Genomic DNA, 57,671 nt, shown 5'->3' with positions numbered 1-57,671 from the left:
CATAAAAAGGAATTAATATGTGCCGCGAGTTTCATCACAAACAGCAACAAAGTCCATAACGAAGGACTTTGTTGCTGTTTGCCTTAAACGGAGCTTTCTATATAAAAAGTATCGGTTGCCTGACATCTAGATGTTTTCTAAGGACAAAATTTAATAAATATAAAAATCTAAAGTCAATTGAATGAATTTCATGCACAGTCAATCATAGGATTGGCGTTTAGGAATATGAGAATTAGCTTTATGAAGAACCACGATAGACTAGATGCACATTTCTTGAAGTATGATCAGACAGAAAAGTCCCACGCCCTTTGTTGGAACAAGAGGCTAGAAATGTAGTTGGGGAGTATCGCAAATCGTGCATAAATTGTCAGAATAGTTTCCTATTGTGTGAGGGTACGACCCCGTTGGAAAGGCCGACCGGACGGGAGGGCTTTCCCCCGAATCTAAGGCAAAACACCAAGAAACAGCGGTAGTTACCAGCAAAAATGTCTTCCCAGAATACTACATGATTTATGTGGAAAAGTTTGAGGATATGATCCATGAGGATATTGACGAATGGGTGTATTTTTTTAAGCATGGTAAAATACGTGAGGACTTCAAGTCACCCGGAATCTTGCTGGCGGCCAAGAAACTGGATTATCTCATGATGAGCGAGGAAGAACGGCGGGGATATGATGACTATCTGGCCTATCTAGGGCAAGAGGTGGGGATTTTAGATACTGCAAAAGAAGAAGGACGAGAAGAGGGAAAAGTACTGACAGCCAAGGCGGCTTTAAAGAAAGGGTTATCAGTCGAACTCATCGCAGAAATTACAGGGCTCCCCCTTGAAGAGATCGTGAAATTGTAACGAGAACAGGCGAGCCTCTCCGTCCTGAAAATGGCTATGGGCGTTGCAACGAATCAGGGGGATGCAATAACGTTTTTAGCTAGTGAGACAACCAAGACCACGGAGTTGTCCGTTAAACGAAATTCACGAGCTACTCTTGATATACGAGCATAAGAAACAGCCACTAGCTTAGGATATACCTAGTTAGTGGCTGTATTAATCGTCTCGAATTGTGTTGGGGTCGTTACCCCGGGGGAGCGTTCTAACTTGGTTAAATCTTGAGGGGGACCCCTTTGGCAAGGAGCGACCGGGAGGCCCTTGCCTGAACAGATTCAAATCGATAAATTTCAGGAAATACCAGTCCCCTTGGCGAGGCTTATCGACACGAGTAATAAGATTAGGGGGGGATCCGCTTAGCTCCACCTGTGGAGAGGTGCTTAGCGGTTCAGCGACCGAATTGGCCCTGAGTGGAGCGCCGATGCACCTACAGGGTTCAAACCGCTTAGGCAAGTGGAGGGTGTTGTCCCAAGGTGGAGCAAAGACGCTACCCCCCTAAGATTATTATTAATACTCGACAATCCAGATAGGTAAGATTATTATATAGGTAAGAATAAAAGATAAGTAAGAATAAAAGATAAGTAAGTAAGTAAGTAAGTAAGTAAGTAAGTAAGTAAGTAAGGGGGGCTCGAAATGAGTATAATTGAGTTTTCTGACGACCAAGCACTCAGCGTAGTAAAGGCTACGAGCAGAATATCTAGCCGTGGGCAAATAGTTATCCCTATGGAAATACGAAAAAAGCTAGGTATTGGTGAGGGAGATCACTTGACATTTATTGCTGAGAAGAACGGTGAAGTTAAGGTTGAAGTTGTTAAGAGGCAACGTATTACGGAACTATTTGGGATTCTAAAAACACATAAGTCATTTAAACCAGTTGATGAAATCAGAAAAGAAGCGTATGAGAAGATGGCACAAAAAGAGTTAAAGGACGGGGAGGAAGGATAGTTGGCGAGGAGACTTTGGTTGGACACTAATGTAATCATCCGAATTATTACGGGTGATCCCCAAGAGATGGCACAAGAAGCTGAAGATATGATTCTAAAAGTCGAGATGGGAGAATTAGTTTTGCGCTTGTCTGCCATAGTTGTGGCCGAGTGTTGTTGGGTATTAGAGTCCTTTTACGAAGCACAACCAACAGACATTTCTGATACCTTGTTGAAATTCACTAATGCAATTGGAGTTGAAACTGAGGAAAAGCCCGTCGTACAACAAGCTCTGCTTGATTTTTCCGCTAAAAAGGTTGATTTTGTGGATGCTTATATTGCGGCACATGCCAAAGCCAACCCCCCGGAGGATGTGGTTACATGGGATAAGCATTATAATCGGTTAGATATTAGTCATGACAGACCAGGAAACTGATAGCATTATTACAAAGATCAAGATCTACCGTGGCGAGATTTTCGATGCCATCGCGGCAGAAAACAAACAAGCCGCCGTTCCCAATGATTTGTTGGAGTTGGATATGCTGAAAGCATTACAAATATAGAAGTAAGGCGCACTGTGCATCTTACTTCTATATTTAATTTAGGGAATATTTAAGTCGAGCATTAGGCAAGGCTGCTTGGGGCCAATTTCAGAATAGTAACAACAGTTTGTCGTTGTGTGAGGGTGCGACCTCGTAGGAGTTTCTTTTAAATCCTGAGGGGGTCAGAACCCTTTGTGCAAGTCCTAATGTGGGTGCAAACTACTCTGAATGAGAGCGCTTACTTCCTCAAATTGAGCAGCTAGAAAAATTTGGTTTGTAATCCGACTGAGTACCTCCAAGTCTGTGATCGTGCGTACCGTCTCCTGAAGGGCCTGAGATTCTGCACCAAAACTGACTTCGAGGAATTGACATAGGATATCTTGGGCCATTATAGCTTCGCCTTTTGCTCTTCCTTTATTCGCCGCTGACTCTATCCTCGTTAGCTGGTCCCGTAGTTCTGCTTCCCTCCAAGAGTAGAAGCCATAAAAAGAGAATCTTTGCAAATATCAATTCTATTGTTCCAGACAGCTTTAGATTCAACAGTTTTATCTTTATCCCAAGCAATGTTACCGTGCTCGTCAATAAACACTTCATTAAATTTATCTTTATCTTTTAGTATTTCGAAAACTCCAAAGAGTTTATCGGACATATCAAAGGTCTTAATTTCACCATTATCAAATTCTAATGTTAAAATGTAATCGTTACATGGGATAACCTTTGTGATTTTTCGTGTTCCACTTAAGAAATACTCTTTTACTTTTTGGTCCGTTATTACATTAGCCAAGCCGACACCTCCTAAATCTATTTTAAAGGTTCAATAGGAAATAGCTCCTTATGAGTTTGCGCTAGATACCATTCCTCCTGTAATTCGTCTTGGTGTAACGCCGCCCATCCAAATATCATTTTCAATTGTTTGTTGGGCATCTGACCACTTAACAACTCTATATCATTAATCGATATACTGCATTCGTATTCGCCATACTCAGCGTGGAAATGAGGAGGTTGATGTTCTAAGTAGTTTAGATAAATTTTAATTCCTCGAAACATGCAAATTGTTGGCATTAAGCATCCCCTTTCTCTTCGTCAGCTTACTATTATTATACCATTTTATGGGCATCGCGTCACGATATTTCACGATCTTTTCAAGATGTGTTGGGGTCATACCCCGGTACCTCTTAGTATTGACTCTTTTTCTGTGAATGTGACACAACTACATCGTGTATCATTGAATGATCCCTGGAATGCCTGATGTTATTGGCCTCCAGGGACTCTTTGCAATTGTCAGAATTGTGTCTAAATTGTGTGAGGATCAGACCCCGTTGGGATTGGATAGCCCGATGACATTGGATGCGATCCCGTTGGTCGGGGGAGCGCTCGCTTAATTTCGCTTAATTTGATTTTGGGAAATAAGATGAAAACCAGAGCAATTAGAAGAATGAACGACTAATTGTAGTATAGATGGTTAATTTTGGCCAGTATTAACCCTAAGGTAAAAGTCGTAAACCTGCGATATAAGTAGTAAGCAAGTGTAGTAGAAACCTTTTCCCAACCGGCCGGAGGGTGAAGCGTTCTACTGCAGGCAACTCACAAAATGCACGGGCAAGGATGCCTGGCATAAAAATCAAGGAGGAATTTTTTATGATTATCAATCACAACATGGCTTCCCTGAACACCTATCGTCAGTTGAGCACTAACAACGCCAACAGCGCCAAGTCGCTGGAGAAACTGTCCTCAGGTCTACGTATCAACAAAGCCGGTGACGATGCTGCTGGTCTCGCTATTTCCGAAAAAATGCGCGGTCAGATCCGTGGACTCGACCAAGCGGCTCGTAACTCCCAAGACGCTATTTCGATGATTCAGACAGCTGAAGGTTCGTTAAGCGAAACTCACAGTATTCTCCAACGTATGCGCGAATTGGCGGTTCAAGGTGGTAATGATACCAACACGAGCACAGATCGCGGCGAAATTCAGAAGGAGCTTAACTCGCTAACTTCCGAAATCAATCGTATTGGCAACACCACTGAGTTCAACAGTCAGAAGCTCTTGAATGCTACTTCAGGCACTACGACTGCTGCTGTAACTGCAGTTGCAGGGGACTATAAGGCTGTTCTTAGTGCGCCATTCTCTGTAGGTGAGACGGTTACTATTGATGGAGAAGTCTTTACTGCTGCAAGTGGTAGTAGCAGTGCAACTACATTTGATATGACAGACGCAACTACCCAGGCGACAACTTTGGCTGCTGCCATTAACGGTAATGCAATACTTTCAGCTAAGTATACAGCAACTGTTTCGGGTGCTGATGTTCAATTGGTTCAAAAAGCAGGTCAAGAATCTGCGACGGGACCTGTGGTTAGTGACACCGGTGCCACTGCTAACGCTACCGCATCTACAACTACCGCAGGTGTTGCTGGAGTAGAGGCTAAATCCTCCTTCTCCATGCAAATTGGTGCAAACGAAAGCCAGACGATGACGCTTGACTTTGCTGACATGCGTTCTTTAGCTCTTGGTATTACAGGAACAGCAGCTGCAACTGGCTTTACTGCCACTAATACTGTTACTGATGGAACTAATGACACTGCCAACGAGGCTGCCTTGGATGTAAGTACTTCTGCTAACGCTGGTAATGCAGTCACTGTAATTCAGGCTGCTCTTGAGAAGGTATCTGCTGAACGCTCCAAGCTCGGTGCTAACTCGAATCGTCTGGAACACACTATCACCAATCTCGGAACCTCTTCCGAAAACATGACAGCTGCTGAATCCCGTATTCGCGACGTAGACATGGCTAAGGAAATGATGAACTTCCAAAAGAACAACATCCTCTCCCAAGCTGCTACCGCGATGCTGGCTCAAGCCAACCAAGCTCCTCAAGGCGTTCTACAGTTACTCCGTTAATTGTCGACAAGTTAATACGTTTCCCAAAGGGCCAGGGGCGTTTGCTTCTGGCTCTTTATTTATGTTTTTTTACGTTTACCCCTAAAGCTTTCTCCCACTTCTTACGATACATCTACTAACAGATAAATCAAGCAGAGGTGTTCGATATGGATATAAGCGCAGTGAAGACTCCTATGGATTTTGGTGGTTTTGCTAATCTGGCGCAGACAAATCCCGTTATTCAGCCTGTTGTCAATGTTCCAACTGCCAATACGGGTAATTTTGCAGATGAATCGGTAACTGCTCAAACAGACGAAAAAATTCATAAAGAGCCAGCCGATTTACAAGAAGTAACCCAAATGACGGAAGCAATGAACAAATTTATCCAAGCAATGAATGCAAATATTAGATTCTTGATCCATCAAGAGACAAACCAAATAATGGTGCAAGTCGTTGACCAAACAGATAATAAAGTACTAAAAGAATTCCCACCTCATGAATTTCTTGATACAATGGCCGCGATTCGTGATTATGTCGGGATACTACTGGATAAAAAAATATAGCAGTAAGTTGAGGGATGGGAGGGGTTGGGCATGTCATTCAGTTCGATCGGAGGCACTTATGGTCTGTCTGGTTCGGGCATGGATATTGACTCCATCGTAACAAAGTTAATGATGGGGCAGCAAGCAAAAAGCGATGCTTTGCTACAAAAGAAAACGGTACTGGAATGGCAAAAGACTTCCTACAATACAGTGTATGATGATATCAATAATTTTCGTACTACAACGTTTAATTACAAACTCCAGGGGACTTTAAGCCCGAATAAGGTTTCTTCCAGTAACACCTCGGTAGTTACCGCAACAGCCAATGCTGAGGCAGCGGATGTGAATCATTCCTTAGTGGTTGCGCAGTTAGCCAGTGGTGTGAATTTGACGAGTGCGAGTAATGTAACGACTGGGGCAAGTAAGGACACTATTGTCAACCAGTTTTATGATGGTGTTGCTCCTACCGGGTTGTATAAGTTCACGATAGCCAATGGAGCAGCGAGTGCATCCATTACCATTGATCCGAATGGAAGCATCAATGATCTTGTTAGCCAAATCAATAGCGCAGGTATTAATGTGAAGGCCAGTTATGATAGTACGCTAGATCGTTTTTTCATGTCTACTACTAATACGGGTTCTTCTGCTGGGCTTAGTATTGTTAAGACTGAAGGCGACGCTAGCTGGGGTGGAGATTTTTTTGTCGACAAGCTAAAGCTGCCCTCGGATGTTGCCACCACTACGGGTATCACTGGTCTAAATGCCGAATTCAAACTGGATGGGGTTCATTTAAGCCAAGCAAGTAATACATTCAGTATCTCCGGTGTGACATACAGTTTGACAGGTGTGTCGCCTGGGGCGACAGGGGCCACTATCGCGGAAAAGTTGGATTCGGGACAAGCGACCACCATTAGCGTAACCAACGATACCGACAAAGCCGTAGCCAGTATCCAATCCTTAGTTGACTCCTATAACAAAATCCTTGCCGACATCAATGGCAAGCTGAGTGAAACCCGCTATAAGGATTTTCCACCGCTTACAGATGCCCAAAAGTCGGTCATGAAGGAGTCGGATATTACAGCCTGGGAGGCCAAGGCGAAGAGTGGGATGCTCCGCAATGATCAGACCTTGGCGAGCCTTGTGAATACCATGCGGAATGCTTTCTCCAACCCTGTTGCGAGCATTACGGGTCCTTATAATAGTGGCGCTTCAATTGGTATTACCACTGGAACCTATACTGAGGGTGGAAAGCTATACCTGAATACCGACAAACTACGGACCGCGTTGCAGGACGATCCTGATGTACTGAGTCAGCTGTTTGGGGCGAGTGGGAAGAATCCGGACGGCACTATCGATCCCAGCAGTCAAGGGATCGCAGGGCGGTTGTATGATGGAATTAAGACTAAAATGGATCAAGTAGCGCAAATAGCCGGTACAACGGCTGGGGCGCAATATGATACTAAGAGCAGTTTTGCCAAGAGAATTACCGCCTATAATAAGCAAATCACCAACGCCGCAGACAGGTTTGACAAGGTGCAAACAGCTTATTACAAGCAGTTTAATGCTATGGAAGTAGCTTTGCAGCAGCTAAGTTCTCAGAACAGTTGGTTAGCATCGCAATTTGGTAATAGTAATGGCTGAAACTATACAAAGTGATTGGGTAGGAGGGAATATATATGGTGAATCAACAGATGGCGAATGCCTATAAGAATCAGCAGGTTATGACGTCCTCACCAGAACAATTAACCTTATTGCTCTATAACGGAGCGTTGCGATTTTTGACGGAGAGCATTTTGGCGATGGAGCAGGGGGATGTACAAAAATCCCACAATGCCAATCTGCGCGTGCAGGACATCGTACGTGAATTTGTTCGCACGTTGGATATGAACTATGAGCTATCCAAAACCTGGGCGAAGCTTTATGAATACACGGAACACTGCCTGATCCAAGGTAATATTAAAAAGGATGTTACTTTGTTGCAACAAGCTAAAGAGGTTCTACAGGAACTGCGAGATACATGGGTAGAGGCTATGAAACAGACTCATGTGGCTCGAGCAGTTGGCAAGTAATGGTGAAGAAAACAGCTCAAGCTTTGTGGCAGGATTATCGGTTTTTGACCAAAGAAATGATGAAATTCCTGACTAAGCAGGATATGGCTCTTTTTTACGACCTGATGAATCAGCGAGAACAGTTGCAGACCCTCATTGAGCAGACTCCCGATGATGGCTTTAAAGTCTCCCCAGTAGGGCGGAGTTTGATTAGCGAAATCCAGCAAGATAGCCAAGCTATCCTACATGCAATGCAGGTTCGACTGGGTAGTAGCAAACGACAACATCAGGTTTCAGAAGCCTATGGCGCTGCCAGCACTATGGCTATCAGCCAGATGAAATGGAAGCGATAGTGAACTCGTTCAACTAAAGATCAAATTAGGAGGGATTTGTGATATGATCAATCCCATACAGCCCAATACTCATTCCACCATGATTCCTATGGATGCTTTTCCTGGGCAAAAGCTGGACCGTTCCTTAGAGACTCCTCGCAAGGTTATCGATCGTAAGGGCGAAATTCCTTCTGCCCGTGAAGAAATTCCGCGCGAGGAAGTAGAAAAGGCGACGGAAAAGCTCAACCGGCTTATGGGAATCATCAATAAACGCTACGTGTTTAGTATTCATGAAAATTCCCAACGCCTTACAGTTAAGATTGTAGATCAACAAAATGGAGAAGTAATAGATGAAATTCCTTCTAAGCGGGCGTTAGAGCTTCTAGATTCTTTTAGGGAAATGGCCGGCTTGCTTTTCGATAAACTAGTTTGATCGAACGTTAAGACATGCTCGTTCAACAAAAAAATAACATAAACGTTCCTCAAAAAAACAGGATGCAATTTATTGGCACCCTGTTTTTTTGTACTAGTCAGAAAGTATAACTTTCTGGCCCTTCTCGCCATTTAAACGCAATTATCATGGTGCAACATGGCGGAACGACACAGAGGTCGTTCCCTACGTTAACGTTATCTTAGGCTAAATTGTAGGGAACGACCCCTGTGTCGTTCCGAAAAGGCGACGCAGGACGTGTCTAGTGTCGAATGCGCCATGGACGGCGGCCGCCTTCGCCGAGGTTTGGAGCCAGACAAGTTTTTTTGCCCAAAGGTCCTATCGGATTGTGACAAACAAACCATTTGTGGGTATTACTACTTGATGCTATTGTTAATCACGTAAACAACTAGGTATAAATTTGGGGATACATATAATTAAAAAAATATTCATGGGAATTTTGTCGAAATAACTGTATACGGTTTAAGGGACTAGGTGCTACTATTAGATGATAAACGGTAATTATGTTTATATACTTTTTTTGGAGGAATTCTAAAAAATATGGCGAATAAAACGTATTTAGGACAAGTTGTTCCCTCCATGCAATATTTTACATAGCAGACTGGACGATAAACTAGATTAGTATCGTTATAGAGCGACTTACGAAGTATTTAGTAATATTTTATCAATAAAAAGATTGGGGTGGCAATGCGTGAGTCAAGATGAGAAGAATCAGGGAGTAGATCTGGGGGAATTTATAGAGTTTTACCTATTAGATTCCCAGGAACAGATTGAAAAGCTTGGGGCTGGGCTCTTACAACTTGAGAAAGAGGGAGGGAATATTGGACTTATTAACGATCTTTTCCGCTCAGCTCACAGTTTAAAGGGAGCCTCCGGAACTATGGGGTTCACGCCAATCGTTGCCTTGACCCATGCTGCCGAAGATTTGTTGGATCATTTGCGTCAGGGGAAAATGGATGTTTCCTTGGAAATGATCGATACATTATTGGCAGTGACAGATCGAGTCAAAGCGATGTTAGCTCAGGTCGAACAGCGGCAGGAGATTGAAATTGAATTCGAAGATTTAGCCTCCTCTATGCGGGGGTTATTAAATGGAGATAAACCAGTTGAAACAGTGAAATCACTAACCTTTCCAGAAGAAAGTGAAGAAGTCTTGAAGTTTGTTCCGATTAACTTTTCTCTAACACCCTCTGAATGTGAAAAAGTAAGCGATGCTCAAAGTTTAGGACGTGGTGTTTATCAGGTCGATGTGAAACTTGGGCCTAATACCCTCATGAAGGCAGTTCGTGCGGTGATGGCAACTCAGCGACTTGAGGGAATGGGCTCTGTGATTAAACTTTTGCCGAGCGTTGAGGATCTGGAAGTTGGAAATGCAGAGGAATTCTTCATGCTTGTACTCTGTGATGAGCCCCGCGAAGAGATTCGGAGAGAACTACTGGAGATTTCGGAGTTGGTGGATGTCGTAGTACACCCTTATCCAGAGGTTATAGAGATAAAGGAAGACGCTGTTGAGGATATGACTGAGGTTCCGAAAGTTGTTTCAGAATCGGAAAATGCGTCCAAGGTTATCCCGACGGTCGTGCCCGAAGAAAAAGTGGTTCAGCCAATCTTAAGTCAGAAAGCTGCCCTTGAACCAAAAGGGATTCGTAAAGCTCCAGGGACACCGGCCACTGAGGCTGCTAATGGAGAAGGTAATACCCAAGTACATACGATCCGTGTCGATACAGTGCGCATGGATAATCTGATTAATCTGGTTGGAGAAATGGTCATCACCCGGACCCGTCTGGTGCAAATTGGATTGGATCTGAAGGCTCAATACAGTACGGACGGTATGGTCAATAATTTAAACGAAGCGAACGTTTACTTGGGTCGTCTAATGAATGACCTCCAAGAGAGTGTTATGCGCTTACGTATGGTGGCGATTGGGACTGTTTTTAATCGTTTTCCACGTTTAGTTCGTGACCTTGCCAAAAAAACAGGCAAAGAAGTCGACCTCGTCTTAAAAGGGGAAGATACCGAACTTGATAAGACTGTGGTTGAAATTATCGGAGATCCTTTAATGCATCTGATTCGAAACTCAGTGGATCATGGTATTGAATCTCCGGAAGAGCGCCGGGCAGCTGGGAAGCCTGAACTTGGGACGATTACGCTCAATGCTTACCATGAAGGCAATCACATTGCTATTCTCATCTCCGATGATGGGGCAGGGTTAGATCTTGATAAAATTCAGCAAATAGCGGTTTCTAAGGGCTTGATTGGAGCGCGCGAAGAACTCTCCGAACGGGATATCGCAAACCTTATCTTCTTGCCAGGCTTTAGTACAGCAGATACTGTGACCGATATTTCCGGCAGGGGTGTTGGGATGGACGTTGTGAAGAAGGCCCTGAATAATCTCGGGGGAATGGTGGATATTACAACTCGCAAAGGGAAGGGAAGCACCTTCACGATCCGCTTACCCTTGACCTTGGCCATCATTCAGGCGTTGCTCGTTGAAGTTGGAAAAGAAATTTATGCGGTTCCACTTTCTTCTGTTTTAGAGACTCTTCTGGTTAATCGAGAGGATATTAAAACTGTGGGTGGACTGCCAATGGTTCAACTGCGAGGTAATACCTTACCCCTCATTTCTTTACAAGAAAAGTTCGATCTTCCTACTCCAGAAACCGAATGCAGTGAGGTCTTTGTCGTTGTAGTAGGCTTTGGAGATAAAGCTTTAGGGCTAATCGTTGATGAATTGCGCGGCCAACAAGAAGTAGTCATTAAATCTTTGGGTGAATTCCTGAATAATCTCCCCGGAATTGCCGGTGCAACCATTCTCGGAGATGGAAAAGTCACCTTGATTCTCGATATCGGATCCTTAATCCAAGACGTCTTGGTAACACGCAAGAGCTAAAGCGAGGTTCGATGTTCGAGGATCGAGGTTCGAATAGAATTAAAAACTGAAGTTTTTAACAACGATTTAAATCTCACTCGATCAATCACATCGCGCTTCGCACCTCAATTAAAGAAAACTTTATTTAATTATCCTAAAAACTTTTAAGTTTTTATTCGAGTTCGAACATCGAACTTCGAACCTCGAACATCGAAGAAGGGGGTTTTACTATGGCAGAAGAACAATTAGTCACGTTTAGCTTAGGCTCCGAAGAATTTGGCGTTGATATTATGCGTGTCCAGGAGATTATCCGTATTCCACCGATTACTCGAGTGCCTAAAGCCGAGAATTATATTGAGGGTGTTATTAACCTGAGAGGAAACGTCATTCCGGTGATCAGCTTGCGCATTCGTTTTGGTATGAATCGTGTGGAAGAAACCGATCTCAGTCGGATTATTGTCCTGCAGGTTCAATCAAAAGTGTTCGGAATTCGGGTGGATGCAGTCACTGAAGTCTTGCGCCTTGATAGTGAAGCGATAGAACCACCACCGCCGATTGCGCTTGGCATGGACTCTCAGTTTATTCGTGGGGTTGGAAAAATAGGGGAACGTCTGCTTATCCTCTTGGATCTCGATCACATTATAGGTGGAGAGCTAAGTCATGACGTCAGCGCCTAGGACACAGATTGGAGTCCTCATAGTCGATGATTCTCCGTTCATGAGGTTAACACTACAAAAAATTCTTAATCAGGATCCGGGTATTAAAGTCCTGGATACTGCAAGAGATGGACGCGAAGGAATTCTTAAACTTCAATCCCTTCGTCCAGATGTCGTGACGATGGATGTGGAGATGCCGGTCATGGATGGACTTCAGGCGTTGGAAGAAATTATGCGTTGGCAACCGACCCCAGTGATCATCTTGAGTGCTGTGACCACGGAAGGTGCGCAGTCCACGTTGAAGGCACTGGACTTAGGGGCTATTGATGTTGTGGCCAAACCGTCGGGAAGACCGGGAGCGGATTTACAGGTACTTGCCCGGGATCTAGTGGAGAAAGTAAAAGCAGCAGCGTTAGTCGATCCTGCTCGACTCATGCCTAAGGCAATACCCTCATCTCTACAGATGCCTCCTACTACGGTCCCTTCCGCAACGACAGGTACTGCAGTTCAAGCGGGTATCTCAAAGGGAGTGGCTGCTCCTACTTCACCCTCTGGCCCAAGTTTGGGACTAGGTTCGCGACCGAGCAAGGGAGGGGTCTTGCCAAAGCATGTGGTAGAAATCGTGGCCATCGGCACGTCTACTGGTGGGCCCTCGGCATTACAAGCAGTTTTGCCAGCCTTGCCAGGAAATTTCCCTGTACCGGTGTTGGTCGCTCAACATATGCCTCCAGGGTTTACAGGACCCCTCGCTCAAAGGTTAAATGGACTATGTGCTCTCAATGTTCGGGAAGGAGTTCATGGAGAAGTCTTGAAAGCGGGGACTGTGTATGTAGGTCCAGCCGGTAAACAGCTTCAGGTTTTGCGTAGGTCTGGTCTGTTGACGCTTCAAATTGGAGATGAGGCCCCAATACCCACGCTTTATCGCCCTTCCATCGATGTGATGTTCCTTTCCTTAGCAAAAGAAGTTGGTAAAGGGACTCTTGGGGTGGTCATGACTGGGATGGGTAGTGATGGGACTAAGGGGATGAAGGAGCTTAAGAGGTTAGAAGAGGGGTTCGCAATCGCTGAGTCGGAGGAAACCTGCGTGGTTTATGGAATGCCCAGGTCTTTGGTGGAGGCTGGTCTAGCTGACCGAATTGTACCACTTAATGAGATCGGAAAAGCGATAGTGGAATGCGTGATGAGGAGGGGATAACATGGGTCTTTTTGGGGCCATCGAAATCAGTGCTTCCGGGTTAACTGCCCAGCGCTTACGTATGGATCTTACCGCTAACAATATCGCCAATATCAATACGACTCGAACGGGAGAACTGACCCCGGCAGGAAACCAGATCCCCTATAGTCGGCAAGTCGCCGTGTTTGTTCCTCGCCCACCGGAGACACCGTTTTCTAAAGTTCTTGGAGAAACGATGGGTTTAGGAAAGGTTGGGAATGGGTACGGAAATGGGAACGGGGTGCAAGTGGCCAGTGTTTATAATGACGTTACTGAACCCTTTCGTTTAGAATATAACCCTGCCTCTCCTGATGCCGCGACAGTGGTTGAGGAGGGATTGCCTGTAGGATATGTACGTCAACCTAATGTGAATATTGTGACGGAAATGGTGGATATGATGACGGCATCGCGTGCCTATGAAGCCAATGTCACTGCTCTCAATGTTAGTAAATCTATGGCTACCAAAGCACTTGAGATTGGAAAGGGGTGATGATTAAATGATCATTCAAGCGATAGCACCGATTCTACCGATCGGACTGACTCCGATTACCCCTACTAATCTTGACGCTACTTCGAACATACGCCCTGAGGGAGGTCAAAAGGCCGAGGCGGATTTTTCAAAATTTTTGAGTGATGCCCTTGGTCAAGTGGATGCTCTACAGACCAAGGCGGATGTCGCCAGCTTACAACTGGCTACGGGACAGGTGCAAGATTTATCAGAAGCGATGATAGCCTTAGAAAAGGCTAATCTATCACTATCCTTAGCAGTATCCACGCGTGATAAAGTGATTGATGCTTACAATCAGGTCATGCGTATGCAACTTTAATTCGATGCACGATGCACGATGCACGAGGTTCGATGTTTGAAACGTTCGTGAACGAACGGAATTTATTCGAGCTTCGGGTCTCGAGCTTCGAGCATCGAAAAAAAGGTTGTTATATAAAAATACGTTGTGAAGGTTTTCTTTTAAGGGGTTATTAATCTAGTAATTTATGGAAACAGTGAGGCGGGAGGCGCGAAGCGCGAAGTTCGACGTTTAAAACGTTCGATACGAACGTCTCCATTCGAGCCTCGAGCATCGAACTTCGAGTCTCGAGTAGAAAGGAGGAGTCAAGAGTGGATTTTTCTTGGGCCGGAATCACACAATCTTTAAAGACATTTTGGAATAATCTTTCTAGCCCACAGAAAATAATTACGGTGCTTGCTCCTCTTTTGGTCGCTTCTGCGTTAATTGCCTTGATCACTTGGGCTGGCCGCCCACAATATGTGGCGATCTTTACTAAGCTGGGTGATACAGAAGCGGGAGCAATAACGACAAAACTGAAAGATTTGAAAGCAGATTATCAGTTAGCGGATAATGGATCAACCATTATGGTCCCCCAGCAGCATGCTGCTGAGATTCGGCTCCAACTTGCCAATGCAGGTCTTCCTCAACAAAGTAAATTTAGTTTTGATAATCTTAATACACTACGCCTCGGGGAAACGGATTCCGACAAGAAATTACGTTATGTTCTCGGTTTGCAGAATGAACTTGAGAATACACTAAGGACATTGACTGGCGTGCAAGATGCGCGTGTACATATCGTGATGCCTGAGCCGTCGCTTTTTATTGATAATCAAAAAGCTGCTACGGCGGCGGTGACCTTGAAACTCGCTCCTGGAACAAAATTTGGCGACGACCAGGTACGTGCGATTGCTAATCTTTTGGCAGGCTCAATAGAAGGACTGCAAACGGAGAATGTAACGATTGTAGATACCAGTGGAAATGTTTTATCAGATGTTTTAGGCAAGAGTGGCGACCCCAATCGTCTGACGGGTACCCAATATCAACTTAAGCAAATGGTCGAAGAGGATACTCGAAGATCTATTCAGAGTATGCTGGATATGGTATTGGGTAATGGCAAGACCGTTGTTCGAATTAGTGCTGCTTTGGACTTTGACCAAATCAAACGAACGATACAGACTAATGGACCAGGTGCCTTGTTGAGTGAACAGAGTACCAATGAAAGTACGACCAATAGCAGTGGTGCAGCTGCTGGAGGGGTACCGGGATTAACCCCCAATGGGGCACCGACGTATCCTGCGGGGGCTCAAGAAGTCAATTCGTCTTCGACCAAGACAAGCAGCACCAAAAATTTTCAAGTGGACACAACTCAAGAGGAACAGCTAGTAAGCCCAGGAAGTGTTAAACGTCTTTCCGTTTCGGTCATGGCGGACGCTGACACTGTAACCCAGGAACAACTGGATCAAATAAAAACAATTGTTGCTTCTGCGGCCGGGGTTGATGCGACTCGCGGGGATCAGATCCAAGTCGCTGCAATTCCGTTTAATAAAACTGATTTACAGAAAAAAATTGCCGATATGGAGAATTCTGCCAAACGCCAACAGTTGATGACCTATGCCCAAATCGGAGCCGCCGTTTTGTTCGGTCTCGTGGTTCTGGTCATGTTTCTGCGAGCTCGTTCTAAGAAAGCACGCGCAGAAAAAATGTTGGGTCTCACTGGTTCACAGCCAGTAACCCTCGCCACTGCGGAATTGATGATGGCTCAACAGATGGTCGAGGAAGCGGAAGATCTGAAATTGGCTCAGTCGAAAACAAAGTCAGCTGAACAAATTCAAAAACAAAAGACCAAAGAGTCGGTAGAACTTTATACGCGCAATAACCCCGACGAAGTCGCACGACTCATGAAAACTTGGTTATCGGAGGAACGGTAGATGGCGCAAGTTTTAACGGGAATTCAAAAAGCCGCAATTCTGATGATCGCCTTGGGTTCAGAGAATTCCGCTCAGATTGTGAAACACCTTGGAGATGCAGAGATAGAACAGTTGACCCTAGAGATGGCAAATGTCGGTAAAATATCACCAGAACAACGGGATTTTGTGGTGGAAGAATTTCATCAGATGTGTATTGCCAATGACTATATTTCTAAGGGGGGTATTGAGTATGCTCGAGAAGTCTTGGAACGGGCTCTTGGCGAAACTCGAGCGTTTGAGATCATCAGTCGTTTATCGACGTCCTTAAAAATGAGACCCTTTGATCTCGTGCGTCGGACGGACCCCAAACAACTTTTTTCCTTTATTCAAGGAGAACATCCTCAGACGATTGCGCTGATCATGACGCACCTTCCAGTCGACAAAGCAGCTACATTACTTGCCAGCCTAGGGCAAGATCGACAGGCAGATGTGGCGAAGCGCGTAGCGACGATGGGCCGAACTAGTCCAGAAGTGCTCAAGGAAATTGAAAAGGTTCTGGAACGTAAGATTTCTAGCTTAGCTCCCACTGATTATACCGCTTCAGGCGGGATCCAGAGCATTGTCGATGTCCTTAATCGAACCGATCCTGGGACGGTCAAAGTGGTTATGGATGCTTTGGAAATCGATGATCCCGATTTGGCGGAGCAAATTAAGCGGCAGATGTTTGTCTTCGAAGACATCGTTGTGCTTGATGATCGTGGTATTCAGTTAGTCTTACGCGAAGTAGAAACCAAAGATTTGGGACTTGCTCTCAAAGGGTCGAATCCCGAAGTTGCACAAAGGATTCAAGCCAATATGTCCTCACGGGCTGCTCAGATGCTCAAAGATGATATGGAGTTTATGGGCCCAGTGCGGTTAAGAGATGTTGAAGAGGCACAACAGCGAATTGTGAAGGTGATTCGCAAACTTGAGGAAAGCGGTGCAGTCGTCATCTCTAGAGGAGGTAGTGATGAGATTATCTATTAACGGGCGGGTCGTCAAAAGTTATGATGTCGAGGTTTCTACTCCGCGAATGGTGGAAAATCAAGAAGGATTTCAGCAGTTGGGTAATATCTTAAGGGTGGTCAGTGTCAGTGAAGAGGATCAGCCCTCGACAAACCAAGAATACTTGGACTGGAGGGAGACCTCTTATGAAGAAGAAGCTAAGGCAAAAGCGGCCATAATCTTAGCTGAGGCTAAAGCCAGTGCCGAACAAATTATTGTTCAAGCACAAGCGGAGTCGGAGCGTTTACGTCAAGAGGTCCTTAAGAGTGCGCAAGACGAACTTTACCCAGCGGCCAAAGCAGAAGGATATAAGGAAGGTAGGCTAGCGGGAGAAGCAGAAGGAAAGTTGGCAGGAGAAGCAGAGGGAAAGCGCTTGACCGAACAAGCAAACCAACTTTTTCAGTTAGCTCAGCGGGCGGTTCAAGAAGAATATTCTAAAGTTGACGAACTTTTACTTCGCTTAGCGATAAAAATAGCTGAACGCTTAGTGCGGGCAAGCTTAGCGGTTGAACCTCAGCGCTTGCTGGCAATCATCCAGGCTTTAACCTTGTTGCCACAGGAACGCCAAGGCTGGCGGCTCCATGTATCTCCCCATGATGTAGGATGGCTGGAAGGGCATCAAATACCTTGTCCATGGGTGATCGATGAATCCTTAAAGCTCGGAGATTGTTTCTTAGACTGCCAGGAAGGGGTCTTTGATGCTCGGCTAGAGGCACAATTAGACAAATTAGAACACACCTTACGAGAGGAGCTGGAACATGGCGGCGTGGAATCGTTTGACCCAGACGGTAGCACAGACTGAACCAATCTCAGCTCAGGGGAGGGTTTCTAAGATTGTCGGTCTGATGGTTGAAGCTGCTGGTCCGCGCGCGAGTGTGGGAGAATATTGCCATATTATGACTCGAGAAGGACGGGAGCTTCCGGCTGAGGTCGTCGGTTTTCGGGATTCGACCACTCTGCTTATGCCTTTAGGAGAACTCGAAGGGATTGCTCCGGGAGACCGGGTGCTCCCACAGTGCCAAAAGCTTACCGTGGCTGTCGGAACAGGACTGTTAGGGCGAATTCTTGATGGTCTTGGACATCCCATGGATGGACGCCCGCTTCTGACAGAAACAGCGTATCCTTTGCAGAGTAAACCCCCCAATGCTTTCTCACGTCCTCGAATCCTTGATCCTCTTAGTGTCGGAGTAAGGACTATTGATGGGATTCTTACGATTGGTCGTGGGCAACGGATGGGGATTTTTGCAGGATCTGGGGTGGGGAAGAGTACTTTGTTGGGAATGATGGCTAGGAATACAGTGGCAGATGTGAACGTCATTGCCCTGGTGGGGGAACGGGGGCGAGAACTGCGTGATTTTATCGAGAAGGACTTAGGCCCAGAGGGTTTAGCCCGTTCCGTGATCATTGTGGCGACCTCCGACCAGCCTGCACTGGTGCGGTTGAAAGCAGCGTTTACGGCTACTGCCATTGCTGAGTATTTCCGGGACCAAGGGAAGAATGTCCTCTTAATGATGGACTCAGTGACCCGCTTTGCCATGGCCCAACGGGAAGTTGGGCTTACGGTGGGTGAACCACCGGCGACTCGTGGATACCCCCCCTCTGTCTTTGCTCTCTTACCAAAACTTTTGGAACGTTCGGGCATGGCGGAGATCGGAAGTATAACCGGAATTTACACGGTGTTAGTCGATGGTGATGATCATAATGAGCCAATTGCTGATGCTGTGCGCGGGATTCTCGACGGGCATATTGTCTTAACTCGGGAACTGGCTATGCAAAATCAGTATCCGGCCATTGATATACTACAATCGGTCAGTCGAGTGATGAATGATATTATCAGTCCGGAACACATGGACTTATCTGGAAAAATTCGTCGCCATTTAGCAACTTATAAGGATGCCAAAGATTTGATTGATATCGGAGCCTACACTCCAGGAAGTAATCCTAAAATTGATGCTGCTATCGCACATATGGACCGAATTCAGGCGTTTATATGCCAAAGTGTCAGCGAACAAGTTGGCTACACAGAAATGTTACAGCAAATGAAAGCGGTCTTTTCACCAGAGTGAGAATTAGGTGGTAGGGCAAACTTTATTTAAACATTATTATAGTTGAGTCTAGATTAAGGAGAAAAAAACGATGCCAAGATTTCGGTTTCGCTTGGAAGCAAGTCTTCAACTCGCAGAACAGAATTTGGAAATCGCTCAAAGAGAGTTCGCGCACGAAATGCAACTCTGGCAAGCTTGTGTCAGAGCCTGTGCGAGTCAGCAAGATCGTTATAAGGATGCTCAAGAGGGACAACGGGTTGCGGGTAAACACCGGCCAGCTGAGTTAGGGAGTTGGCAGATCTTTGCCTTAGAGCAACGTAAGCGGCTTATCGATCGTCAGAGGGAACTGATGCAGCAAGAAGCTGTCATGGAAAGTGCACGCCAAGTATTACTAGAAGCGCATCGTGACACGGAGAAGTTCCAGCGACTGAAGGAAAAACAAGCTGCGGCCTTTCAGGTTGAAGAATTACAGAAGGAACAAAAGGGTTTGGATGAAACTGGGCAGGTGCTTCACTGGCATCGACAAAATTTGGCCAATCTTGCCACAAAATAAGCTGCTTTTTTAAACACAAATCAACGTTTGCGGAGGAGGAGTTTTATGATTTATGTCACTCGCCTAAATGGTAAAACCTTTGCTTTAAATCCTGATCTTATTGAAATGATGGAAGAAACCCCGGACACGGTTATAACGTTAACGGGTGGAAATAAATACGTGGTGTCAGAGAAGATCGGGATTCTAATAGAGCGAATTGCAGAATTTCGTAGGCGCTGCCATCAGATTTGCAAAGTAGAGGAGTAATTGAACCTTATGAATCGAAAAACTCTTGTGATTATGATCCTTACCCTGTTTTTAGGGGTTGCGCTTGGCGCAGGGGGGACCCTTGGAGCACAAAAATTTCTCTTCAAAACTCCAGAAATAAGTGCCAAGGCGGCAGAAACAACTAAAAAGACAGGACCGCTTATGCCAATCGGCGATTTTACAGTGAATTTGCAAGGTGGAAATTTTCTTAAAACGAGCATTACCGTTCAAGTGACGGATGAGAAGGCCGTCGTTCATCTTAAGGAGGGCGATGCATTCTTAAAAGACAGAGTTAATACGGTCTTAGCGAACAAATCCTTGATGAATGTGCAAACTTCAGATGCCCGTGAAGCGTTGAGAGCAGAGTTAATTAATAAACTCAATGAAGTAGCGGACAACAAGATCACGGATGTATTATTTCTGTCGTTAGTCTACCAGTAACGAGGTTCGATATTCGAAGTTCGTGGTTCGAATTATAACAGTATTTTGTTTATGCTCGGATAATGGAAGCAAGTAGTTCAGGGCTCGAAAATTGGGTATGTGATTTGTAGTTAAGCACAAAATCGAATATGTAGTTCCACAGTCAGCGTTTAGTCGTTCGAACATCGAACATCGAATATCGAGTTGAAGGGGGGGATTTGATGGGAGACGTCTTGTCCCAAGCTGAAATTGATGCTCTGTTGAGTGCACTGTCCGATGGGCAAGTTGACGTTGAGGAGATCCAGGTAACTAAGAGTCAAAAACGAATTCGAGTGTACGATTTTAAACGTCCTAATAAGTTTTCCAAGGATCAAATTCACTCCCTCCAAAATATTCATGAGAATTTTTGCCGAGGACTAACCACTTATTTTTCAGGAAACCTACACTCTGTTGTGGAAAGCAGTGTCCTTTCGATTGAGCAAATCACGTATGATGAATTTATTCGTTCTCTGCCAAACCCTACTGTGTTGGGCCTTTACTCGTTGAATCCACTGGAAGGGACGGTATTGATCGAGGTAAACCCTTCGCTTACCTTTGCTGTAGTGGATCGACTTCTGGGTGGGCAAGGAAAAGGAATGGAGAAGAACCGAGATTTAACAGAAATCGAAAAGACAATTATTGAAAACCGTTTGAATCACATGATCGCTATTTCTGAAGAGGCTTGGGCAGAAGTGTATGAACTAAAACCTCAATTTGTGGCAATGGAAACTAATCCGCAGTTTACGCAAATTGTGGCTCCTAACGAAATGGTCGTTCTTATCACTCTTGAAGTTAGAATCGGCGAAGCGGTAGGAATGATTAATCTATGTATGCCCTATTTGGTTCTTGAACCCATTTTAGATAAATTAAGTACGTTTTTCCTTTTTTCTACCAAAGCAAAGGTTACTTCTCCAGAACAAGTTCAAGCAATTCGGAAAAAGATCGAATGGGCCAAAGTAGATATGATAGCATTTTTAGGCCATTCAGAGATTCTCGTGCGGGATCTCTTAGATCTGACAGAGGGTGATGTTATCCCGCTGAACCAATCCGTTAATGATCCGTTACCGATCTTTGTGGGAGAGTTCATGAAGTTTAAGTCCATTCCGGGGCTGCATGGGGAACATCTAGCCGTTCAGATTTCAGAAATAATTGAGGAAGGAGGGGACCATGATGGCTAATGGAATGCTTTCCCAGGAAGAGATTGACGCCTTATTACGTGGTACCCTGGAACCGGAGTCAGAACCGGAACCAGAGACACCTCCAGTACAAGAATTTCTTGATGACCTACAAAAGGATACCCTGGGAGAAATTGCCAATATCTCGATGGGTACAGCTGCCACAACATTATCTCAGCTTTTAGGCAAAAAAGTGGACATTACCACGCCTAAAGTCGACGTTACGAACTCGGAACAGATTCGTGAGGATTACCCGATCCCTTCCGTGATTTGTGATGTTAAATATAAGGCAGGGATTGAGGGTTCGAACCTCCTGATTCTTTCCCAACAAGATGGCTCAGTAATTGTCGACCTAATGATGGGAGGAGACGGGAAAAATCCGTCCAAAGAACTTTCTGAGCTTCAAATAAGTGGGATTTCTGAGGCGATGAATCAGATGATGGGGTCGGCCGCCACTTCCATGTCCACCATGTTCAATGCCATGGTCGACATAACGCCTCCGAATATGGTGCTCAATGATTTCTCATCTGGGCGTGATATTCTTCAGGACTTCCTTAATCCAAATGAGCCTCTTGTACGGATTTCTTTCCGAATGGTTGTTGAAGAGGTCATTGACAGTATTCTTATTCAGGTAATCCCGCTCAGTGTAGCAATAGGGATGGTCAACAAGCTAATGGAAGCAATGAGTGGAGGTTCTAAACCAACTTCTGCTCCGACTCCGGCTCTAACGCCAACGCCAACTCCAACCCCAGCCCCATCGTCGACATCGTACTCCTATCAAGCTCCGCATTCGACTCCACCACCGGCCTATGAAATGCCACCCTATTCTCAGGTCATAGACACCCCGACTTATGGGATGCCCCAATCTAATACTCAAGGAAGAGCACAGACACTCGTGCAACCGGCTCAGTTTGCACCTCTTCAACCAGGCCAACCGCCGACACAGCCAGATAATCTTAACTTGATTTTAGATGTACCGTTGCAAATTAGCGTAGAATTGGGGCGAGCCAAAAAAACAATCAAGGAAATTTTAGAGATGGGTCCAGGCTCGGTTATTGAATTGGATCGCCTGGCGGGCGAATCGGTGGATATGATTGTTAATGGCAAGTTAATCGCTAAGTGTGAAGTGGTTGTCGTTAACGAAACATTTGGAATCCGAATTACTGACATTGTGCATCCCATGGAACGAATGAATTCGCTGAAATAGAGGAGGAAATCTGAGTGAGCGCTACGATAATGATTGTTGATGATGCCGCGTTTATGCGTATGATGTTGAAGGATATTTTGACGAAAAATGGTTTTACCGTAATTGGTGAAGCAGAAAATGGGGCCTTGGCGGTTGAAAAATATCGAGACTTGCAACCGAACTTGACGATCATGGATATTACAATGCCAGAAATGGATGGACTTCAAGCAGTCAAAGAGATTCGCAAACAGGATTCCAAGGCCCGTATTATTATGTGTAGTGCCATGGGCCAACAATCCATGGTTATTGAAGCGATTCAGTCTGGGGCCAAAGATTTTGTAGTGAAGCCTTTCCAAGCAGAACGTGTGGTTGAGGCTGTCACGAAGGCGTTGAAGTAATATGCCATTCAACGAAGACCTGCCGCTTCCTACAAGTGATGCTGCTCCGGTTGTTGCACAATCTGTTTTCTCATGGTGGGGGCTTATGGGTACGTTGCTGGTATTTCTCGTTATTTTACTGGTCTGTCTTTGGATTATTCGTCGACTTAATCGAGCCAACCTCCGTAGCTTGAATGCTCCCTGGGCAAGACTTATCGATCGACAAGTCTTGAACGGACAGCAAAGCCTATATCTCATAGAAATTGCTGGTCAATTACAAGTCCTTGGCGGATCGGATCATCATTTACAGAAAATCGCGGAGATCCATGACCCCAAGGTTGCTGCCGAAATTCTAGAGGAAATTGCGACTCGTCAGAATGATCGAGTGGAAAGCTTGGCCCAAAGTTTGCCTAAGCTATGGCGGAAGACCCCTGGAAGGAAGAAAGAGTCTTTTGCCACAGAATTTGAGCGTATGCTTGAGGAGGTAGAAAAATAATGTCTTCTTCAAGCTCACTAATTAAGCGCTTAGCGCTGGGGCTGCCTTTTGGAATAGCCCTGGGATTTGGGATGATGACAAATCCCGAAACAGTTCAGGCTGCTGGTATCACGTTGGATCTGGGGAGCACAACGTCCCAACAAACAGGTACCTCTGTGCAACTCTTGCTGTTGATGACCTTGTTGTCATTGGCGCCGGCTATTCTCATGATGATGACCTCCTTTACCCGGATTATTATCGTGCTGTCTTTTGTGCGAAATGCACTCGGAACTCAGCAACTCCCCCCCAACCAGGTGCTTGTGGGATTGGCCTTGTTTCTTACCTTCTTTATCATGATCCCGACTTGGAATCAAATTAATACTAATGCGCTTCAACCCTACATGAACAATCAGATCACCCAAACAGAGGCTCTAAATAATGCTGAGGAACCGCTTCGGATCTTCATGTTTAAACAGACTAGAGAAAAGGATCTAGAGCTTTTTGTAGGTTTATCTAAAATGGAGCGACCCAAAACTTACCGGGACGTGCCGACCTATGTCCTCATTCCAGCCTTTGTAATTAGTGAACTGAAGACAGCTTTTCAAATGGGATTCGCCATATTTATCCCCTTCATTGTCATTGATATGATTGTGGCAAGTACTCTGATGTCGATCGGAATGATGATGCTACCTCCTATGATGGTCTCACTGCCGTTCAAAATACTCTTATTTGTGTTAGTGGATGGGTGGCATCTAGTAGTTGAGTCTTTAGTCACAAGTTTCAAATAGAGAGTACCAGTAGAGGAAAGGGGACAGGATCAGTGACTCAGAATCAAGTACTCTATATGGCTAGAGAAGCTGTGGGAGCAGTGCTTCTTGTAGGAGGACCGGTACTCGGTGTGAGTTTGTTGGTTGGTCTGTTGGTCAGTATATTTCAGTCAATGACCCAGATTCAGGAACAAACCCTGACCTTTATTCCTAAAGTTATAGCGGTTGCGGTCGTCATGCTTGTGTTAGGCCCTTGGATGCTCTCAGTGCTGACAGCCTACACATCCAATTTGTTAACCCAGTTGGCAACCTTCGGAGGCATGTGAAATCGAGGTTCGAGGTTCGAGGTTCGAGGTTCGAGGTTCGAGGTTCGAGGTTCGAGGTTCGATATTCGATATTCGAACCAAAAGCTGAGAACCTAGGTTTCGAACCATGAGTTTTGAGCCGCGGACTCAAACAACGACTACAGACTCGAACCAAGAAACACTAATCTCGGACCTCTGACATCGAAACACAGACTTTAGACTTCGAGCTTCGAGCATCGAACTTCGCACATCGATTTTGGGGGGGTAGAAATTTGGGTTTGTCACAACTGCTCCAATGGAACCTCTCATTATTTTTGCTGATTTTATTCCGCTGGGCAGGCATGATTATGTTAGCCCCAGTCTTTGGTGCCCGGGGCGTTCCAGCCCTGGTAAAGCTGGGTTTTGCAGCTAGCCTTACCGTAATTGTCTATCCACTAATTCATGCGACCAACCCGTCCATTCCCAGTGAATTATTACTGTTGATTGCTGTCGTCATTAAGGAAGTCTTGGTGGGAGTGGTCATCGGCTTCGTGATTTACACGTTCACCGCTGTCCTACAAGGGGCAGGGCAACTGATTGATTTTCAAATGGGTTTTACCATGGGGGCAGCCATTGACCCTGTATATGGAGTTCAAAGCCCTATGATGGGCAATTTTCAGATGGTTTTGGCTACGATGCTTTTATTGGCAACCAATGCTCATCATTATCTTATTGCAGCTATGGTCAAGAGTTATGCCTATATCCCCATTAACCCCACAAACGTACCCAGCGATTATCATTATTATGTTGAGCTTCTCGTGCATGTGTTTTCTTTAGCGATACAATTAGCAATGCCAGTCTTTGGAGCACTTCTAGTGTCAGATGTTGGTGTCGGCCTCTTAGCGAGAACGGTGCCACAGCTCAACATTTTTGCTATTATCTTCCCGGTCAAGATTGCTTTCGGATTTATCATTCTATTCCTCTCAATTCCGTTTTGGGGAGAAGCCGTTGCCCAACTCTTTAAGACCAATATGTCTTGGATCTTAGAGCTTTATCAGGGGTGGAAGCAGTGAGTGAAAAAAAACATCCCGCTACGCCCAGGCGCAAAGAGGATGCGCGTAAAAAAGGTCAAGTATTTAAAAGTCAAGAGGTCATATCAGCGCTCATGCTCTTAGGACTCGTGGCAGTGCTGAAATTTTGGATTCCAAGCATGATGATTCGATTAGGGCACCTTTTTCCTTATGTCTTAGGCCTCTCGTCGGAATGGACTGAAGGGTCGGTAGCTACCCTTATGTTAAACATTCTTTGGCAGGGAATACAAATATTGGCACCTATTTTTGCGGCAGGGTATCTAATTGCCTTAATTTCTAATTATATACAAGTGGGAGTTCTTTTTACTTGGGAGTCGATGAAACCTCAGTTATCCCGCCTAAGTATGATCAGTGGTGCAAAACGGATGTTTGGAGTTAAGGCTTACGTTGAACTGACAAAAACGTTAATGAAAGTCACTTTAATTGGTTATTTCCTCTACGCTAGTATCCGAGATCGAATGTATATTTACCCCGCTCTGCAGCAACTGAGTGTGGAACAGGGAGCTATTTTTCTAGGACAGGCTTTGATGGAACTTGCTTGGAATATTTCCATATCCTTCTTAGGCATAGCCGTTTTCGATTATTTCTATCAGCGCTGGGAATATGAAAAAAACTTAAAGATGTCTCACGAGGACTTAAAACAAGAGTATAAACAAACAGAAGGTAATCCTGAACTCAAAAGTGAGATTAAGAAACGACAGCGGGCCATGGCCATGAGCCGTATGATGCAGGATTTAAAAACAGCCGATGTTGTCGTCACTAATCCAACTCACCTAGCAGTCGCCCTGCGCTATGATATTAAAGCAAATAAAGCTCCCTATGTTATCGCCAAAGGGCAAGATCATATCGCCCTGAAAATAAGGGAACTCGCGAAAGAATATGACCTTGTGATCATGGAAAACAAGCCGCTGGCCCGTGCCCTCTACGCTCAGGTAGACATTGGGCAAGGAATCCCTGCGGATCTGTATAAGGCAGTCGCCGAAGTTTTAGCCTTTGTGTATCGTTTAAAGAAAAGGAAATCCATGCGGGCATAAACGCAAGTTGAATTTCGAATGAAAGGAGACCAATCATGGCTTTATCTACGAAGCAGCGATTCCTAGCTAATACAGACATTATTGCGGCCATTGGAATGGTGGGCATAGTGGTCATGATGGTTGTTCCTTTGCCTTCGGGAATGTTAGATATCCTCATTACTTTAAACATTACTGCTTCGATATTAACCATGATGTTAGCGGTTTTTGCTAAAGACCCGTTAGAATTCTCGGCTCTTCCCTCGCTCCTTTTGGCCTTAACCTTGTTCCGGTTGTCTCTGAATATCTCGGCAACTCGTCTCATTCTTCTTGACGGCCATGCAGGCGAAATTATCCAACAATTTGGTGAATTCGTCATCCGTGGAAATGCTGTAGTCGGCTTTATTATATTTATTATTTTGGTACTGGTTCAATTCATTGTAATCACAAAAGGAGCAGAGCGAGTTTCGGAAGTCGCTGCGCGTTTTACGTTGGATGCTATGCCAGGGAAGCAGATGTCAATTGACGCTGACCTCAATGCAGGGATGATAAACGAACTACAGGCTCGCGATCGGCGTAAAGCGATTCAACAAGAAGCGGATTTCTATGGTGCAATGGATGGTTCAACCAAGTTTGTTAAAGGGGATGCCATTGCTGCAATTATCATTCTATTTATTAATATTATTGGTGGTTTTATCACTGGAGTTGTGATGCAGGATATGCCTTTGCTGGAAGCCCTGCATAAGTATACGTTGTTGACGATTGGAGATGGGCTTGTCTCTCAGATCCCAGCCCTCCTGATCTCTACCGCCACTGGTCTAGTGGTCACTCGGGCAGCTTCGGAAAACAACTTAGGTGAAGATTTGGTCAAACAGTTGTTTAGACAGCCGAAGGCTTTATTCATTACAGCTGGGGTATTGAGCATGTTAGCATTCCTTGGTTTGCCGAAATTTCCACTGTTTACTGTGTCTGCTGCTTTAATTGCCATGGGAGTAATGCTCCAACGAAATTCTAAGGTCTCAGTAGTGGAGGAAACGGCGGCCGCCAGGGAGTCGGAAATTGAAGAGAGTAAGAAACCGGAAAATGTCTTAAACTTATTAAATATCGATCACATGGAACTAGAATTGGGTTACGCGCTGATCGCTTTAGTGGATGTTCAGCAAGGGGGAGATTTACTGGATCGAATTGTTCTGATTCGTCGTCAAATTGCCAGCGAATTAGGATTTATTGTTCCGGTGATTCGGGTTCGAGATAATATGAATTTACAGCCTAACCAATACGTCATTAAAATTCGAGGAGCAGAATTAGCAACCGGTGAACTTTTGGCGGACCACTTTATGTCCATGAGCAATGGATTTGAGGATAACTCCATACCGGGGATCCCGACCAAAGAACCGGCCTTCGGACTTGATGCCATATGGATTAATGCGATCTATAGGGAACAAGCAGAGCTTAACGGGTGGATGGTGGTGGATGCTCCTACGGTCTTGGCGACCCATATCACGGAAGTGATTAAGTCGCAAGCGTGGGAAATTCTGAGCCGCCAAGATGTTAAAACCCTTATAGATCATGCTAAGGAATTGGCGCCTACAGTTGTAGATGAATTGATTCCAGAATTATTAAGCCTAGGTCAAGTGCAGAAGGTTCTAGCGAACTTGCTTCGCGAGCGGGTCTCAATTCGAGACATGGTCACTATATTGGAAACTCTGGCAGATCAGGCTCATGGTACCAAAGATTTAGATCGTTTGACTGAACACGTGCGGCAGGGTTTAGCTCGACAGATTTTACAGCCTTTGCTGGGAAAAGATAAAAACTTACCAGTAATGACGTTAGATCCCCAGATTGAACAGCAAATTCTGGACAGTATTCAACCATCCGATTATGGTACTTATTTAGCGCTTGATCCCAAGATCTTACAAATCTTAATGCAAAATCTCACCCGAGAAGTTGAAAAGGTCATTCTTAAAGGGTTTACGCCAGTGATTGTTTGTGCTCCACTTGTGAGGATTAACCTAAAACGGGTGACAGAGCGTCAACTTCCACAACTCATGGTGCTTTCGTATAATGAATTAGTCCAAGGGGTACAAGTGCAAGCTGTAGGAATGGTGGGGATGGATCGTGCGAGTTAGGCGATTTGTAGGGGATAATGTAGCAGAGACCATGGGCAAAGTAAAAAGGGAACTGGGATCCGAGGCAGTCATTTTGCAAACGCGTGAGATTCGCGAAGGAGGATTCCTGGGCTTATTTGGTAAGCTTAAGGTTGAAATTACTGCTGCTATTGAAGAAACACCCGTTAAAGAGCAGATATCAGTTCCTAAGGAAGGAAGTCTTCGGGAAGACGTAAAACGACCTCAAGATAGGCAAGTGTCAGTCGTTAAAGACTCGTCTGAAGCCCTGCAAGAAGAAATGAAAGCTATGCGACTATTGCTTGAGAAAATGAATAAGCAAATGGAGGGTGACGGTGAGGAAAAAAGTGATTGGCCACCTGTACTGCAAAGATGGGCGGATCATTTATTAGACAGAGGGATAAGCGAAAACCTAGTTAGGCGCATCCTTAGTCATGTGCAGCAAACGTTGTCGCCCCATGAATGGGTGGACAACTCTCTAGTATATGCTCGGATCGAAGCTAATGTCCGACAAATATGTGGGCAAATTGGTCTTATCCAGCCAGGTATTGACAAGCCAAGGATTGTTGCCTTAATTGGACCAACGGGTGTCGGAAAAACGACGACTATCGGTAAACTTGCGGCTGGATTTAGTATTGTCGATAAACGAAAAGTGGCTATGATTACGGTAGATACCTATAGGGTCGCTGCTGTTGAACAGCTCAAAACCTTTGGTGAAATCATCGGTGTGCCCGTTGAAGTCGCAATGACCCCGTCTGGGCTGAGCGATGCTTTGCAGCTTCATGCAGATAAAGAACTCATTTTTATTGATACGGCTGGTCGAAGTCCTCATCATGATTTGCATATGTCAGAACTACGTGCTTTTTTGGATAAGGCAAAACCAGATTTCACGATGCTGGTGATGAGTGCAAGCACGCAATTTGCGGATCAAGCACGAATCTATCAACGATTTGAAGACCTAACGACCCATCTCATTTTTACTAAGTTAGACGAGACGGATAGTGCAGGCTCGATTCTCAATCTCTTAGGTCAGACCACACTCCCTACTGCCTATCTCACAAACGGGCAGAATGTACCAGATGATATTGAGGCAGCGACACCATACCGCTTGGCGCGCTACATCATTGGGGAGGAGATTCCTCATGCATGATCAAGCGAGTGTATTGCGAGATTTGGCCTCTCGCGAAAACCACAAACAGGCTAAAATGAGAGTGATTGCCGTGACTAGCGGTAAGGGGGGCGTGGGCAAAACCAGTTTTACGATTAACCTTGCGCTTGCTCTGACTGAATATGGACAACGAGTTATTATATTAGATGGAGATTTGGGGCTCGCCAATGTAGATATTGCCTTTGGACTTACAGCACGGTATACGATTGAACATTTATTGTCAGGGGAAAAAACCATTGAACAAATTCTTCTGACTGGTCCTCGGGGCATAGGGATAATACCAGGGGGGTCTGGGGTCCAGGGTCTTGCCAATCTAGAACGGGATAAGCTGAAGAACGTCATCGCAAATCTGGGGAGATTAGAAAAGATGGCAGACGTATTGATTATTGATACGGGTGCCGGCCTTGGGCATACGGTGATTAACTTTTTGCAGGCTGCAGATGATATTATCATGGTGACAACACCGGAACCAACAGCACTAACTGATGCCTATGGATTACTTAAATCCTTGAGGATAGAAGCGGGTGAAGTACCCATTCATATGGTAATCAACCGAGTCAGGTCTGAAGAGGATGCTCAGGCGACGTTTAAACGGCTGGAAACGGCAGTGCAGAGATTCTTAAAAGGGTCGCTTAGTTTCTTAGGTTGGGTTTACGATGATACGCTCGTTGGACGCTCAGTGATGCTGCAGGAGCCTTTAGGAATCAGTTTTCCAGACAGTTCCGCGTATCGTTGCATCCAATGGATCGCGGGTAAGGTGGTAGGGATAAATCTTACTCAACAGCGCCAAGTTGGCGGTGTGCGAGGGTTTCTAAGTAAGTTGCTCCGCTCGTTTTAAATATTCGAACCTCGAACATCGATAAAGGGGGTGATAATTTGTCGTATAAGAACAAACTTCAGCTCGGACTGACCGTTGAACTTGTTGTATTAGAAGGAGAATATGAAGGAACCTATCGGACGCGTATTGAAGAAGTGGGAGAAAGAATCTTAGCTGTCGGTGCCCCTTATGAAAACGGCGAGGTGGTCCCACTGCGCGAGGAGACGAAGATAAAACTAAAATTTTGGGACGAATCAGCGGCTTACTCATTTAAAGGGAAAATCATGCAAAGAGTCGCAGTACCAGTTCCCATTTTTATTCTGGAATTACCAGATTCTATCGATAAAGTGCAACGCCGTAACTTTGTTCGAGTGCCCGCTGTTTTTCCGATAACGTTTCGTATGGTGACACGAGAAGGTCTGAGTGACGTTCATAAAGCGATGATGCTGAACTTAAGTGGTGGAGGAATGCGCTTTTCGACGAAAGAACGTGTGGAAAATAAGTCAATCCTCTACGCGCATTTAACCCTGCCAAACGGAGAAGTGCAGACCCCAGTTCGAGTTTGTAGGGCTGAATGGATGGAGAATACAAAACGGTACCGTATTTCGGTCGAATTTCACGACCTCTCGGAACGAGAGCGCGATAAGATCATACGCTGTGTTTTTGATATTCAAAGGGCAATGCGTAAGAAAGGATTGGTATAAATGGAGATTACACAATTCCAACAAGATGCATTGCGAGAGATTGGAAATATTGGCTCAGGGCATGCAGCAACAGCTTTGTCTACGCTTTTACAGCGCCGAATCGATATGTCTGTACCGAAAGTTTGGGCAGTAGCGTTTGAACAGGTTTCGGCTATTGTTGGACAGCTTGATACACCTCAGGCGGTTATCTATGTAAAAGTAGAGGGGGAGGCTCCAGGAAAAGCTGTTTTTTTCTTTCCAGTTGAAAGCGCGGAAATAGTGGTTCAGGCCCTGTTTGGGCTGACTGAGCCAGTGGACATATATTTTGATGAAATGGCGCAATCAGCTTTGAAAGAAGTTGGGAATATCTTGGTGAGTTCCTTTCTGATTGCCTTAACTCAATTTTCAGGGATTCCCCTTCAACCTTCTGTACCGGCTTTAGCAGTCGACATGATTGGCGCGAGCTTGGATGCGATTTTTCTTGAGGAGGGTGTACTTGAGGACACGGTGTTATTTATCGATACACAACTCACGGGAATACCGAAAATTGAAGGGCAATTCATCTTTTTGCCGGATGACGGTTCATTGAATAAATTGTTAGGGGCCATGGGAGTATGAATGGAGTTATCACAGTAGGAATGGCTGATCTTAAAACGGCAACTGCACCAGAAAGATTGCTTACAGCAGGCTTAGGTTCTTGCATTGGGATATGCATACATGACCCGATTTTCAAAGTGGGTGGTTTAGCTCATATTATGCTTCCAACGGCAAATGGAAGCTTGGGAGGGAACCCAGCGAAGTATGCGGATACTGCGTTGGAATTATTACTTCGAGAAATTCTAGGTATGGGTGCCAATAAAACCCGCTTAAGGGCCAAAATAGCAGGTGGCGCACAGATGTTTTCGTTTCCCGGAAAACCTCAGGTTCTAAAAATCGGGGATCGCAATGCTGAAGCGGTAGAACAGGAACTAAAAAAGAATGGAATTCCGCTTTTGGTTGCTGATGTCGGGGGAAGTTTTGGACGTACAATTCATTTTGATGTTGGAACAGGAGAATTGCACATTAGAACGATTAATCATGGTGAAAAGGTGATTTAATGACCGACCAACTTAGGGAACTGTATCGACTTTGGACAATGCGCCTTTCCGTCGTGACTACCCTAATTGTTGTCTTGCTTAGCTGGGGCAACGAAGTGAAAACTCTTCAATTGATTGTTCGGGCTGGGGTTGCCTTTGGAGTTATGTATTTCTTATTAGTCGGAACATTAAGCTTGTTTAATAAAACTGCAACACAGATGCCCCAGGATGAGCCAGTAGATTCGAAGGCGGGACCTGGGGGGGTTATTGATTTCGCAGTGGGTGATGATGAACCTCAGAATCTACAGGTCCAACAATCACGATTTCCAGGACAAGTTGACCAAAATTTAAGCTCGGGATTACCCGACACTGAGCAGCAAGCAGAAATTGTGCGGCGAATGGGCTGGGACTAATCGAGGTTCGAGGATCGATATTCGAGGTTCGAACCAGGCATAGGATTTTCGGTTAAGAAATTATCTGCATCTGAGTTTGCTTGAACTAATCATAGGGCTAAATGGGATGTGAAAATATTCAATGTGCGCTTTTCGAACCTCGAACCTCGAACATCGATTAAGGGGGTGAGTAATACTTGATACCAAACGCTTATGAATCCGCTGCGCGCGGACCGTGGAAACAAGAACAGATTGAACAATATTTACCATTGGTCAAGCGCATTGCAGGTCGGTTATCTATGTCTCTTCCACCTCATGTCGACGAGAATGATATGATTGGTTATGGTGTCTTTGGCTTACTTGATGCTCTGGAACGGTTTGAGGCTGCACGAGGGTTTAAATTTGAAACCTATGCTTCGATTCGTATTCGTGGTGCTATGATTGATGGACTACGAACTATGGATTGGGTTCCTCATTCTGCGAGACAGAAAGTGAAGCGAGTTCAGGACGGATTTGCTGAGTTGGAATATCGCCTTGGGCGGATGGCTACGGTGGAAGAAGTCGCGGATTTGCTCAAAGTAGATGTTACGGAAATTGAAAGTATTTTAGCTCAGGCTCAGATTTTAACACTGACTTCATTCGATGAAACGCTGGTAGATAGTGAGGGAGATAGTAGTGGTACGCCCCTAAATTTACTCGTCGATCAGGAAGCACAGGAAGCGTATCAAGAAGTTGAGAAAGAGGAACAAAAGCAGATTCTAGCTGTAGCAGTAGAAAAATTACCGGATAAAGAAAAATTGGTGGTAGCGCTATATTATCAGGAAGAACTGACTCTGAAAGAAATTGCGGCAATTCTAAAGCTGTCGGAATCAAGGATTTCCCAACTTCATTCCCAAGCCATTTTACGGCTTAGAGGAAGGCTTAGCCGACAGAAAAAGAACTTATTTTGAAAATAATTGTCCTATGGCTAATGTTTTACTGGGACTTTGTCGATAAAGTAAATAGAAGTCTAAGTAGGAGGTGACGGTGGATGTCTAGTGTCAATGTCCTTTCGGATTCCCTAAAGATTGGAGGAAAATTAGATAAAACTTCAAGCTTAACGGGAAAAAATGCGGCAGACAGCTTAGAAAAAGCAACTACGGACTTTGCAGCTATGCTCGGTGGTTTAACGACTATCAGCGCAGATCCGATCGGACAAAACCCTAAGATTGCTCAAGATTTGGAAGATGGACAGAACCCGGATAGTTTTGGACAGAATCTGGGGTACGTTCATTTTGCACTTGCATTTCTGGCGCAGCCAATCGTTTTGAGTGATCTTCCGGCAGGCAAGGAAGCCAATTCCGGAAACGGTGTGAATCAGGGAACTGGAGAGGGATTATCAGCGGCTGATAACCAGAGTTTAGGCGCGTTGAATAAGCTTTCCCTGGACATAAATGAGGTATTTTCGACGCAAGATATGACGACACAAATACCTCAAAAGAATAACCCCGGGATTACGGAATTGGATAAATATAGACAGGTGATCGCAGATCTTTTAGTAGCACTCTCAGGACAAATTACAGACTCATCACCCGAAGGTGCTTCATTGGTTTTGGGACGTGGAATCAGTGAACGTCAGGAAATAATGAAGCTCATGCAGGGGTGGCTGACGGTAACAGATGACCTTGTTAATAATGTTCAGGCAGCAAGTGGTCAAATTATGAGTGAACAGAGTAGCAATGGACAAGCAGTAGGTAACTTAGCGGGGGATAAACCACTTCTTGGGGTGAATCTTGAGGCTGTAGAGGATGAAGCACAGTCCAAGATTATAAACACTATAAGCTCAGGCAAAGGGGTTGAAGATCTCCGGCAGGCTATCTTAAGGACAGTCCAAGACTGGATGAAGGGCACGGATGAGGCTGCATTCTCTACACAGATTACGGACTCATCGATAGTAGGAGCTACCCTAGATTTAGATCGTGGAACCAAAATGGTAAACCCTATAGCTTCTGGTAGAGGGGTCGAGGATCTCCGGCAGCTTATTGCCACGACCGTGCAAGACTGGCTAAAGAGAATGGATGGGGTCGCTAAGAACGAACCTAATTCTAGTGTACAAACTATTATTAAACCATTGCTGGATTTTTTATCTACGGAACAAGGCAATGGTGGTAAAGAACTAAACACGAAGGCTGCTTCGTTGCTTGTAGTACTAAATCAGATTTTAAGTCAAGTTCAAGAAAAAAGCGTTCCTCCGGGAGTCATCAAGGAAATGCTCGCAGCTAAAGGTGGAGGGATTGAAACACTCTTTTCCCAGCAAAAGAGTAGCAGTCTTGTGGCGGAAACAGCTGTAACTGCTGTAACGACTGAAACAGCAGGCAAAAGTTCACTTTTTAAATTTAATTCTAAGCAGAAATTAGCTCAAATGGATCTCCAACAAAGTAATCCATTATTAAAAAATGTTCAAGGGGATACAGGCGAGGAGATCGCTAAAGGTGTTATAGCAGAATCCGCTGAGCTCTCAGGGGTGAAGACTTCTCAAAATCAGAGCCAAAGCTTGGGAATCGGAGCCGTCGGAAATACCGTTATGGGCAACGTTACTGACGGGAAAACAGTCGCAATTCCAGTCTGGGAACAAATCTCTAATGTATTACGAGAGCAACTTACCAACCGACACACAGAGTTGAAGGAACTGGATATTAAATTGCATCCAGCTGACTTGGGACGAATTCAGATTGGCCTGCGTTGGGAAAATGGGCAGGTTCATCTTCAGGTCTATGCCTCTGAAGCAGCCACTGGTCAGGTCCTTCAAAATCAACTCTCAGAGCTGCGTCATACGCTTACGAGTCAGGGTGTGAACTGTGGTACGTTGCAAATGGGACAACATGGTGGAGATCAACAGCAGAATCGTCAAGGGAATGAATCACAAAGGACGTTAGATTTGAACACGAACCTAAGTGAGGATGAGGAAGCAATCCCTGGCATCAACCCCTTCTCCCCTGGCCCGGATGGAAATAATCGGCTTAATGTCACCGCTTAGGAGGAACTATTAAGGATGAGTAATACAATCAATGCCACGAACAACACAACAAATGGAAATCAGTCTGTTTCAGCGGCTATCAATAAGTCGATAATGGGTAAGGATGATTTTTTAAAATTACTTACGGTTGAATTAAGAAATCAGGACCCCTTGCAACCGCTAGATAATAAAGATTTCATCGCCCAAATGGCCCAATTCAGTTCTTTGGAGCAGATGAACAATGTTTCTAAGTCCATGGAAGATTTGAGCAAAAGCATGTTCAACTTCGCGCAACAGTCTTCACTCACCCAAGGGGCTGCTATGATTGGTAAATGGGTCGGAGGCATTAATGTAGATGGAGGGACCCCTATGGAAGGGATCGTTGAAGCTGTGAAGTGGCTCGATGGCGAACCTATGGTGCAGATTCGCAAAAGTGATGGAACCTTTGCTGATTTGGACATGAATTTGGTGACTTTGATTAGGGAGCAAACTCCAGTGAGTACCGATACCACTAATCAAGCTGATACAACCGATACTACTAATACTACAGATACTACAGATACTACAGATATTACCGAACAAACAACCGATACACCAACAACTCCTTAATGTTGCCGTTGGATAATGATAAAAAACCACTTGGAAAGCTAGAAATCAGATTCTACAAAGAAAGAGGAGGATATGCGCCATGATGCGTTCACTATATTCGGCCATTTCAGGCCTGAAGAACCACCAAGTAAAAATGGATGTTATTGGAGACAACGTTGCTAATGTCAACACCTTAGGTTTTAAGCGGAGCAGAGCTAGTTTCTCCACCATGCTTAGTCAAACGATGAAGGGTGCTTCTTCGCCTTCAGCAACTCAAGGGGGGACGAATGCCATTCAAGTGGGCTTAGGTGCGGTATTGGGTTCAGTCGACAAAATCATGACTCAAGGGAGTTCTCAATCGACGGGCAAGGACACAGACCTTATGTTACAAGGCCCAGGATTCTTCGTCATGGATAATGGTGGACAAATCGTCTATACTCGGGCAGGTGGCTTTGGCTTTGATAGAGATGGACATTTAGAAGATCCTGCGTCTGGGGCTCGGGTAATGGGTTATTCTTGGGGAGCGGATGATTCAAAAGAGGTAAACTGGACGGGACCAGGGTATGGAGCCATTAAGTTTTCGCTGGGCGATTCTTTGCCTCAGGATAAGAACATGCCTATTAAGCCTGAAAAAGTTCAGTTAAATGCGACAGATGCTGATTGGGATCCTGATATTGACTACACTTATACTGATGCGAATACCGCAACAACTATGCAAGGGGATAAATTAATTGGGGCAGGAGTCTTAACGATTGATGGCATGACACGCGTGGAAAGTAATCCGAAAGCGGGTCAATATACCTTTAATCCTAAAGATGGTCTAATCACGTTTTCCGAAGGGTATCAACGTCCGGAGGATGGGGCATCGGGAACCGTTTTGAATATTAGTTATGTTGCTGCCGCAAAACCAGTAGCGGTGGATCCTAGCAACCCAAATAAGGTTACGGTAGACCATATGCCTTCTGTGGGAGCAAAAATCTACGTTTCGAATGGAACAGATACGAATGTTTATGTAATGGCGCCCAGTTTAGCAGAAGTTGATGACGCCGCTAATTATTATTGGGCAGAAAATACCAATGGTAAATATTCAATTACCTTTTCGAAAAAAGCAGATGCTCCAGCGGCCCCTACCCCACCAGATGCTGACGATACTTTAGGTTATGACTTTCTAAATCTACCTCGAACCCTAACCAGCTTTAGTATTGATCAGACGGGGATTATCACCGGGGTTTATAGCGATGGGAATACCTCCGTGACTCACAAAATTGCGCAAATTGCTATCGCTAAATTTTCAAATGATGCAGGCTTAAATAAACTGGGCGGGAACTTCTATTCTACGACCAATAACTCGGGGGATCCCGACATCGGCTCTGCAGCTGAAGATGGACGTGCTTCAATTGTTCCAGGGGCGGTTGAGATGTCTAATGTGGATTTATCTCAAGAGTTTACCGACATGATCGTTACTCAACGGGGTTTCCAGGCTAATTCTCGAGTTATTACTGTTTCCGACTCGCTACTCCAAGAGCTTATTGATCTCAAGCGTTAATAAGATAATCAGTAACTTATGCTTATGCGAATAAAGTCCTAAAAGTCGTGGAGGGAAGACGATGCGCCTAACTTCAGAATTTCAGCTTCGTGCTCAGCAAGAAAGAGTGGATATTTTAGCTAATAATATTGCTAATATCAGTACAGCTGGCTTTAAGGCCAGTGTGGTTAATCTTGCTGAGGCCTATGATGCTCAAGAAAAATCGGCTAATTTATCCTTATACGGAGGAGTTCCTGATGGTGCAGCCTTAGGAGTCGGGACCGGAGCCTTATATCATGGTAAAAGAATCGATATGTCGCAAGGAATTATAACAAGTTCCAATAATCCTTGGGATATTGCCATCGATGGGCAGGGCTTTTTTCAAGTAAAGCCCCCAAATGGCGATATAGCTTATACTAGGGCAGGCATGTTTCAATTAGATAGTGATGGAATGCTTGTCAATCAACAGGGGTATGCTCTACAACCGGAAGTGATAATCCCGCCGGATTCCGGCGAGGTTCAAGTCAAGCCAAATGGAAATATTCTTGCGATGATCGATGGCAAACAAGAAGTAATTGCCCAAATTACCTTAGCCAATTTCATAAATACAGATGGACTTCAGCAAATAAGCAATAATCTCTTTCTTGAGACACCGGAGTCTGGCGTGGCTCAGACAGGTGCACCTGGTTCGAATGATTTCGGAGAAGTTAAGTCCGGCGCCATTGAACAGTCGAATGTGGATTTAGCTACCGCTATGACGAATTTGGTTCAAGCTCAAAAGGCGTACCAAATGGATGCAAAGATGATTCAACAAGAAGACGATATGTTCGCAAAAGCGAATGCATTGAGGAGGTAATCGGATGTCAGGATGGTTGGACAATCCTATCTTGACGGTTCTGGAAAAGGGCCTGAATGCTTCAAGTTTAAGACAAAAAGTTCTGGCAGATAATGTCGCTAATGTAGATACACCGGGATTTAAACGTTCGGATGTTGATTTTCAGCAGGCACTTAATGCTGCCTTAGGTACAAGGGGGTCTACCCTTTCACTCAAAACATCAGTTCCTAGACATATTGGGATCGGGACAGCCGAGAATCAATCATTAGTCCAGACGGACCATAGTACAAGCCTTCGTAATGATTCAAATAATGTCGATATTGATCGTGAGATGACTAATGTGGCAGAAAACGGGCTGTATTACAATGCACTAACACGGACTATTTCGTCGCAGCTAGGAATGCTCCGTATGGTTATCAAGTGATAAAGGTGAAGCAAGTCGGAGGTAAAAAATGATTAGAGGATTATATAGTTCTGCGACAGGAATGCTAGCCACCCAGAAAATTTCTGGGACGATCGCTGAGAACTTGGACAATATTCGAAATCCTGGCTATAGGGAAGAACAAAACCTGGTGACCTCATTCCCCTCGTTGCTTATACAGCGAATGTCAAGCGGCAATGAGGTGGAAAATGGGCAGATTGGTGCTATGGGGACCGGTGTCCTAGCTGACCGTGTAGCCTTTAAGAATGGTTCGGGATTGGTGGTTGAAACGAAGCAGCCCACCGATGTGGCCTTAGTTTCTGAGGGATATTTTGTTGTTCAAACAACGGCAGGGGAACGTTTTACTCGAAACGGCCATTTTGAGTTAGATGAGGCTAATCGCCTTCGTACGACGGCAGGAAATCTTGTGCTAGGGGAAAATGGCCAGATCGGCCCACTGGGACCTGATTTTTCAATAGAATATGATGGAACAATCAGGGACAATGGAGAGATTGTTGATCGCTTGAGAATTGTCGATATTCAGGGAACCGAATTGCAACGTGAAGGGAAAACCACACTTTACAATACGACTCAAGTCCCAGTTCCGGTGGCACGGGACGCTATCCAAATGCGTCAAGGCGCAATAGAAGAGTCAAACGTCAATGTCAACGATCAGATGGTTAAGATAGTTGTGGCAATGCGCGCTTATGAGGCAAGCCAAAGAGTACTACAAATCCAAGACCAAGCTTTAGATAAAGCGGTTAATGAAGTCGGTAGAGTATAAGTAAAGTATAACTAGCAAAGCATTAAGCAGGCTAAATATGTGAGGAAAGAGTTGAATGTTTTTGGTGGGACAGGTTGTCGTCTTTGCCTTAGGAAATGAAGAGTATGGAATGCCGATAGATGTTGTAAGGGAGATTACCCGACTTGGAGAAATACGCTCGATTCCCCAGGCACCCCCTTATGTACAAGGATTAATTAATTTACGCGGCAAGGCAATTCCTCTCATCGATTTACATGTTCGTTTCGGAATTTCGGCTGTCGGTCACAAGAACTCTGAAGATGCTTCCTCTGAAATTAATTCCTTCGCCTTAATTACGGAAGTTAATCAAAAATTAGTAGGTTTTGCAGTCGACAGAGTCTTAGAAGTACGGACGCTGGAGGATGTGGTACCCCCTCCAACCTTAATTACTGCTCCGTTTATTGGTGGACTGGTAAACTTGCCAGATAGGATTATTATGCTTTTAGTTCCTGACCGCGTTCTGGACAATACCGAATTGCTTGGTCTAAGTCAACTAGCCGCTCAGTAGGGCATTGATTGCTACTAGATCATAAAGTATGAACTGAGGTTTAATTTCTAACCGTTGTTGAACAGCGAAAGGAGGCAATGGTATGAATACGAATGCCGCACAGATGCTTCTTTTATTTCAATTGCAACAGATGAATGCTTCCTGGCAGAATGGACAAGGGGATAAAGCCGGTTTAGCAGGAGTTGAAAATAATAATTCAAATATGCTGCTTTTTGCGACGTTACTCAAAGCGGCACTTGGGGGAGGAATGGCTTCTTCTCAAGGGTTAATGAGTCAATCAAATAACTTGTTAGGAACAACAGAGGTTAGTGGAAATCAAGGAATCCCTGCTCTTAAGGCAAAGGCCGAAAACAGGGGTTCTCTTGATCATTTGATTTATTCCATGGCTCAAAAATACGGGGTCAATCCTGATTTGATTCAGCAGGTTGTCAAGGCAGAATCGGGGTTCAATGCCAAGGCGACGTCTCCAGTGGGGGCCATGGGCTTGATGCAATTAATGCCTGGAACAGCGGCTTCATATGGAGTGAAGAATGCTTATGATGCAACCCAGAACTTAGATGGGGGAACCCATTTCTTGAAGGATTTGCTCGATCGATTTAAGGGAAATATTCCGCTGTCTTTGGCAGCTTATAATGCTGGACCTGGGGCTGTCGAAAAGTATAATGGAATTCCACCTTACAAAGAGACTCAGGCTTATGTTCAGAAGATTATAGCTGGGTTGAATCAAAAGAATTGGGAAGCGTAGAATTAACTGCAAGGAAGGATGGTATCGTGGTGAAGAAAACCTGGTGGATTGCTTGGCTTTTAGCAACCACTTTATTACTTTTATCCGTATCGTCCGTGTTAGCGGCTACTTCCAATACGAACATGGGTTTTAAGATATGGCCTGCTCAGACAACGACAGAGGTAAATAAGGTCTGGACGATCTCTTTTAATGTCCCACTCTTGAGTACGAGTGTGAATAGTGATACTATTTTCGTCACCGATAGTAAACAAACAAAGGTCGCAACAACGATTAATCTTTCCCCCGATGGTCTCTCTGTAACAGTGACGCCGTCCAAGGCCTATACTGCTGGAGATTACAATTTATATATTACGGATGGACTTGCCTCTTGGGCCAGTGAACAACTTAGTGAGATGATTATTGTTCCATTCACAGTGAGTGTACCAGCCAAAGTGACAGAACCAGCTAAAGTGATAGTTCCAGTGCCAGTGACATATACGTCTAGTGTTAATCTTATAGTTACAGTTACAGATGATTTCAAAACCGTTTATGCAAGTGATATTTCAGGATCACTATATCTTGAAGGGCGTAATGGCAACCGCCTTGGTCCGACTTCGAAGGATTTGATAACAGGGAAGTATACTTTCAATATTTATGCAGATGACGATTATTCCCTGAATATGTTCGGCGTTTCTAATAATGTGATGAATACTCAATCAATAAAAATGCCCACTATTAAAGTACCTATTATCAAAATACCAACAACAGGTATACCAGTATCAACAAAACCAACGGTGAAGACCATGAATTTAGTTATCTCATCCAAAGAAGGAGTTGTCGGTCAAAAATCAGGTTCGATAGGTGGAAGAATTATACCAGATCAGTATGGAGTGCCTGTAACAGTCTCAAACTCAACAACGACATGGACAACTAGCACAGATCTGGATGGTAATTTCGTGTTTTATCTGCCTGCTGGAAGTTACCAATTAGATGTTGAGTGCAATGATCCTGGATATAAAAAGCACCGCTATAAATTGACAGTAACGGCAGGGCAAATGTCTTCTCCACTTGAACCTGTAAACGTGAAGGAACCCATAGGTACGCTGGGACTTAGGCTTGATCTTCCATTAGTGGACGCAGGATCAGGCGTTTTGAGTGGTATTGATACGACAACGAAACAAATAGTTGGAACTGTTAACCTTGATGCCGTGGTTGAGATTTATGACACAGCTCTAGCGATTCCCAAAAAAATAATTACTGCCAAACCAGATAAAGATGGAAAATTTGTTGCAACACTTCCTAGTACTTTGATTGGGAAAAAACTTCAGATAAAGGTCATTGATTCATCAGAAAATGTTTATATACTGGATATGACCTCGGCAGTATCGTGAAAAATTACAGAGTACTAACCGAACGAGGAGATGTAGCTTGTCTTATTAATAATTTCTAGAAAGATATTTGACTTTATTGAAGAAAATATATAGAATCAGCTTAACTTAAGAACTATTATCAAGACAAGAAAGGAATCGCACATGGTGGTTTGGAAATGTTCCCAGTGTAGGGCAACTTCTGAAGGTCGTTGCAGTCCGAAAGCTTGTCCGCCTAGCGTTGTAGGTAAGGATCAAATAGTTAAAGCCGAATAGTACGAGGGGTAAAGATGCTGGAATACTATAGTTATCTGTGGAGCACGACCTGGCCAAATCTGATCGTGCTCCTTTTGATATGGGTTATTGTCCTCTTTCGACTGGGTTGGAAATTCTTGAATACATGGCGTTTTGCTCATGATGCATGGGGTTTTTTGCTGCTGGCAGGGAAGGCCATAATTTGGGTAGGAATTTTAGCGGTTTATACAGAACTATTTTCCCAGCCGGATTGGTTCGATCGACCAGGTTTGATCCAAGGTTTGGTACAGGGAAAGGCCTACGATTCGGGTTCAGGCTTGTATATTATTGACCTCGGTAATGGTTCGGAAAATAACCAATTTTATGTTGATCGGAATGTCTATGATAAGGTAAATTTGGAAGATCAGGTTAAGCTTATGTATCTGCCGTCACGACGAGAAGTAATACGATGTGAGTTCACTGACAGTTTGCTTTAAAATGGATTTGCGAATAAGATAGGGAAATAGAGAAAGATAGAGTGATGATGAGTTACTTAACAAGGAAGTGTGTAGTTTGAGTTCAGAAGTCTATTTTACTAGTATGAAGACTAAACGAGGGGAAAGTCTTTTAACGAAACTGGAGCATTTGATAATACGGGCTGGGTTATTAGACGCGATTGCCCCTAAAGATCTCGTGGCAATCAAATTGCATTTTGGGGAACGCGGAAATCTTGCCTATGTCCGACCCCAATATGTGCGGAGGGTTGTTGATCAGGTTAAAAAGAGAGGTGGACGTCCTTTTTTGACGGATGCCAATACACTTTACGTAGGTTCCCGCTCAAATGCTGTTGACCACTTAGAGACGGCGATTGAGAACGGCTTCGATTATTCTGTGATCGGAGCCCCACTGGTGATTGCTGACGGTCTAAATGGTAAAGACTATAGTTCTATACCAGTAAATCTTAAGCACTTCAAAGAGGTGAAAATTGGGAGCGCGGCAGTCCAAGCGGATGCGCTACTAGCCATTACTCATTTAAAAGGGCATGAGGTGACTGGGTTTGGGGGTACACTAAAGAATTTAGGCATGGGTCTGGGCAGCCGTGCTGGTAAACAGCAACAACATTCTGATCTGCTGCCTCAAGTGAATGAAGAGCGCTGTATAGCTTGTGGTAAGTGTGCAAAATGGTGTCCGGCCGGTGCTATTGCCGTCGAACTGAAGGCTGAGATTTCCCAAGATAGATGCATTGGATGCGGCGAATGTACCGTTACCTGTCCAGTTCGCGCTATCGCCATTAATTGGAAGACGGAAGCCGATGTCATACAAGAAAAGATTGCAGAGTATACGGTCGGTGTTCTCAAGGGGAAAGAAGGAAAGACCGGATTCATTACGTTTGTGACAAATATTTCACCTTTATGTGATTGTTGTGATTGGAATGATGTCCCGATTGTCGGAGATATTGGCATACTTGCTTCCAAAGATCCAATTGCTATTGACCAAGCGGCTGTGGATTTGGTTAACCAAGCGCAGGGTAATCCGCACTCAGAGCTGGGTGAGCGTTATGCTGAACATGATAAGTTTCGAGTACTTTTCCCAGACATAGACTGGACAATTCAGCTTTCCTATGGGGAAAAGATTGGTTTGGGAAGCAGGGAATATAAGCTGATTCAAGTTGGGTAAATACCTTCGTCCGGAGATAAGGAGGTAACGTATAATTCCCATGAATTTCACACAAAAAGTTAAGGCGTAATATGCTATAATGAGAATAAGATAAAGTAAGTAACTTGATGCGGAAAGGAGAGTGGGGATATGCGTGTCCAAAAAGTTAATGAGCATACCATCCGCATCTTTATCTCTTTGACAGAGCTTAATGACAGGGATATTACGATGGCTGATCTATTTCAGCGATCAGCGAAGACGGAGCAGTTGTTTTGGGAACTCATAGCGCAGGCGAGAGAAGAAGTAGAATTTAATTTAGATCAACCTTTCTGGATTCAGGCAACTGTCGCTTCGAATGATGAATTTGTCATTACGATTATGAAGCAAGAAGAACAAGGCGAGGGTTCTGTTAAAGAAAAGGCGGTTCGAAAGATCTCAAAGGGTCGTGTTACTGAATTGGTTTATGTGTTCGCTGATTTTGAAGATCTGATTTCAGCCGTGAGACGTTTACCAGACTTTAGTCAGCTGCGCTCAAGCCTTTATGAGTTCGAAAAAGAATATTACCTTGTGCTAAATCGTTTGGGAACGGGTAAGAAAAGGTTATTGGCCGAAGCAATCCTTGATGAATATGGAGAAATTGTGGCCACAACTGGGGTTTTTCTATCCGAGCATGGGAAGACTATCATTTCCGTTAAAGCTGTTCAAACGCTTAATGCTTCTTTCAATAAGCCTTCATATGGCTAAAATGGAGAAGGTATAGGAAAAGGGAAGCGTTTTGCTTCCCTTTTCCTTTTTTAGGTTATTAACCAAAGGAAAAAATAGCCGGGATTTGACGCAGACAGTGTATGCAAACGGTTTTGCCTTTAAAGTTATGCACCCTCATCGTTTTACCGCAAAATATACAAGGGTGAAACTGTGCTTTTGTTCGAGCTTGTGTTTTAAAGGGAAGAATGATAGCTTGATGAGCTGACTGTTGGTTTTTAGTAGTCGAGCGAATGTTTGACATGGAATTCCTCCTTGAAGTCAGAAGTCAGAAGTCAGAGGTCAGAGGCCGGAGCCAGATGACGGACAACTTCAGCAAATAAGTAAGTTTGATTGTCACTGGTTATGTTCATAGAAAACTCTATTCATACATTTCCTTTATCATATGCTAATCGAGCTGTCGAAATCCTAAAAAGTGTGCGGGTCAGATTAGGGAAAATTGGTCGATTATAAATGTGGCCCAAAAGGAGTGGGAATCGGTGGAGCAAGAGACAAAGAAGCAATTAAGGGCACTTCCAGCTGTTCATGAAGTGATTTCTCGGCTGGAACATGAAACGGAATTCAGTCCGTTTTTGACGAATGAGAGGCAATTGCCCCGTTTAACTCAGGGAGTTCGACAGGTTTTACAAAGGGCAAGAGAAAATGTCTATAAGAATTCAACGAATTCGGGTTCGTTTGATGAGTTTGAAGCCTCGCTCTGGCCATGGATCTTAAACGAGCTTCGAAAAGAGTTGACGAGTGCGGAATCTAGTCTAAGACGAGTTATCAATGCCACGGGGGTTGTATTGCACACCAATTGCGGAAGAGCTTTACTTGCCCCAGAGGTTGCTCGTTTTGTTGCCGAGCAAGCTGAAAGGTACAGCAATCTTGAGTTGAATATTGAGACTGGGTCGAGGGGATCGCGCTATGTTCATGTTGAAGAGATTTTGTGTCGCTTGACGGGTGCTGAAGCGGCTATGGTGGTCAATAATAATGCTGCCGCTGTATTATTGATGATGAATACCTTTGCTCAAGGAAAAGAGGTCATTGTTTCGCGGGGTGAATTGGTTGAAGTAGGTGGGTCCTTTCGGATTCCTGAGGTTTTAAAAGCAGGTGGGGCCAAACTTGTGGAAGTTGGAAGCACCAATAAAACTTGGCTTAGGGATTATGAATCGGTCATTGGACCGGAAACCGCTTTGTTATTAAAGGTTCATACAAGCAACTATCGGGTGGAAGGATTTACTCATGCCGTTTCTGGAGCCGAGTTGGTTGAGCTTGGGGAAAAACATGGCTTGGCAGTGATGGAAGACCTAGGCAGCGGTAGTTTCTTTGATGGTGCTAGTCTGGGGTTCCCTATTGAACCGACCATAAAACAAACTGTTAAAGCGGGGCTTGCTCTAGTGACGTTCAGTGGGGATAAATTACTTGGCGGTCCGCAGGCCGGGATTATCGTTGGCAAGAAGGGTTATATAGAGCGCCTTAGGGCAAATCAATTGACCCGAGCTTTGAGGATCGATAAATTAACCTTAGCTGCTCTTGAAGGAACCTTGCGCTTATATGAAAACGGAGGAATAGACGAGATCCCCGTCTGGAGGATGCTCTCCGCCCCTTTGGATACACTACATAAAGCTGCGTCTGAGCTTGTAACAGAACTTCAGTCCAATTCAAGAATTGCCGTTGAGTTGAAAGAGGATGTCTCTCAGGTGGGCGGTGGAGCTTGGCCCACGGTTGAGCTGCCAACATGGGTATGTGCTATTCGTCCAATCCAAGGGAGTGTCCTTGAGTTAGAAGCGTTTTTGCGCTTAGGGACGGTAGCTATATTGGCTCGGATTCACAAGGATTGGGTGCTTGTTGATGTGCGAACTCTGTTAGGTGGAGATCGTGAGGAGATTGTGAGGCGGTTGGGGCAATGGGGAGAGTCAGTTTCTTAGCACGTTCGCACTCGTTTCATCGCTATTCCCTTGATGCCGAGGCTAAAACGCAAAACCTCCTGGCTTTCTGCATGTTAACCGTTGCGTTTCTTAACGCCTCGTCCTCTGCGCTCATTGACGCGATTCCTCTCACATGCTCTCTCAGCTAAGAAACTTCCTCTAGACTTGGGTCGACGGGGGCTAGACCGGAGGGGTGTTGGGGACTGTTTGCGTCAAATGACGCAAATGCGGTTCTTGCTAGTCAATGCCAGTTGTGCAAGTTGGGGGCCGGTTCTTGGCTTGCATGGCTTGCATTCTTAGCTGTTTGCGTTTAGACGCAAATGTGCTTGTGGAATTGGTGAAGTGTTGACGTGGTTTTGATTTAGGTTATAATAAAAGAGTGATGCGTTTGAGTCATTATTTTATAATGAGGCGATGGGTGGTGTGGGGATGGATCTGAATATGAATACGATAAATAAGCTGACGGATAAGGTCAGGTTGACGCAGTTGTCTACTAAGGCGGGCTGAGGATGTAAGATAGGTCCTGCGGACCTGGCGCAAGTTTTGCGTTTCTTACCTCCTAATTTAGAGGATGCCAACCTTATAGTTGGTATGGAGACTTCGGATGATGCTGGTGTTTATCGTATAAATGATGAGCAGGCCATTGTTCAAAGTGTTGATTTTTTTACACCTGTGGTGGATGATCCTTATGCGTTTGGGCAGATTGCTGCGGCGAATGCTTTAAGTGACATCTATGCGATGGGGGCGAAACCACTTACTGCTATGAATCTGGTTTCATTTCCAGTGGGAAAGCTTAATATGGATGTTTTAGCCAAGATTCTTCAAGGTGGGAGTGATAAGATCCGAGAAGCGGGTGCGGTTCTTGTTGGAGGACACTCTATTGATGATCCTGAGCCGAAATATGGGCTGTCGGTCACTGGGATCGTGCATCCGGACCATGTCCTTTCTAATGCCAAAGCCAAGCCAGGGGATAGCTTAGTTCTCACAAAACCACTTGGCGTAGGAATCATCACCACCGGGATTAAACGGGGGATTGTGTCACCTGAAGCGGAAGCAGAAGTCATTCAAGTTATGTCTACTCTGAATAAGGCAGCCGCTGAAGTGGCGATAGCTGTTGGGGTCCATGCTGTCACGGATGTGACCGGCTTTGGGCTGTTAGGGCACTTACATGAAATGCTTGAGGCCAGTGCCTGTAGTGCAGAGGTCTATGCGGAGGCTGTACCAGTCTTAGACAGCGTTTGGGATTGTATCAAACAAAAAGCTATTCCAGGCGGGACGCAAGCCAACCGTCGTCATCTTGAAGATAAGGTAGAGTTTGCTCATGACGTCTCAGAGGAACTTCGGATTGTCCTCCATGATGCGATCACCTCTGGCGGGTTATTATTATCCGTGCCGGAAGATCGTCTTGATAGCCTGATTAAACAGTTAGAAGAGCATAGGACTCTAGCCGCTGCTGTTATAGGGAAAGTTCAAAAAGGCGTACCTGGGAGAATTGCGGTTTTTGGGCGTGCATGATAAAATACCGTGTACTGGTAAGGTAGCGGAGGGATAATGATGATGGATCTATTGCAAACCATGGCTACTTGTTTTGAACAAGTAGCCTTCTTTTTTCCGAGCGGAGACCCCAAAACGCAGGTCAATTTCGAACGGCGTGCGTCTTACTTAGACACCAGGTACTTTTCTAGAGATAGTTTGGCTGATACTCTAAAGGAGTATCATACACACTTAGGAGCCAGTTCGGAAACGCAAACGATGATAGAAGAGCTTAGACATCCAGAAACTCTGACCGTGATTACGGGACAGCAGGCTGGAATTTTGACGGGTCCGTTGTATACCCTTTTTAAAGCGATGACCACGATTCGGCTGGCTAAAGAACAGCGTGAGAAGCTTGGACGTCCGGTAGTTCCGATTTTTTGGATTGCTGGTGATGACCATGATTGGTTGGAGATTCGGGAGACCTACTTCTTAAATGCTGAGGGTAAAGTGATTCCTTGCCACATCCCAGGTAATGGGGAAGGGAAATCGGTTGGTCATCTACCAGTGCCCGCTTGGGAAACCATTGAAACTCAACTGATGGGGATCCCCGAGAGTGAATTCCGAGCCTCTGTTTTGAAACAATGTCGAATCTTTACGGAGCAAGCCGACAACTTAACGCAGTGGTTTGCCTTGACCTTACAGTGGCTGGTTCAAAAATGGGGGCTAATTTTCTTTGATCCTTTGTTACCAGAATTTAAGCGTTTAGCTGCCCCACTGTATGAACAAATATTAAAGCTACACCCTGATGTTCGAGTGGCACTAGCCGAACGGACTAAAGAATGGATAACCTTAGGGTTTGAGCCTCAAATTCAACCAACCGGTGGCGAAGTTAACCTTTTTCTTTCCGTGCCAGAGCGACGGGCTATCCTGAGTAATAATGAGGGTTATTATTTACGCGGCCATAAAAGACAATGGGATTTGGATACCCTAAATTCCTTACTTACTCAAAGACCGGAGCAGTTTTCCCCAAATGTGGTGACTCGACCTGTTGTTCAGGAATTCCTGTTTCCGACCTTGGCCTATGTTGCGGGACCAGGGGAATTGAACTACTGGGCCCAATTAGGGGGGGTCTTTGCAACATTTGGCTTCGTAATGCCGATTCTTTATCCGCGTTTGTCTGCAGTCGTGTTAACTGCCTCCTGGCAAAAATCGTTAAGCAAGCAAGCGTTAACGATTAGTGATGTTTATCGAGGCTTAACGGAACAGAGGGAGCGGTGCGTGCGAGAGCGGGATAACTTGGATATCGATGAACGCTTCAAGAGTTTTAAAACACATATTGAAAAGGGATATGCGGAGCTCGAAGCACTTAAGGAGATTCACGTCAATGTTCAAGACTGGTTGATTCGAAATGAGGTTAAGGTTAATTTCCAACTAGATTATTTACAAAAAAAGATTTGGCAGGCTCAGCGTAAACGATGCAATGATGAACTAAAACGCTTCCAAGAGCTTGAAGATGGGATTACTCCCAATCATTCTAGGCAGGAACGAGTTCTAAATCCCTTGAGTTTTATCGCTCGTTATGGTCTTAACTTTGTAGATCGAATTGCAGAACTTCCCATCGACTCTTTTTCAGAGCATCAGATCCTTTTATAGTTCGTACGTTTCACAAGTTCAATGAACTTACTCCAGATGGAATTAAACACTCCAGCTAGAGTAAGTTCCTATATCTTAAAAAAATGGGTATAATAATACAAGATCCTTAATTATTGGAGTTGGTAATGTGCGGCTCGTGAAGAGATTAGTCCTAATGGCGGTTGCTTTGCTGGGAATTAGTGCGGTTGGGTTTGTTGGGTATAATCAATACTTTGGATTAGGGGGTACGATGCCCAGTGATAATCTGGTGGATTCGCAGAATGTAGGGCTTCGAAATAGAGTCAGCGTATTACTTGTCGGCGCGGATCAACGACCTGACCAGAAAAAGTTTAGTACGGATACGATAATCTTGGCCAGTGTTGATCCAGAAACGAAGCGTACTAGCTTGCTTTCAATCCCTCGTGATACGCGTGTCGCTCTTTCTGGACATGGCTATGTTAAGATAAACGAAATAGTGTCAAAAACCGATTTAGAAACTTTGCAAAAGACAGTCCAGGAGTTAACCGGAGAGGAAATCAAAGGGTATATTCAGACCAATTTCCAAGGATTTAAAAAAATTATTGATACTTTAGGCGGAATTACGGTTGATGTAGAGAAAGATATGTATTATGAAACTGGGGATATCGAGGACGGGTATATTAACTTACGTAAAGGTGTGCAACGCTTAAATGGTGACAAAGCGCTCCAATATGCCCGATTTCGTCACGATGCTTTAGCAGATATTTCTCGAACGGCAAGACAACAGGTTGTGCTGAAAGCGGTTGCCAAAGAGATGTTTCAGTTAAGCACAATTCCGAAACTTCCCTTTCTGATTCCCCAAATTATGAACGCGGTCCATACGAACTTATCCTCTAAAGATATTTTTGTGTTAACTAAAGTAGCCGTTGGATTTGAGAGCTCTAATATGGTTTCACAAACTCTCCCCGGATCATTTTTGGACCTTGATGGAGTAAGTTATTGGAAGGTTGATCCCGTTGAAGTGAAAAGAGTGGTTAGGAACCTGTTTCAAGGGGAGACGACGAAAAAAGTGATTGACCAGGAGAACGTTGATTTACTAAAACCTGTTACGCCAACGCCTAGTAAGCCATTGCCGAAAGTTCCTGGAAACAGCCAAGACCCCAATGGACGAAAATCTCCAGGATATTTAGGAAGTCCACTGGGAAATCTAGAATAATAGAACGAATACAGACCTTTTTCTGCTTGATAGATGGAAAAGGGTCCTTTATTTTTTAATAATAGGACTTACGACCTATGGGGAACGTGATAAAGTATGATATTATTTTAAAAAAGTGAATTTTACAAAAAGTGGGGCGATTCATATGCCAGAAAAAATAGTTCAGGGACGTTCTCAGGAGGAGATTAGAGAAGAGTGGGCACACAATCTCCAAATTCCCCCAGAAGACATAATACTGGAAGTTATTGAAAAACCCACCTTTTTTTCCCGTCAATGGAAAGTCCGGTTAATCTGGGAGGATCAGAATCAAGTTCCCGTGTTGACCCAAAACCAGGTTATTTGGGATGGTGTTATGTATGTCATCGTCCTTGGTGAAGGAGTTAAAGAGTTTATTCCGTTCCCACAGGCTGGTGAAATTTTGTTTAATGGTATGGTTCAGGATCAGCCGTTCCCCGTTAAAAGTGGAGATAAGGTTGAATTCCGACCCTTGGTCCAGGCAGGTCGTTTGACTTGGGACATGCAGGTGTATTTACAGGGATTGTCTGTCGTGGCGAAAGTTAAACATGAATTACCTGGACATTATACCCTTGTTGAAGACATTCCTGTTCAGAAGCCGCTTGATTTAGTACAGCATGTTGCGTGGAAGACTTTACCAGCTCAAGGGGAGATTTGGGATGAGGGCAGATTAATTGTAGACCTTAAGCAATTAAAGGTGATTCATGGACTTAAGCCCGGTATTTGGCAAGAGATTCAAGCCGTGAAAGGTGTAGGTGAGGTTGTCGTTGCCGAAGCAACTCTTCCGGTACCGCCTGAACACGCGCAATTAATAGACTTTGTTGGTGAGCCTCAAGTACTTTCTTACACAGAGGAGAAGAAAATAGATTTTTTTGCCTCAAAAGTAAAATTGGTCAAGGAAGGGGCAGTTCTTGCTCGAAAAGTTCCGGGCAAGCCGGGAGTTCCAGGCCAAGATGTATTAGGTAAAACTTTAGTTGTGCCTCCATTCAAGGATTTTCAATTTTGTGCAAAAATGAATGTCTATCTTTCAGAGGATGGACTAGAAGTGATTGCTAAGTGTGCTGGACAACCTATACGCCTAGACGAACGATCGTATACGGTGGAGAATGTGTATGTTTTACACAAGGATGTTGATCTGGCAACGGGAAGTATTGAATTTCCGGGAGATGTTTTCATAAACGGAAATGTCCATGATGGTCTTCGCGTTTTCGCTGGAGGAAAGATAGAAATTAGGGGATCTGTTTCCCATGCGGAGTTAAGGGCAGAAAAAGGCGCCAAAATTCATCAAAACCTTTTAGGGGGAAAAGTCGTCATTGGAGAGAAATTCGTAGTTCGTTCTGAACTTCTCCGGGGAGTGACTCAGCTACAGGATCAACTGGGTGCTTGTTTGATTAATACGGCTGAGTTAATGAAATCGCCTGGTGCTGTTAGTCTAAAACCAGGACAATGTCTAAAATTGATGCTAGAAAAGCAATTCCCTGAACTTCCTAAAATGTCGGTTAGTATGGAGAAATTTGTGTTGGAACACAAGGATGACGAAATGATTAGCGAAGGCTTGATTGTTTCTATCCGAACAGCAAAACATTTTTTGATGGGATTAGGGCCTTTAGACCCTCAAGCGCTGCCATTTTTGCAACGGGTAAGTCAAGCACTGGAGCAATTTGTTGAAAATATCACGATTGAGATTCCGGAAAAGCTTAGCTTCGTTGCTAGTTATGTGCAGGGTACCGTCATTGAATGTGGGGGTGCCTTTGAATGTCAAAAGGGTACTTATAACTCGGATATTCGTGTCGAAGGAGACCTTACAATTGAAGGGGTATGCCGGGGCGGTAAGATTTTTGCCGGGGGTAAGGTTAGCATTCGAGAACTTGGGAGCTCGGAAGTCAGTTCAACCTTTGTCCAAATCAGCCCCCGAAGCCATCTGCATGTAGATTATTGCCATCCCAATGTCATTATAGCTGTAGGTAAGAGAATAATGCATATAGAAGAAGCCTATAAGGATTTAGAGATCTACCAGGAAAATGGCCGTGTTCAATTTGAAAAGATACGGGCAAATCCCTTATAATTTGATGGATTCATTGTTAAAACACCCACTTCTTCTAAGAGGCGGGTGTTTTATAGTTAAACGAGTTCACTTTAATAACCTGCTGGTGGCAGGTTATTGTTTTTTGGTTTTCTTTAACAACGTTTGGGATTATGCTACACTTAAAGGAACTTGGGTATTACTAATTTACAGAGATTTATAACCTTGAAACATAGTGTGGAAGGAATAGAGTTCGATATGAAAATTATGATTGAATTAGAAGAAGCAAAGGAATTGGTCCTTTCGCGAATCCAGCCAGTCGGGACAGAGTGGGTTGCAATCACGGACGCCTATCAACGCGTATTGGGTCAGGATGTGCTATCCCAAATTGCGATGCCGCCGTTTGCACGCTCGCCGCTAGATGGCTATGCTTACCGAGCGGGAGAGTCTGATTCTCAACCACTCCAATTAAAGGTTGTCAGCGAAATTCCGGCAGGAACTTTTTCAGATCGAGAAATTCTCACAGGAGAGGCTGCCAAGATTTTTACAGGTGCCCCCATTCCGCCTGGTGCCAATTGCGTGGTGCGAATGGAAGACACAGAGTTAGTGAGTGATCAAGTGACAGTTATTCGTCCGGTGTTGCCAAACTCGAATATGGTACCTAAAGGAGAAGAGATTAAAGAAGGAGACACACTCCTCAGACAAGGCTTTTATTTAACCCCACCAGCTCTGGGTTTATTGGCTGCAGTTGGTTTGGATCAGGTCAATGTTTATCGTCGCCCGCGAGTGGGCTTACTCTCGACAGGGTCGGAGCTTATGGACGTTGGGCAATCCTTACTTCCGGCTAAGATTTATAATAGTAACAGTTACACACTGAGAGGCATGCTTCAAGAAGCTGGTTGCGAAGTTTTAACGATTCCTATTGTTTCTGACCAAATGGAAGATACACTTAAGGCCTTGGCAAGAGTTTCAGAGGCTGACCTAATTATTACTACTGGTGGAGCCTCAGTGGGGGATTACGATATTATGCGCCATGCTCTAGCCGAGTTTGGCTGTGAAATGCTGTTTTGGAAATTGGACTTAAAGCCGGGCACTCCTGCTTCTGTCGGACAAAAGGGAAAACAACTCTGTTTCTCCCTTTCGGGCAATCCTGCTGCCGCCATGGTCACGTTTGAACTTCTAGTTCGTCCGGTACTCCGCAAAATTGCTGGGCGTTCTATTCACGAGGAGGAACAATTCTTAGTTAAAATGGCCAGTGGTTTTGGCAAAACGGGTAGACAAAGGCGTTTTTTGCGTGCTCAAGCGGTATTCAAAAATGGAGAAATATGGGCAGACCTTACTCCGGCTCAAGGTTCAGGAATTCTACGTTCGATGATTGGGAGTCATCTATTGGTGGATGTGCCAGCGAACCATGGATCTGTAGAACCTGGGGAACTCTTGATGGCGAGTTGGATTGCGAACTGGGAGAGTTAAGGTCAACAACCACTACCCTAAAGGGATAGTGGCTTGTAGGTAACTATAAGCCACATGTTGACTAGACTAAGCATTAACTTGCTACGTTATATAAGCCATCATACCCGTGGACGTTTGTCCTAATCTACGGCTCTATGGTTTAGTATTAAACAGTTCTGTGTGGTACGGAACAGTGTGCTAGGCATGACAAACTTATATAACATTGTCTAAGGATTTTTAACTCTGAAAGGAGATAGGTTTTATGTTAACCTATGTTTTAAATCAAAATGGGAAACCGTTAATGCCTTGCAAGTCGTCTAAAGCAAGAAGACTATTAAAACAGAGCAAGGCAAAAGTTGTTAAGCTAGAACCATTTACGTTACAGTTGTTGCATGGTTCAAGTGGATACAAGCAAGAAATTACCCTTGGCGTTGATGCAGGAAGTAAAATGATTGGGTTGTCTGCAACGACAGAAAATAACGAACTCTACTCAGCAGATATTCAATTAAGAAATGATGTCGTTGATCTATTGTCTACTCGAAGACAGAATAGACGGACGAGAAGAAATAGGTTGAGATACAGGAAACCAAGATTCTTAAATCGAGTCAAAAGCAAGAACAAGGGATGGTTAGCACCTTCTATTGAAAACAAAATACAAACTCATTTAACGGTTGTTCGTAATGTATATAAGGTATTGCCTGTGTCAAAAGTAATCGTTGAAGTGGCAAGCTTTGATATTCAAAAGATCAAAAACCCTAGTATCAGTGGTACGGACTATCAGCAAGGTGAACAGATAGATTTTTGGAATATTAGAGAGTATGTGTTATTCAGAGATGGGCATCAATGTCATGGTAAAAAAGGTTGTAATAACAAGATATTGAATGTTCATCATATTGAAAGTAGGAAGGTTGGAGGAGATTCACCTAGCAACTTAATTACTCTGTGTGAAGAATGCCATAACGACTACCATAAAGGTAAGCTAGAATTAAACATCAATAGAGGTCAAAAGTTCAAAGATGCTACCTTCATGGGGATTATGAGATGGAGTTTTTACAATAGATTAAAAGAATTGTATCCTATTGTAAGTTTGACATATGGTTATATTACTAAAAACACAAGAATCTCCAACAGCTTGCCAAAAGAACATCGTATTGACGCATTATGCATAAGTGGCAACCTTATGGTCAAAAGATTGGACTATTTTTATTTCTCTAAGAAAGTAAGATGCCATAACAGGCAAATCCATAAGGCAAACATCTTGAAAGGTGATGTCAAGAAGTTAAACCAAGCACAATTTGAGGTAAAAGGGTTTAGACTGTTTGATAAGATTCAATACCAAGGTAAGTTGTACTACATCTTCGGAAGAAGAAATAGTGGTTTCTTCGATATCAGGACTTTAGACGGAACTAAGGTAAATAAAGGTAGTATCAGTTGCAGATCTTTCAAATTAATTGAAAGAAGAAAAAGTCTATTAACCGAGAGGAGGGTGGCAGGTTAGGATATGTGTACGGCATTCCTCCACTACCCTAAAGGGATAGTGGTTTCCTGCCAAGCCGTTATGAATATTAGAGATGTGCGATCTCGAATTCCCGTTATTTCGATTGTCGGCGGAAAGTCCAATTCAGGGAAGACGACACTTTTAGAAAAACTTATTCGTGAGGCGAAGCTCCGTGGGTGGAGGGTTGCTACCCTGAAGCATGATGTCCATGGGTTCGAGATGGATCAACCGGGTAAAGATACGTGGCGTCATGCCCAAGCGGGTGCGGATGTAGTCGCAATCAGCTCCCCTCAAAGAATTGCTATCTTGGAGAGTGTAGCAGACGATCAGCCTCTCGATGAGGTCCTCGCCCGCATTCATGGAGTGGATGTGATCTTTACCGAGGGATACAAGCATGGCAACAAACCAAAAATCGAGGTATATCGCTCGGCTGTGCATCAGGGGCTTTTCTCTAAACCGGAGGAGCTTATCGCTATAGCTAGTGATATCTCGTTTGATAACGGGATTCCTTGTTTTAATTTGGATGATGCCCAAGGGATTTGTGATTTGATCGCCGAAAAGTTTGGGGTAGGGGGACTTGTGTGACACAGCGCTCGGTGCTTACGACGCAGAGCAAACTAACCGTTCAAGCTCCTACTGTGGGGAGCGGGATACCCACCAAACTCGCCGTCCTTGGCTCGGTTGGTGGCAGTGCACATCCTTGTGCACTGTCCCGTATCTAGGGTCGGTCGCTTGAACGGAAGTTTGCTGGTCTGCTTACGTAAAGACGTCGCGCTCGTGTCACACTGCGTCCCCGGCTGGGGTCTGGGGAACGAGGGACGATAGAACGATAGAACGATAGAACTTAATGGAACGGGAGGCTGGTGACTGTACCTTGCATGTGCGCCGTCTATAGAAGTTGTGTAAGGTGGTTCAGGTGTGCAAATTGGGGACGGTTCTTGGCTTGGCGCGCATTCTGGGGACGGCACATAGATGTGCGCCGTCTGTCTTAGGTCGTTTGAATGGAAGTTTGCTGGTCTGTTTACGTAAAGACGTCGCGCTCGTGTCACACTGC

62 protein-coding genes and 1 pseudogene are annotated in these 57,671 nt (G+C 44.6%); 59 read left to right on the top strand and 4 right to left on the bottom strand.

Annotated elements, in window-relative coordinates:
- The first annotated feature begins 514 nt into the window (after nucleotides 1-514).
- The 4 genes and pseudogenes from JL57_RS04250 to JL57_RS33440 form a co-directional block, all read left to right on the top strand.
- Complete coding sequence (locus tag JL57_RS04250) at nucleotides 515-847, top strand: hypothetical protein (protein WP_291299685.1); 333 nt, start codon at nucleotides 515-517, stop codon at nucleotides 845-847.
- Between the two features lie 669 nt (nucleotides 848-1,516).
- Complete coding sequence (locus JL57_RS04245; RefSeq protein ID WP_045691146.1) at nucleotides 1,517-1,828, top strand: AbrB/MazE/SpoVT family DNA-binding domain-containing protein; 312 nt, start codon at nucleotides 1,517-1,519, stop codon at nucleotides 1,826-1,828.
- Complete coding sequence (locus JL57_RS04240; protein WP_034140820.1) at nucleotides 1,829-2,242, top strand: PIN domain-containing protein; 414 nt, start codon at nucleotides 1,829-1,831, stop codon at nucleotides 2,240-2,242.
- A gap of 13 nt (nucleotides 2,243-2,255) precedes the next feature.
- Nucleotides 2,256-2,369, top strand: a pseudogene (locus JL57_RS33440) (carbon storage regulator); the annotation flags it as partial.
- 182 nt (nucleotides 2,370-2,551) lie between these two features.
- On the opposite strand, the gene JL57_RS04235 reads toward JL57_RS33440, so the two are convergent.
- Genes JL57_RS04235 through JL57_RS04225 form a run of 3 tightly spaced genes read right to left on the bottom strand, consistent with a single transcriptional unit; the run spans nucleotide 2,552 to nucleotide 3,410 of the window.
- Nucleotides 2,552-2,737 carry a hypothetical protein gene (locus JL57_RS04235; protein WP_034140819.1) on the bottom strand — a complete coding sequence of 62 codons (186 nt, stop codon included), beginning with the start codon at nucleotides 2,735-2,737 and terminating at the stop codon, nucleotides 2,552-2,554.
- Between the two features lie 50 nt (nucleotides 2,738-2,787).
- Nucleotides 2,788-3,132 (bottom strand): DUF2442 domain-containing protein, encoded by a 345-nt coding sequence (locus JL57_RS04230; RefSeq protein ID WP_045691147.1) that lies wholly within the window; start codon nucleotides 3,130-3,132, stop codon nucleotides 2,788-2,790.
- A 17-nt stretch (nucleotides 3,133-3,149) separates the two neighbouring features.
- A complete protein-coding gene (locus JL57_RS04225; RefSeq protein WP_034140818.1) occupies nucleotides 3,150-3,410 on the bottom strand; it encodes a DUF4160 domain-containing protein in 261 nt (86 codons plus the stop codon).
- 576 nt (nucleotides 3,411-3,986) lie between these two features.
- Between JL57_RS04225 and JL57_RS04220 the strand changes: the two genes are divergently transcribed.
- The 46 genes from JL57_RS04220 to JL57_RS03995 all read left to right on the top strand — a co-directional run bounded on the left by JL57_RS04220 (nucleotide 3,987) and on the right by JL57_RS03995 (nucleotide 45,398).
- Complete coding sequence (locus JL57_RS04220) at nucleotides 3,987-5,240, top strand: flagellin (RefSeq protein ID WP_034140817.1); 1,254 nt, start codon at nucleotides 3,987-3,989, stop codon at nucleotides 5,238-5,240.
- A gap of 146 nt (nucleotides 5,241-5,386) precedes the next feature.
- A complete protein-coding gene (locus tag JL57_RS04215; RefSeq protein WP_034140816.1) occupies nucleotides 5,387-5,782 on the top strand; it encodes a flagellar protein FlaG in 396 nt (131 codons plus the stop codon).
- Between the two features lie 30 nt (nucleotides 5,783-5,812).
- The gene (fliD, locus tag JL57_RS04210; RefSeq protein ID WP_034140815.1) at nucleotides 5,813-7,402 is read left to right on the top strand and encodes a flagellar filament capping protein FliD; all 1,590 of its coding nucleotides are present in this window, start codon (nucleotides 5,813-5,815) and stop codon (nucleotides 7,400-7,402) included.
- Nucleotides 7,403-7,437: 35 nt separating this feature from the next.
- Nucleotides 7,438-7,830: a flagellar export chaperone FliS gene (gene fliS / locus JL57_RS04205; RefSeq protein WP_034140814.1), complete on the top strand. Its 393-nt coding sequence runs from the start codon at nucleotides 7,438-7,440 to the stop codon at nucleotides 7,828-7,830.
- A complete protein-coding gene (locus JL57_RS04200) occupies nucleotides 7,830-8,162 on the top strand; it encodes a hypothetical protein (RefSeq protein ID WP_034140813.1) in 333 nt (110 codons plus the stop codon). Before fliS ends, JL57_RS04200 begins: the two co-directional genes overlap by 1 nt.
- 43 nt (nucleotides 8,163-8,205) lie before the next feature.
- Nucleotides 8,206-8,574 (top strand): flagellar protein FlaG, encoded by a 369-nt coding sequence (locus JL57_RS04195; protein WP_034140812.1) that lies wholly within the window; start codon nucleotides 8,206-8,208, stop codon nucleotides 8,572-8,574.
- A 709-nt stretch (nucleotides 8,575-9,283) separates the two neighbouring features.
- Nucleotides 9,284-11,482, top strand: a complete 2,199-nt coding sequence (locus JL57_RS04190; RefSeq protein ID WP_034140811.1) for a chemotaxis protein CheA — start codon at nucleotides 9,284-9,286, stop codon at nucleotides 11,480-11,482.
- A 209-nt stretch (nucleotides 11,483-11,691) separates the two neighbouring features.
- A complete protein-coding gene (locus JL57_RS04185) occupies nucleotides 11,692-12,138 on the top strand; it encodes a chemotaxis protein CheW (RefSeq protein ID WP_034140810.1) in 447 nt (148 codons plus the stop codon).
- Nucleotides 12,122-13,312, top strand: a complete 1,191-nt coding sequence (locus JL57_RS04180) for a chemotaxis response regulator protein-glutamate methylesterase (RefSeq protein WP_034140809.1) — start codon at nucleotides 12,122-12,124, stop codon at nucleotides 13,310-13,312. Before JL57_RS04185 ends, JL57_RS04180 begins: the two co-directional genes overlap by 17 nt.
- A 1-nt stretch (nucleotide 13,313) precedes the next feature.
- Nucleotides 13,314-13,820, top strand: a complete 507-nt coding sequence (gene flgC / locus JL57_RS04175; RefSeq protein WP_034140808.1) for a flagellar basal body rod protein FlgC — start codon at nucleotides 13,314-13,316, stop codon at nucleotides 13,818-13,820.
- 7 nt (nucleotides 13,821-13,827) lie between these two features.
- Complete coding sequence (fliE, locus tag JL57_RS04170) at nucleotides 13,828-14,157, top strand: flagellar hook-basal body complex protein FliE (RefSeq protein WP_034140807.1); 330 nt, start codon at nucleotides 13,828-13,830, stop codon at nucleotides 14,155-14,157.
- A 290-nt stretch (nucleotides 14,158-14,447) separates the two neighbouring features.
- Nucleotides 14,448-16,046: a flagellar basal-body MS-ring/collar protein FliF gene (gene fliF, locus JL57_RS04165; RefSeq protein ID WP_034140806.1), complete on the top strand. Its 1,599-nt coding sequence runs from the start codon at nucleotides 14,448-14,450 to the stop codon at nucleotides 16,044-16,046.
- The gene (gene fliG / locus JL57_RS04160; RefSeq protein ID WP_034140805.1) at nucleotides 16,047-17,051 is read left to right on the top strand and encodes a flagellar motor switch protein FliG; all 1,005 of its coding nucleotides are present in this window, start codon (nucleotides 16,047-16,049) and stop codon (nucleotides 17,049-17,051) included. It abuts the gene before it with no gap.
- Nucleotides 17,035-17,871: a FliH/SctL family protein gene (locus JL57_RS04155; protein WP_034140804.1), complete on the top strand. Its 837-nt coding sequence runs from the start codon at nucleotides 17,035-17,037 to the stop codon at nucleotides 17,869-17,871. The genes fliG and JL57_RS04155 overlap by 17 nt, the downstream gene beginning before the upstream one ends.
- The gene (gene fliI, locus JL57_RS04150; RefSeq protein WP_034140803.1) at nucleotides 17,828-19,135 is read left to right on the top strand and encodes a flagellar protein export ATPase FliI; all 1,308 of its coding nucleotides are present in this window, start codon (nucleotides 17,828-17,830) and stop codon (nucleotides 19,133-19,135) included. The genes JL57_RS04155 and fliI overlap by 44 nt, the downstream gene beginning before the upstream one ends.
- 70 nt (nucleotides 19,136-19,205) lie before the next feature.
- Nucleotides 19,206-19,667 (top strand): flagellar export protein FliJ, encoded by a 462-nt coding sequence (locus JL57_RS04145; RefSeq protein WP_034140802.1) that lies wholly within the window; start codon nucleotides 19,206-19,208, stop codon nucleotides 19,665-19,667.
- 45 nt (nucleotides 19,668-19,712) lie between these two features.
- Nucleotides 19,713-19,913, top strand: a complete 201-nt coding sequence (locus JL57_RS04140; RefSeq protein WP_034140801.1) for a flagellar FlbD family protein — start codon at nucleotides 19,713-19,715, stop codon at nucleotides 19,911-19,913.
- A gap of 9 nt (nucleotides 19,914-19,922) precedes the next feature.
- Nucleotides 19,923-20,354, top strand: coding sequence for a flagellar basal body-associated protein FliL (locus JL57_RS04135; protein WP_034140800.1), 432 nt, complete (start codon nucleotides 19,923-19,925; stop codon nucleotides 20,352-20,354).
- A 200-nt stretch (nucleotides 20,355-20,554) separates the two neighbouring features.
- A complete protein-coding gene (gene fliM, locus JL57_RS04130) occupies nucleotides 20,555-21,550 on the top strand; it encodes a flagellar motor switch protein FliM (protein WP_034140799.1) in 996 nt (331 codons plus the stop codon).
- The gene (fliY, locus tag JL57_RS04125) at nucleotides 21,543-22,754 is read left to right on the top strand and encodes a flagellar motor switch phosphatase FliY (protein ID WP_034140798.1); all 1,212 of its coding nucleotides are present in this window, start codon (nucleotides 21,543-21,545) and stop codon (nucleotides 22,752-22,754) included. Before fliM ends, fliY begins: the two co-directional genes overlap by 8 nt.
- Before the next feature lie 14 nt (nucleotides 22,755-22,768).
- Nucleotides 22,769-23,131, top strand: coding sequence for a response regulator (locus tag JL57_RS04120; protein ID WP_034140797.1), 363 nt, complete (start codon nucleotides 22,769-22,771; stop codon nucleotides 23,129-23,131).
- A 1-nt stretch (nucleotide 23,132) separates the two neighbouring features.
- Nucleotides 23,133-23,606, top strand: coding sequence for a flagellar biosynthetic protein FliO (locus JL57_RS04115; RefSeq protein WP_034140796.1), 474 nt, complete (start codon nucleotides 23,133-23,135; stop codon nucleotides 23,604-23,606).
- A complete protein-coding gene (gene fliP / locus JL57_RS04110; RefSeq protein WP_034140795.1) occupies nucleotides 23,606-24,373 on the top strand; it encodes a flagellar type III secretion system pore protein FliP in 768 nt (255 codons plus the stop codon). The genes JL57_RS04115 and fliP overlap by 1 nt, the downstream gene beginning before the upstream one ends.
- 32 nt (nucleotides 24,374-24,405) lie before the next feature.
- Complete coding sequence (fliQ, locus tag JL57_RS04105) at nucleotides 24,406-24,678, top strand: flagellar biosynthesis protein FliQ (protein ID WP_034140794.1); 273 nt, start codon at nucleotides 24,406-24,408, stop codon at nucleotides 24,676-24,678.
- 251 nt (nucleotides 24,679-24,929) lie between these two features.
- Nucleotides 24,930-25,709, top strand: a complete 780-nt coding sequence (fliR, locus tag JL57_RS04100; RefSeq protein WP_034140793.1) for a flagellar biosynthetic protein FliR — start codon at nucleotides 24,930-24,932, stop codon at nucleotides 25,707-25,709.
- Entirely contained in the window at nucleotides 25,706-26,761 is a 1,056-nt protein-coding gene (flhB, locus tag JL57_RS04095) for a flagellar biosynthesis protein FlhB (protein WP_034140792.1), read from the top strand. The genes fliR and flhB overlap by 4 nt, the downstream gene beginning before the upstream one ends.
- A 35-nt stretch (nucleotides 26,762-26,796) precedes the next feature.
- On the top strand, nucleotides 26,797-28,866 hold the full coding sequence (gene flhA, locus JL57_RS04090) for a flagellar biosynthesis protein FlhA (protein WP_034140791.1): 2,070 nt from the start codon (nucleotides 26,797-26,799) through the stop codon (nucleotides 28,864-28,866).
- Nucleotides 28,856-30,013, top strand: coding sequence for a flagellar biosynthesis protein FlhF (gene flhF, locus JL57_RS04085; protein ID WP_034140790.1), 1,158 nt, complete (start codon nucleotides 28,856-28,858; stop codon nucleotides 30,011-30,013). Before flhA ends, flhF begins: the two co-directional genes overlap by 11 nt.
- A complete protein-coding gene (locus JL57_RS04080) occupies nucleotides 30,006-30,869 on the top strand; it encodes a MinD/ParA family protein (protein ID WP_034140789.1) in 864 nt (287 codons plus the stop codon). Before flhF ends, JL57_RS04080 begins: the two co-directional genes overlap by 8 nt.
- A gap of 38 nt (nucleotides 30,870-30,907) precedes the next feature.
- Nucleotides 30,908-31,552 carry a flagellar brake protein gene (locus tag JL57_RS04075; protein ID WP_034140788.1) on the top strand — a complete coding sequence of 215 codons (645 nt, stop codon included), beginning with the start codon at nucleotides 30,908-30,910 and terminating at the stop codon, nucleotides 31,550-31,552.
- Nucleotides 31,553-32,149 carry a chemotaxis protein CheC gene (locus tag JL57_RS04070; protein ID WP_034140787.1) on the top strand — a complete coding sequence of 199 codons (597 nt, stop codon included), beginning with the start codon at nucleotides 31,553-31,555 and terminating at the stop codon, nucleotides 32,147-32,149.
- A complete protein-coding gene (locus JL57_RS04065) occupies nucleotides 32,146-32,628 on the top strand; it encodes a chemotaxis protein CheD (protein WP_034140786.1) in 483 nt (160 codons plus the stop codon). The genes JL57_RS04070 and JL57_RS04065 overlap by 4 nt, the downstream gene beginning before the upstream one ends.
- Nucleotides 32,628-33,020, top strand: coding sequence for a hypothetical protein (locus JL57_RS04060; RefSeq protein WP_034140785.1), 393 nt, complete (start codon nucleotides 32,628-32,630; stop codon nucleotides 33,018-33,020). Before JL57_RS04065 ends, JL57_RS04060 begins: the two co-directional genes overlap by 1 nt.
- Nucleotides 33,021-33,196: 176 nt before the next feature.
- On the top strand, nucleotides 33,197-33,949 hold the full coding sequence (locus JL57_RS04055) for a FliA/WhiG family RNA polymerase sigma factor (RefSeq protein ID WP_034140784.1): 753 nt from the start codon (nucleotides 33,197-33,199) through the stop codon (nucleotides 33,947-33,949).
- Between the two features lie 80 nt (nucleotides 33,950-34,029).
- The gene (locus JL57_RS04050; protein WP_034140783.1) at nucleotides 34,030-36,015 is read left to right on the top strand and encodes a flagellar hook-length control protein FliK; all 1,986 of its coding nucleotides are present in this window, start codon (nucleotides 34,030-34,032) and stop codon (nucleotides 36,013-36,015) included.
- 15 nt (nucleotides 36,016-36,030) lie between these two features.
- A complete protein-coding gene (locus JL57_RS04045; protein ID WP_045691606.1) occupies nucleotides 36,031-36,603 on the top strand; it encodes a flagellar hook capping FlgD N-terminal domain-containing protein in 573 nt (190 codons plus the stop codon).
- 79 nt (nucleotides 36,604-36,682) lie between these two features.
- Nucleotides 36,683-38,128, top strand: a complete 1,446-nt coding sequence (locus tag JL57_RS04040; protein WP_034140782.1) for a flagellar hook protein FlgE — start codon at nucleotides 36,683-36,685, stop codon at nucleotides 38,126-38,128.
- Nucleotides 38,129-38,189: 61 nt separating this feature from the next.
- Complete coding sequence (locus tag JL57_RS04035) at nucleotides 38,190-38,963, top strand: flagellar hook-basal body protein (RefSeq protein WP_034140781.1); 774 nt, start codon at nucleotides 38,190-38,192, stop codon at nucleotides 38,961-38,963.
- Nucleotides 38,964-38,967: 4 nt separating this feature from the next.
- Nucleotides 38,968-39,366 carry a flagellar basal body rod protein FlgB gene (gene flgB, locus JL57_RS04030; protein ID WP_034140780.1) on the top strand — a complete coding sequence of 133 codons (399 nt, stop codon included), beginning with the start codon at nucleotides 38,968-38,970 and terminating at the stop codon, nucleotides 39,364-39,366.
- A 28-nt stretch (nucleotides 39,367-39,394) separates the two neighbouring features.
- On the top strand, nucleotides 39,395-40,147 hold the full coding sequence (locus JL57_RS04025; protein ID WP_034140779.1) for a flagellar hook-basal body protein: 753 nt from the start codon (nucleotides 39,395-39,397) through the stop codon (nucleotides 40,145-40,147).
- A gap of 61 nt (nucleotides 40,148-40,208) precedes the next feature.
- Nucleotides 40,209-40,673 (top strand): chemotaxis protein CheW, encoded by a 465-nt coding sequence (locus JL57_RS04020; RefSeq protein ID WP_291299688.1) that lies wholly within the window; start codon nucleotides 40,209-40,211, stop codon nucleotides 40,671-40,673.
- A gap of 82 nt (nucleotides 40,674-40,755) precedes the next feature.
- Entirely contained in the window at nucleotides 40,756-41,418 is a 663-nt protein-coding gene (locus JL57_RS04015; protein WP_034140777.1) for a lytic transglycosylase domain-containing protein, read from the top strand.
- Between the two features lie 29 nt (nucleotides 41,419-41,447).
- Nucleotides 41,448-42,788: an Ig-like domain-containing protein gene (locus tag JL57_RS04010; RefSeq protein ID WP_291299684.1), complete on the top strand. Its 1,341-nt coding sequence runs from the start codon at nucleotides 41,448-41,450 to the stop codon at nucleotides 42,786-42,788.
- 266 nt (nucleotides 42,789-43,054) lie between these two features.
- A complete protein-coding gene (locus JL57_RS04005) occupies nucleotides 43,055-43,495 on the top strand; it encodes a hypothetical protein (RefSeq protein WP_034140775.1) in 441 nt (146 codons plus the stop codon).
- Between the two features lie 76 nt (nucleotides 43,496-43,571).
- A complete protein-coding gene (locus JL57_RS04000; protein WP_034140774.1) occupies nucleotides 43,572-44,675 on the top strand; it encodes a DUF362 domain-containing protein in 1,104 nt (367 codons plus the stop codon).
- A 129-nt stretch (nucleotides 44,676-44,804) separates the two neighbouring features.
- Nucleotides 44,805-45,398, top strand: a complete 594-nt coding sequence (locus JL57_RS03995; RefSeq protein ID WP_034140773.1) for an adaptor protein MecA — start codon at nucleotides 44,805-44,807, stop codon at nucleotides 45,396-45,398.
- 58 nt (nucleotides 45,399-45,456) lie between these two features.
- Here the strand turns inward: JL57_RS03995 and JL57_RS03990 are convergent, their stop codons facing one another.
- Nucleotides 45,457-45,660, bottom strand: a complete 204-nt coding sequence (locus JL57_RS03990; RefSeq protein WP_034140772.1) for a hypothetical protein — start codon at nucleotides 45,658-45,660, stop codon at nucleotides 45,457-45,459.
- 235 nt (nucleotides 45,661-45,895) lie between these two features.
- Here JL57_RS03990 and selA point away from each other — a divergent pair, with 235 nt between their 5' ends.
- The 9 genes from selA to JL57_RS33435 all read left to right on the top strand — a co-directional run bounded on the left by selA (nucleotide 45,896) and on the right by JL57_RS33435 (nucleotide 57,339).
- Nucleotides 45,896-47,326: an L-seryl-tRNA(Sec) selenium transferase gene (selA, locus tag JL57_RS03985; protein ID WP_034140771.1), complete on the top strand. Its 1,431-nt coding sequence runs from the start codon at nucleotides 45,896-45,898 to the stop codon at nucleotides 47,324-47,326.
- 441 nt (nucleotides 47,327-47,767) lie between these two features.
- The gene (gene selD / locus JL57_RS03980) at nucleotides 47,768-48,841 is read left to right on the top strand and encodes a selenide, water dikinase SelD (RefSeq protein WP_291299687.1); all 1,074 of its coding nucleotides are present in this window, start codon (nucleotides 47,768-47,770) and stop codon (nucleotides 48,839-48,841) included.
- A 36-nt stretch (nucleotides 48,842-48,877) separates the two neighbouring features.
- Nucleotides 48,878-50,455 (top strand): bacillithiol biosynthesis cysteine-adding enzyme BshC, encoded by a 1,578-nt coding sequence (gene bshC, locus JL57_RS03975; protein WP_291299683.1) that lies wholly within the window; start codon nucleotides 48,878-48,880, stop codon nucleotides 50,453-50,455.
- A gap of 127 nt (nucleotides 50,456-50,582) precedes the next feature.
- A complete protein-coding gene (locus JL57_RS03970) occupies nucleotides 50,583-51,629 on the top strand; it encodes an LCP family protein (RefSeq protein ID WP_291299682.1) in 1,047 nt (348 codons plus the stop codon).
- Nucleotides 51,630-51,774: 145 nt separating this feature from the next.
- Nucleotides 51,775-53,709 carry a FapA family protein gene (locus JL57_RS03965; protein WP_034140767.1) on the top strand — a complete coding sequence of 645 codons (1,935 nt, stop codon included), beginning with the start codon at nucleotides 51,775-51,777 and terminating at the stop codon, nucleotides 53,707-53,709.
- 216 nt (nucleotides 53,710-53,925) lie between these two features.
- The gene (gene glp, locus JL57_RS03960; protein ID WP_034140766.1) at nucleotides 53,926-55,140 is read left to right on the top strand and encodes a gephyrin-like molybdotransferase Glp; all 1,215 of its coding nucleotides are present in this window, start codon (nucleotides 53,926-53,928) and stop codon (nucleotides 55,138-55,140) included.
- Nucleotides 55,141-55,381: 241 nt separating this feature from the next.
- On the top strand, nucleotides 55,382-56,617 hold the full coding sequence (gene iscB, locus JL57_RS03955; protein ID WP_034140765.1) for an RNA-guided endonuclease IscB: 1,236 nt from the start codon (nucleotides 55,382-55,384) through the stop codon (nucleotides 56,615-56,617).
- A gap of 60 nt (nucleotides 56,618-56,677) precedes the next feature.
- Entirely contained in the window at nucleotides 56,678-57,202 is a 525-nt protein-coding gene (gene mobB, locus JL57_RS03950; protein WP_034140821.1) for a molybdopterin-guanine dinucleotide biosynthesis protein B, read from the top strand.
- A complete protein-coding gene (locus JL57_RS33435; protein WP_291299681.1) occupies nucleotides 57,199-57,339 on the top strand; it encodes a hypothetical protein in 141 nt (46 codons plus the stop codon). The genes mobB and JL57_RS33435 overlap by 4 nt, the downstream gene beginning before the upstream one ends.
- Nucleotides 57,340-57,671 lie beyond the last annotated feature (332 nt).

The sequence above is a fragment of the Desulfosporosinus sp. BICA1-9 genome (genome assembly GCF_000802135.1).
This window is presented reverse-complemented; position numbering and strand designations above follow the sequence as displayed.

Excerpts from the sequence above, each read along its gene's own strand:
- JL57_RS04245 (WP_045691146.1), top strand. The coding sequence starts at position 1,517 with ATGAGTATAATTGAGTTTTCTGACGACCAAGCACTCAGCGTAGTAAAG.
- JL57_RS04235 (WP_034140819.1), bottom strand. The coding sequence starts at position 2,737 with ATGGCCCAAGATATCCTATGTCAATTCCTCGAAGTCAGTTTTGGTGCA.
- JL57_RS04225 (WP_034140818.1), bottom strand. The coding sequence starts at position 3,410 with ATGCCAACAATTTGCATGTTTCGAGGAATTAAAATTTATCTAAACTAC.
- JL57_RS04220 (WP_034140817.1), top strand. The coding sequence starts at position 3,987 with ATGATTATCAATCACAACATGGCTTCCCTGAACACCTATCGTCAGTTG.
- JL57_RS04215 (WP_034140816.1), top strand. The coding sequence starts at position 5,387 with ATGGATATAAGCGCAGTGAAGACTCCTATGGATTTTGGTGGTTTTGCT.
- fliD (WP_034140815.1), top strand. The coding sequence starts at position 5,813 with ATGTCATTCAGTTCGATCGGAGGCACTTATGGTCTGTCTGGTTCGGGC.
- fliS (WP_034140814.1), top strand. The coding sequence starts at position 7,438 with ATGGTGAATCAACAGATGGCGAATGCCTATAAGAATCAGCAGGTTATG.
- JL57_RS04200 (WP_034140813.1), top strand. The coding sequence starts at position 7,830 with ATGGTGAAGAAAACAGCTCAAGCTTTGTGGCAGGATTATCGGTTTTTG.
- JL57_RS04195 (WP_034140812.1), top strand. The coding sequence starts at position 8,206 with ATGATCAATCCCATACAGCCCAATACTCATTCCACCATGATTCCTATG.
- JL57_RS04185 (WP_034140810.1), top strand. The coding sequence starts at position 11,692 with ATGGCAGAAGAACAATTAGTCACGTTTAGCTTAGGCTCCGAAGAATTT.
- JL57_RS04180 (WP_034140809.1), top strand. The coding sequence starts at position 12,122 with ATGACGTCAGCGCCTAGGACACAGATTGGAGTCCTCATAGTCGATGAT.
- flgC (WP_034140808.1), top strand. The coding sequence starts at position 13,314 with ATGGGTCTTTTTGGGGCCATCGAAATCAGTGCTTCCGGGTTAACTGCC.
- fliE (WP_034140807.1), top strand. The coding sequence starts at position 13,828 with ATGATCATTCAAGCGATAGCACCGATTCTACCGATCGGACTGACTCCG.
- fliG (WP_034140805.1), top strand. The coding sequence starts at position 16,047 with ATGGCGCAAGTTTTAACGGGAATTCAAAAAGCCGCAATTCTGATGATC.
- JL57_RS04155 (WP_034140804.1), top strand. The coding sequence starts at position 17,035 with ATGAGATTATCTATTAACGGGCGGGTCGTCAAAAGTTATGATGTCGAG.
- fliI (WP_034140803.1), top strand. The coding sequence starts at position 17,828 with ATGGCGGCGTGGAATCGTTTGACCCAGACGGTAGCACAGACTGAACCA.
- JL57_RS04145 (WP_034140802.1), top strand. The coding sequence starts at position 19,206 with ATGCCAAGATTTCGGTTTCGCTTGGAAGCAAGTCTTCAACTCGCAGAA.
- JL57_RS04140 (WP_034140801.1), top strand. The coding sequence starts at position 19,713 with ATGATTTATGTCACTCGCCTAAATGGTAAAACCTTTGCTTTAAATCCT.
- JL57_RS04135 (WP_034140800.1), top strand. The coding sequence starts at position 19,923 with ATGAATCGAAAAACTCTTGTGATTATGATCCTTACCCTGTTTTTAGGG.
- fliM (WP_034140799.1), top strand. The coding sequence starts at position 20,555 with ATGGGAGACGTCTTGTCCCAAGCTGAAATTGATGCTCTGTTGAGTGCA.
- fliY (WP_034140798.1), top strand. The coding sequence starts at position 21,543 with ATGGCTAATGGAATGCTTTCCCAGGAAGAGATTGACGCCTTATTACGT.
- JL57_RS04115 (WP_034140796.1), top strand. The coding sequence starts at position 23,133 with ATGCCATTCAACGAAGACCTGCCGCTTCCTACAAGTGATGCTGCTCCG.
- fliP (WP_034140795.1), top strand. The coding sequence starts at position 23,606 with ATGTCTTCTTCAAGCTCACTAATTAAGCGCTTAGCGCTGGGGCTGCCT.
- flhA (WP_034140791.1), top strand. The coding sequence starts at position 26,797 with ATGGCTTTATCTACGAAGCAGCGATTCCTAGCTAATACAGACATTATT.
- JL57_RS04080 (WP_034140789.1), top strand. The coding sequence starts at position 30,006 with ATGCATGATCAAGCGAGTGTATTGCGAGATTTGGCCTCTCGCGAAAAC.
- JL57_RS04070 (WP_034140787.1), top strand. The coding sequence starts at position 31,553 with ATGGAGATTACACAATTCCAACAAGATGCATTGCGAGAGATTGGAAAT.
- JL57_RS04065 (WP_034140786.1), top strand. The coding sequence starts at position 32,146 with ATGAATGGAGTTATCACAGTAGGAATGGCTGATCTTAAAACGGCAACT.
- JL57_RS04060 (WP_034140785.1), top strand. The coding sequence starts at position 32,628 with ATGACCGACCAACTTAGGGAACTGTATCGACTTTGGACAATGCGCCTT.
- JL57_RS04050 (WP_034140783.1), top strand. The coding sequence starts at position 34,030 with ATGTCTAGTGTCAATGTCCTTTCGGATTCCCTAAAGATTGGAGGAAAA.
- JL57_RS04045 (WP_045691606.1), top strand. The coding sequence starts at position 36,031 with ATGAGTAATACAATCAATGCCACGAACAACACAACAAATGGAAATCAG.
- JL57_RS04040 (WP_034140782.1), top strand. The coding sequence starts at position 36,683 with ATGATGCGTTCACTATATTCGGCCATTTCAGGCCTGAAGAACCACCAA.
- JL57_RS04035 (WP_034140781.1), top strand. The coding sequence starts at position 38,190 with ATGCGCCTAACTTCAGAATTTCAGCTTCGTGCTCAGCAAGAAAGAGTG.
- flgB (WP_034140780.1), top strand. The coding sequence starts at position 38,968 with ATGTCAGGATGGTTGGACAATCCTATCTTGACGGTTCTGGAAAAGGGC.
- JL57_RS04025 (WP_034140779.1), top strand. The coding sequence starts at position 39,395 with ATGATTAGAGGATTATATAGTTCTGCGACAGGAATGCTAGCCACCCAG.
- JL57_RS04015 (WP_034140777.1), top strand. The coding sequence starts at position 40,756 with ATGAATACGAATGCCGCACAGATGCTTCTTTTATTTCAATTGCAACAG.
- JL57_RS04005 (WP_034140775.1), top strand. The coding sequence starts at position 43,055 with ATGCTGGAATACTATAGTTATCTGTGGAGCACGACCTGGCCAAATCTG.
- JL57_RS03995 (WP_034140773.1), top strand. The coding sequence starts at position 44,805 with ATGCGTGTCCAAAAAGTTAATGAGCATACCATCCGCATCTTTATCTCT.
- JL57_RS03990 (WP_034140772.1), bottom strand. The coding sequence starts at position 45,660 with ATGTCAAACATTCGCTCGACTACTAAAAACCAACAGTCAGCTCATCAA.
- bshC (WP_291299683.1), top strand. The coding sequence starts at position 48,878 with ATGATGATGGATCTATTGCAAACCATGGCTACTTGTTTTGAACAAGTA.
- JL57_RS03965 (WP_034140767.1), top strand. The coding sequence starts at position 51,775 with ATGCCAGAAAAAATAGTTCAGGGACGTTCTCAGGAGGAGATTAGAGAA.
- glp (WP_034140766.1), top strand. The coding sequence starts at position 53,926 with ATGAAAATTATGATTGAATTAGAAGAAGCAAAGGAATTGGTCCTTTCG.
- iscB (WP_034140765.1), top strand. The coding sequence starts at position 55,382 with ATGTTAACCTATGTTTTAAATCAAAATGGGAAACCGTTAATGCCTTGC.
- mobB (WP_034140821.1), top strand. The coding sequence starts at position 56,678 with ATGAATATTAGAGATGTGCGATCTCGAATTCCCGTTATTTCGATTGTC.